The sequence below is a fragment of the Variovorax fucosicus genome (assembly GCF_030316825.1).
In the GTDB taxonomy this organism is placed as follows: domain Bacteria; phylum Pseudomonadota; class Gammaproteobacteria; order Burkholderiales; family Burkholderiaceae_C; genus Variovorax; species Variovorax fucosicus.
In genome coordinates this window covers 1-55,659 of sequence record NZ_JASZYU010000007.1, presented here as the reverse complement: position 1 = coordinate 55,659, position 55,659 = coordinate 1, and the positions used below count along the sequence as shown (strand labels likewise).

The 55,659-nt window shown below is 61.8% G+C and carries 57 protein-coding genes and 3 pseudogenes; 41 read left to right on the top strand and 19 right to left on the bottom strand.

Annotation, left to right across the window (positions count from 1 at the left end):
• Positions 1–7: 7 nt before the first annotated feature.
• Together QTI05_RS27535 and QTI05_RS27530 are read left to right on the top strand one after the other, a co-directional pair.
• The gene (locus tag QTI05_RS27535) at positions 8–826 is read left to right on the top strand and encodes an acetoacetate decarboxylase family protein (RefSeq protein WP_286624933.1); all 819 of its coding nucleotides are present in this window, start codon (positions 8–10) and stop codon (positions 824–826) included.
• Between the two features lie 375 nt (positions 827–1,201).
• A complete protein-coding gene (locus QTI05_RS27530) occupies positions 1,202–2,254 on the top strand; it encodes an NAD(P)-dependent alcohol dehydrogenase (RefSeq protein WP_286624934.1) in 1,053 nt (350 codons plus the stop codon).
• A 144-nt stretch (positions 2,255–2,398) separates the two neighbouring features.
• Here QTI05_RS27530 and QTI05_RS27525 read toward each other — a convergent pair.
• The 3 genes and pseudogenes from QTI05_RS27525 to QTI05_RS27515 all read right to left on the bottom strand — a co-directional run.
• Positions 2,399–2,962, bottom strand: a pseudogene (locus QTI05_RS27525) (IS3 family transposase); the annotation flags it as partial.
• A gap of 65 nt (positions 2,963–3,027) precedes the next feature.
• The gene (locus QTI05_RS27520; RefSeq protein WP_286624935.1) at positions 3,028–3,819 is read right to left on the bottom strand and encodes an SDR family NAD(P)-dependent oxidoreductase; all 792 of its coding nucleotides are present in this window, start codon (positions 3,817–3,819) and stop codon (positions 3,028–3,030) included.
• Between the two features lie 268 nt (positions 3,820–4,087).
• The gene (locus QTI05_RS27515) at positions 4,088–4,210 is read right to left on the bottom strand and encodes a hypothetical protein (RefSeq protein ID WP_286624936.1); all 123 of its coding nucleotides are present in this window, start codon (positions 4,208–4,210) and stop codon (positions 4,088–4,090) included.
• A 486-nt stretch (positions 4,211–4,696) separates the two neighbouring features.
• Here QTI05_RS27515 and QTI05_RS27510 point away from each other — a divergent pair, with 486 nt between their 5' ends.
• The 7 genes from QTI05_RS27510 (at position 4,697) to QTI05_RS27475 (ending at position 12,109) form a co-directional block, all read left to right on the top strand.
• Complete coding sequence (locus QTI05_RS27510; RefSeq protein WP_286624937.1) at positions 4,697–5,380, top strand: Crp/Fnr family transcriptional regulator; 684 nt, start codon at positions 4,697–4,699, stop codon at positions 5,378–5,380.
• Between the two features lie 521 nt (positions 5,381–5,901).
• Positions 5,902–7,275: an MFS transporter gene (locus QTI05_RS27500; protein WP_286624938.1), complete on the top strand. Its 1,374-nt coding sequence runs from the start codon at positions 5,902–5,904 to the stop codon at positions 7,273–7,275.
• A 3-nt stretch (positions 7,276–7,278) separates the two neighbouring features.
• Positions 7,279–8,421 carry an alpha/beta fold hydrolase gene (locus QTI05_RS27495; protein ID WP_286624939.1) on the top strand — a complete coding sequence of 381 codons (1,143 nt, stop codon included), beginning with the start codon at positions 7,279–7,281 and terminating at the stop codon, positions 8,419–8,421.
• Between the two features lie 16 nt (positions 8,422–8,437).
• Entirely contained in the window at positions 8,438–10,087 is a 1,650-nt protein-coding gene (locus tag QTI05_RS27490; RefSeq protein WP_286624940.1) for a long-chain-fatty-acid--CoA ligase, read from the top strand.
• A gap of 50 nt (positions 10,088–10,137) precedes the next feature.
• Entirely contained in the window at positions 10,138–10,893 is a 756-nt protein-coding gene (locus tag QTI05_RS27485; RefSeq protein WP_286624941.1) for a class II aldolase/adducin family protein, read from the top strand.
• Positions 10,893–11,612 carry a haloacid dehalogenase type II gene (locus tag QTI05_RS27480; RefSeq protein WP_286624942.1) on the top strand — a complete coding sequence of 240 codons (720 nt, stop codon included), beginning with the start codon at positions 10,893–10,895 and terminating at the stop codon, positions 11,610–11,612. The genes QTI05_RS27485 and QTI05_RS27480 overlap by 1 nt, the downstream gene beginning before the upstream one ends.
• Before the next feature lie 152 nt (positions 11,613–11,764).
• On the top strand, positions 11,765–12,109 hold the full coding sequence (locus QTI05_RS27475) for a DUF4148 domain-containing protein (protein WP_286624943.1): 345 nt from the start codon (positions 11,765–11,767) through the stop codon (positions 12,107–12,109).
• Positions 12,110–12,357: 248 nt separating this feature from the next.
• Here the strand turns inward: QTI05_RS27475 and QTI05_RS27470 are convergent, their stop codons facing one another.
• A complete protein-coding gene (locus QTI05_RS27470; RefSeq protein WP_286624944.1) occupies positions 12,358–12,939 on the bottom strand; it encodes a TetR/AcrR family transcriptional regulator in 582 nt (193 codons plus the stop codon).
• 135 nt (positions 12,940–13,074) lie between these two features.
• Here QTI05_RS27470 and QTI05_RS27465 point away from each other — a divergent pair, with 135 nt between their 5' ends.
• The 15 genes from QTI05_RS27465 (at position 13,075) to QTI05_RS27395 (ending at position 27,294) form a co-directional block, all read left to right on the top strand.
• Complete coding sequence (locus QTI05_RS27465) at positions 13,075–13,920, top strand: alpha/beta fold hydrolase (protein ID WP_286624981.1); 846 nt, start codon at positions 13,075–13,077, stop codon at positions 13,918–13,920.
• 88 nt (positions 13,921–14,008) lie between these two features.
• Positions 14,009–15,139: an alkene reductase gene (locus tag QTI05_RS27460; RefSeq protein ID WP_286624982.1), complete on the top strand. Its 1,131-nt coding sequence runs from the start codon at positions 14,009–14,011 to the stop codon at positions 15,137–15,139.
• Positions 15,140–15,213: 74 nt separating this feature from the next.
• Positions 15,214–16,002 (top strand): SDR family NAD(P)-dependent oxidoreductase, encoded by a 789-nt coding sequence (locus QTI05_RS27455; protein WP_286624945.1) that lies wholly within the window; start codon positions 15,214–15,216, stop codon positions 16,000–16,002.
• The gene (locus tag QTI05_RS27450; protein ID WP_286657985.1) at positions 16,002–17,003 is read left to right on the top strand and encodes an alpha/beta fold hydrolase; all 1,002 of its coding nucleotides are present in this window, start codon (positions 16,002–16,004) and stop codon (positions 17,001–17,003) included. The genes QTI05_RS27455 and QTI05_RS27450 overlap by 1 nt, the downstream gene beginning before the upstream one ends.
• Positions 17,004–17,144: 141 nt before the next feature.
• Positions 17,145–18,119, top strand: a complete 975-nt coding sequence (locus QTI05_RS27445) for an enoyl-CoA hydratase/isomerase family protein (RefSeq protein ID WP_286624947.1) — start codon at positions 17,145–17,147, stop codon at positions 18,117–18,119.
• Between the two features lie 51 nt (positions 18,120–18,170).
• Complete coding sequence (locus QTI05_RS27440) at positions 18,171–18,914, top strand: SDR family NAD(P)-dependent oxidoreductase (protein WP_286624948.1); 744 nt, start codon at positions 18,171–18,173, stop codon at positions 18,912–18,914.
• Positions 18,915–18,967: 53 nt separating this feature from the next.
• The gene (acuI, locus tag QTI05_RS27435) at positions 18,968–19,954 is read left to right on the top strand and encodes an acrylyl-CoA reductase (NADPH) (protein WP_286624949.1); all 987 of its coding nucleotides are present in this window, start codon (positions 18,968–18,970) and stop codon (positions 19,952–19,954) included.
• A gap of 45 nt (positions 19,955–19,999) precedes the next feature.
• A complete protein-coding gene (locus QTI05_RS27430; protein ID WP_286624950.1) occupies positions 20,000–20,293 on the top strand; it encodes a putative quinol monooxygenase in 294 nt (97 codons plus the stop codon).
• Positions 20,294–20,409: 116 nt separating this feature from the next.
• Positions 20,410–21,420, top strand: coding sequence for an aldo/keto reductase (locus QTI05_RS27425; protein ID WP_286624951.1), 1,011 nt, complete (start codon positions 20,410–20,412; stop codon positions 21,418–21,420).
• 165 nt (positions 21,421–21,585) lie between these two features.
• Entirely contained in the window at positions 21,586–22,167 is a 582-nt protein-coding gene (locus QTI05_RS27420; RefSeq protein ID WP_286624952.1) for an HD domain-containing protein, read from the top strand.
• Between the two features lie 91 nt (positions 22,168–22,258).
• Positions 22,259–23,497, top strand: coding sequence for a branched-chain amino acid ABC transporter substrate-binding protein (locus tag QTI05_RS27415; RefSeq protein ID WP_444812972.1), 1,239 nt, complete (start codon positions 22,259–22,261; stop codon positions 23,495–23,497).
• A gap of 69 nt (positions 23,498–23,566) precedes the next feature.
• Entirely contained in the window at positions 23,567–24,520 is a 954-nt protein-coding gene (locus QTI05_RS27410; RefSeq protein ID WP_286624953.1) for a branched-chain amino acid ABC transporter permease, read from the top strand.
• A gap of 4 nt (positions 24,521–24,524) precedes the next feature.
• The gene (locus QTI05_RS27405; RefSeq protein WP_286624954.1) at positions 24,525–25,829 is read left to right on the top strand and encodes a branched-chain amino acid ABC transporter permease; all 1,305 of its coding nucleotides are present in this window, start codon (positions 24,525–24,527) and stop codon (positions 25,827–25,829) included.
• Entirely contained in the window at positions 25,826–26,596 is a 771-nt protein-coding gene (locus tag QTI05_RS27400) for an ABC transporter ATP-binding protein (RefSeq protein ID WP_286624955.1), read from the top strand. The genes QTI05_RS27405 and QTI05_RS27400 overlap by 4 nt, the downstream gene beginning before the upstream one ends.
• 2 nt (positions 26,597–26,598) lie before the next feature.
• Positions 26,599–27,294, top strand: a complete 696-nt coding sequence (locus QTI05_RS27395) for an ABC transporter ATP-binding protein (RefSeq protein WP_286624956.1) — start codon at positions 26,599–26,601, stop codon at positions 27,292–27,294.
• Between the two features lie 144 nt (positions 27,295–27,438).
• Here QTI05_RS27395 and QTI05_RS27390 read toward each other — a convergent pair whose 3' ends face one another.
• Positions 27,439–28,620, bottom strand: a complete 1,182-nt coding sequence (locus QTI05_RS27390) for a thiolase family protein (protein WP_286624957.1) — start codon at positions 28,618–28,620, stop codon at positions 27,439–27,441.
• 76 nt (positions 28,621–28,696) lie between these two features.
• Positions 28,697–28,864 carry a hypothetical protein gene (locus tag QTI05_RS27385; RefSeq protein ID WP_286624958.1) on the bottom strand — a complete coding sequence of 56 codons (168 nt, stop codon included), beginning with the start codon at positions 28,862–28,864 and terminating at the stop codon, positions 28,697–28,699.
• 239 nt (positions 28,865–29,103) lie between these two features.
• Between QTI05_RS27385 and QTI05_RS27380 the strand changes: the two genes are divergently transcribed.
• From QTI05_RS27380 to acuI (QTI05_RS27365), 4 genes are read left to right on the top strand one after another with little or no spacing between them, the layout of a single operon-like run.
• Positions 29,104–29,685 carry a TetR/AcrR family transcriptional regulator gene (locus QTI05_RS27380; RefSeq protein WP_286624959.1) on the top strand — a complete coding sequence of 194 codons (582 nt, stop codon included), beginning with the start codon at positions 29,104–29,106 and terminating at the stop codon, positions 29,683–29,685.
• A gap of 13 nt (positions 29,686–29,698) precedes the next feature.
• Positions 29,699–30,538 (top strand): alpha/beta fold hydrolase, encoded by an 840-nt coding sequence (locus QTI05_RS27375; RefSeq protein WP_286624960.1) that lies wholly within the window; start codon positions 29,699–29,701, stop codon positions 30,536–30,538.
• An 11-nt stretch (positions 30,539–30,549) separates the two neighbouring features.
• Complete coding sequence (locus QTI05_RS27370) at positions 30,550–30,753, top strand: hypothetical protein (RefSeq protein WP_286624961.1); 204 nt, start codon at positions 30,550–30,552, stop codon at positions 30,751–30,753.
• A gap of 17 nt (positions 30,754–30,770) precedes the next feature.
• Positions 30,771–31,763, top strand: a complete 993-nt coding sequence (acuI, locus tag QTI05_RS27365; protein ID WP_286624962.1) for an acrylyl-CoA reductase (NADPH) — start codon at positions 30,771–30,773, stop codon at positions 31,761–31,763.
• A gap of 35 nt (positions 31,764–31,798) precedes the next feature.
• On the opposite strand, the gene QTI05_RS27360 is transcribed toward acuI (QTI05_RS27365), so the two are convergent.
• On the bottom strand, positions 31,799–32,443 hold the full coding sequence (locus QTI05_RS27360) for a TetR/AcrR family transcriptional regulator (protein WP_286624963.1): 645 nt from the start codon (positions 32,441–32,443) through the stop codon (positions 31,799–31,801).
• A gap of 305 nt (positions 32,444–32,748) precedes the next feature.
• Between QTI05_RS27360 and QTI05_RS27355 the strand changes: the two genes are divergently transcribed.
• A complete protein-coding gene (locus QTI05_RS27355) occupies positions 32,749–33,219 on the top strand; it encodes a MarR family winged helix-turn-helix transcriptional regulator (RefSeq protein WP_286624964.1) in 471 nt (156 codons plus the stop codon).
• Positions 33,212–33,807 (top strand): annotated as a pseudogene (locus tag QTI05_RS27350) (MFS transporter); the annotation flags it as partial. The gene QTI05_RS27355 and the pseudogene QTI05_RS27350, both read left to right, overlap by 8 nt.
• A 20-nt stretch (positions 33,808–33,827) precedes the next feature.
• On the opposite strand, the gene kce reads toward QTI05_RS27350, so the two are convergent.
• The 5 genes from kce to QTI05_RS27325 form a co-directional block, all read right to left on the bottom strand.
• Complete coding sequence (kce, locus tag QTI05_RS27345; RefSeq protein ID WP_286624965.1) at positions 33,828–34,760, bottom strand: 3,5-dioxohexanoate:acetyl-CoA acetone transferase; 933 nt, start codon at positions 34,758–34,760, stop codon at positions 33,828–33,830.
• A gap of 108 nt (positions 34,761–34,868) precedes the next feature.
• A complete protein-coding gene (locus QTI05_RS27340; RefSeq protein ID WP_286624966.1) occupies positions 34,869–35,651 on the bottom strand; it encodes an SDR family oxidoreductase in 783 nt (260 codons plus the stop codon).
• Between the two features lie 43 nt (positions 35,652–35,694).
• Positions 35,695–37,077, bottom strand: a complete 1,383-nt coding sequence (gene fahA, locus QTI05_RS27335; protein WP_286624967.1) for a fumarylacetoacetase — start codon at positions 37,075–37,077, stop codon at positions 35,695–35,697.
• A 10-nt stretch (positions 37,078–37,087) separates the two neighbouring features.
• Entirely contained in the window at positions 37,088–38,317 is a 1,230-nt protein-coding gene (locus tag QTI05_RS27330; protein WP_286624968.1) for a CaiB/BaiF CoA transferase family protein, read from the bottom strand.
• Between the two features lies 1 nt (position 38,318).
• Positions 38,319–39,080: an enoyl-CoA hydratase/isomerase family protein gene (locus tag QTI05_RS27325; RefSeq protein WP_286624969.1), complete on the bottom strand. Its 762-nt coding sequence runs from the start codon at positions 39,078–39,080 to the stop codon at positions 38,319–38,321.
• A gap of 247 nt (positions 39,081–39,327) precedes the next feature.
• Between QTI05_RS27325 and QTI05_RS27320 the strand changes: the two genes are divergently transcribed.
• Positions 39,328–40,062 carry a TetR/AcrR family transcriptional regulator gene (locus tag QTI05_RS27320; protein ID WP_286624970.1) on the top strand — a complete coding sequence of 245 codons (735 nt, stop codon included), beginning with the start codon at positions 39,328–39,330 and terminating at the stop codon, positions 40,060–40,062.
• Positions 40,063–40,086: 24 nt separating this feature from the next.
• Here QTI05_RS27320 and QTI05_RS27315 read toward each other — a convergent pair whose 3' ends face one another.
• Entirely contained in the window at positions 40,087–40,407 is a 321-nt protein-coding gene (locus QTI05_RS27315) for a hypothetical protein (protein ID WP_353505974.1), read from the bottom strand.
• A gap of 237 nt (positions 40,408–40,644) precedes the next feature.
• On the opposite strand from QTI05_RS27315, the pseudogene QTI05_RS27310 reads away from it, so the two are divergent.
• Positions 40,645–41,031: pseudogene (locus tag QTI05_RS27310) on the top strand (FAD-binding oxidoreductase); the annotation flags it as partial.
• A 189-nt stretch (positions 41,032–41,220) separates the two neighbouring features.
• On the opposite strand, the gene QTI05_RS27305 reads toward QTI05_RS27310, so the two are convergent.
• Genes QTI05_RS27305 through QTI05_RS27290 form a run of 4 tightly spaced genes read right to left on the bottom strand, consistent with a single transcriptional unit; the run spans position 41,221 to position 45,677 of the window.
• Complete coding sequence (locus QTI05_RS27305; RefSeq protein ID WP_286624984.1) at positions 41,221–42,141, bottom strand: ABC transporter permease; 921 nt, start codon at positions 42,139–42,141, stop codon at positions 41,221–41,223.
• A 5-nt stretch (positions 42,142–42,146) separates the two neighbouring features.
• On the bottom strand, positions 42,147–43,226 hold the full coding sequence (locus tag QTI05_RS27300) for an ABC transporter permease (RefSeq protein ID WP_286624972.1): 1,080 nt from the start codon (positions 43,224–43,226) through the stop codon (positions 42,147–42,149).
• The gene (locus QTI05_RS27295) at positions 43,223–44,725 is read right to left on the bottom strand and encodes an ABC transporter ATP-binding protein (protein ID WP_286624985.1); all 1,503 of its coding nucleotides are present in this window, start codon (positions 44,723–44,725) and stop codon (positions 43,223–43,225) included. Before QTI05_RS27295 ends, QTI05_RS27300 begins: the two co-directional genes overlap by 4 nt.
• A gap of 34 nt (positions 44,726–44,759) precedes the next feature.
• On the bottom strand, positions 44,760–45,677 hold the full coding sequence (locus QTI05_RS27290) for a BMP family protein (protein WP_286624986.1): 918 nt from the start codon (positions 45,675–45,677) through the stop codon (positions 44,760–44,762).
• A gap of 306 nt (positions 45,678–45,983) precedes the next feature.
• Here QTI05_RS27290 and QTI05_RS27285 point away from each other — a divergent pair, with 306 nt between their 5' ends.
• From QTI05_RS27285 to QTI05_RS27275, 3 genes are read left to right on the top strand one after another with little or no spacing between them, the layout of a single operon-like run.
• Complete coding sequence (locus tag QTI05_RS27285; protein WP_286624987.1) at positions 45,984–46,778, top strand: cysteine hydrolase family protein; 795 nt, start codon at positions 45,984–45,986, stop codon at positions 46,776–46,778.
• Positions 46,775–47,485 (top strand): TetR/AcrR family transcriptional regulator, encoded by a 711-nt coding sequence (locus QTI05_RS27280; RefSeq protein WP_286624973.1) that lies wholly within the window; start codon positions 46,775–46,777, stop codon positions 47,483–47,485. Before QTI05_RS27285 ends, QTI05_RS27280 begins: the two co-directional genes overlap by 4 nt.
• Positions 47,482–48,915 (top strand): amidase, encoded by a 1,434-nt coding sequence (locus QTI05_RS27275; protein ID WP_286624974.1) that lies wholly within the window; start codon positions 47,482–47,484, stop codon positions 48,913–48,915. Before QTI05_RS27280 ends, QTI05_RS27275 begins: the two co-directional genes overlap by 4 nt.
• A 273-nt stretch (positions 48,916–49,188) precedes the next feature.
• Here QTI05_RS27275 and QTI05_RS27270 read toward each other — a convergent pair whose 3' ends face one another.
• Positions 49,189–49,386 carry a hypothetical protein gene (locus QTI05_RS27270; protein ID WP_286624975.1) on the bottom strand — a complete coding sequence of 66 codons (198 nt, stop codon included), beginning with the start codon at positions 49,384–49,386 and terminating at the stop codon, positions 49,189–49,191.
• 38 nt (positions 49,387–49,424) lie between these two features.
• Between QTI05_RS27270 and QTI05_RS27265 the strand changes: the two genes are divergently transcribed.
• The 4 genes from QTI05_RS27265 to tnpC all read left to right on the top strand — a co-directional run bounded on the left by QTI05_RS27265 (position 49,425) and on the right by tnpC (position 52,379).
• A complete protein-coding gene (locus QTI05_RS27265; protein ID WP_286624976.1) occupies positions 49,425–49,997 on the top strand; it encodes a gamma-glutamyltransferase in 573 nt (190 codons plus the stop codon).
• A gap of 32 nt (positions 49,998–50,029) precedes the next feature.
• Entirely contained in the window at positions 50,030–50,410 is a 381-nt protein-coding gene (locus tag QTI05_RS27260; protein ID WP_286624977.1) for a transposase, read from the top strand.
• Positions 50,398–50,742, top strand: a complete 345-nt coding sequence (gene tnpB, locus QTI05_RS27255) for an IS66 family insertion sequence element accessory protein TnpB (RefSeq protein WP_286624978.1) — start codon at positions 50,398–50,400, stop codon at positions 50,740–50,742. Before QTI05_RS27260 ends, tnpB begins: the two co-directional genes overlap by 13 nt.
• A gap of 71 nt (positions 50,743–50,813) precedes the next feature.
• A complete protein-coding gene (tnpC, locus tag QTI05_RS27250) occupies positions 50,814–52,379 on the top strand; it encodes an IS66 family transposase (RefSeq protein ID WP_286624988.1) in 1,566 nt (521 codons plus the stop codon).
• Positions 52,380–52,726: 347 nt separating this feature from the next.
• On the opposite strand, the gene QTI05_RS27245 is transcribed toward tnpC, so the two are convergent.
• The gene (locus QTI05_RS27245; RefSeq protein ID WP_286624979.1) at positions 52,727–53,233 is read right to left on the bottom strand and encodes a winged helix-turn-helix transcriptional regulator; all 507 of its coding nucleotides are present in this window, start codon (positions 53,231–53,233) and stop codon (positions 52,727–52,729) included.
• A gap of 289 nt (positions 53,234–53,522) precedes the next feature.
• On the opposite strand from QTI05_RS27245, the gene QTI05_RS27240 reads away from it, so the two are divergent.
• The gene (locus tag QTI05_RS27240; RefSeq protein WP_286624980.1) at positions 53,523–54,662 is read left to right on the top strand and encodes a saccharopine dehydrogenase family protein; all 1,140 of its coding nucleotides are present in this window, start codon (positions 53,523–53,525) and stop codon (positions 54,660–54,662) included.
• Between the two features lie 89 nt (positions 54,663–54,751).
• Entirely contained in the window at positions 54,752–55,153 is a 402-nt protein-coding gene (locus QTI05_RS27235; RefSeq protein ID WP_286539709.1) for a tautomerase family protein, read from the top strand.
• The last annotated feature ends 506 nt before the right edge of the window (positions 55,154–55,659 follow it).

Here is a 55,659-nt window from a genome sequence, read left to right as displayed (position 1 = left end):
ATTAACCATGACAAATAGCATAGATATTCCTTCGCGTTACAGAATGCCGACGGTGTTTGGACCCAGTCCCGGACCGCGCCAAGGACCGAATGGAGAAAGATTTGACCTTAGTGATGCGCCGCGCACTATCGCTTCAATCAGCTTTTTAACGGATGAAGCTGAGCTTCGTAAATTGCTGCCGCCGAATTGTGAACTCGACGGTGAACCCATCGTCACTGTGGAACATGTGACGTTGAGAGAACTTGAGTGGCTCGCCGGGCGCGGCTATTCACTGCTTTCGGTTTCATATCCAGTCCGCTACCGCGGCGCTACCGAATCAGTTCGCGGGTCATTCATGTCTGTCCTATGGGAAAACCGATGTGAACCAATCCTTACTGGCCGTGAGGAACTAGGATTTTCGAAGCTGTACTGTGAGCTACCAGAGCCCCGAATTCTACAAGGGACTCGACTCCACACGGCCGTTTGGGAAGGGCACGAATTTATCCGGATGGCATTTAGCGACTTGGCGGTCGGGGCGCCGCCGAATTCACCGGAAAGTGATGGAATTCTGCATCATCGCTACATCCCTAGTCTGCGCCGAGTAGGGGAAGCCGCTGTTGACGAGATGGTGTTGTCTCCACAAGTCAGTTCAGCCAAGCCTCGATATACCTCTTTCATTTCAGGCATTGGAAAAGTCAAATTTATCCGCTCTACTTGGGAGGATCTTCCAACTATGTTTCATATTGTGAATGCACTTGAAAGTCTGCCAGTGCTTTCACCGCATTTTAGCTATATCGCCGAAGTGCGAGGCGCTACCGATCTTTCTGAGCAACGAGTATTGAGATGATCGATTTGGCATGTGCATTCTGAATCCCATGCGATGTATCCAGCGCGGCTTGAATTATTGGACAGGTTTTGTTAGTCGGTGCGCTTCAAAGATCACAATGCAGTTGCACACGCGGTTTGCGTTGTCCAACCTTTGGATTGCGCAGTGCAGTTTGATGGGGCCGCAGGCAAATCGAAATCGCCAGGCGAATTGATGCCGGGCGTTTGAGCATACGAATTGATGCAAATCAGGACATCGACACACCTTGAAGCAGCTTACGCAGACCATCTTTAATCGAAGTCCCAATAGAACAGCATATCAGGGATCGTGCTTTTTCTAGCATTCATAAAGTCAAAAATAGAATTCGTCTTCTAGAACGTCCACATCGAAAACGCTATGACACTCGCGCATGCTTATGCGGCCCAGTCGGCCACCACCCCACTTGCACCGTTCACTTTCCAGCGTCGATTTCTGACGGCGCGGGATGTTGCCATTGACATTTTGTACTGCGGCGTCTGCCACTCTGACCTGCACACCGCAAGGAGCGAATGGGGCCCGTCGGTATATCCCTGTGTGCCTGGCCATGAGATCGTCGGACGTGTGAGTGAAGTGGGAACGGACGTTTCAAAATTCAAAGTGGGTGACTTCGTCGGCGTGGGCTGCATGGTGGATAGTTGCCAGCACTGTCAACCTTGCGCTCAAGGTCTCGAACAGTACTGCGACAACGGCATGACCGGGACCTACAACAGCCAGGAACAAGTGTCGCGCGCCAATACGTTGGGCGGATACTCGGACCACATCGTGGTATCCGAAAAATTTGTGCTAAGAATCTCACACCGCGAAAAGGCCCTTGCTGCTGTAGCGCCATTGTTGTGTGCGGGCATCACGACTTACTCGCCTCTGCGCTACTGGAAGGTTGGTCCGGGCCAGAAGGTGGGTATTGTCGGGCTGGGCGGGCTTGGGCACATGGGGATAAAGATCGCGGCAGCGCTGGGTGCGCACGTCGTCTTATTTACGACTTCGCCTAGCAAGACCGAGGACGCGCTGCGGTTGGGCGCCAAGGAAGTCGTTGTTTCGGAGAATGCCGACGCATTGGCGATCCATCGCAACAGCTTTGACTTCATTCTCGATACGGTCGCGGTCACTCACAACTTGGATCCGCTAGTGACACTGCTCAAGATGAACGGCACTTTGGTCTTGGTTGGGATACCGAGTTCGCCGAATCCTTCGCCCGGCGCATTTGGCCTCATCAGCAAACGACGCAGTATCTCCGGGTCGATGATCGGCGGCATTGCTGAGACTCAGGAGATGTTGGACTTCTGCGCGAAACACAACATCGTCTCTGACGTCGAGATCATCAAGATGCCGCAAATCAACGAGGCCTATGAGCGGATGCTCAAAAGTGATGTCAAGTACCGCTTCGTCATTGACATGGCAACGGTGCTTTAACTCGCGCTAGTCAATCTGGCTGTGTTAATTGAAGTGAAACCGGCGGGTGGACCAACCGTGTCAGAGCTTGCGAGCATATTGGCCGGTTCGATCGAACTTACCTGCGCCATGGGCTGCTGCCGATTCCGTGGACACCGACCCAAGCTTCTTGAACTCTATCGGACTGACTAGCCGAGTTTCAAATGACGACGAGTAGGGTTGTAGAACCGCTCGATGTAGTCGAACACGTCCGCACGTGCCTGCTCTCGTGACCGGTACACCTTCCCCTGGCCGTGCGCTCGGCGCTCGGTCTTCAATGAACTGAAGAAGCTCTCCATCGCCGAGTTGTCCTTGCCTCCGCGGCTCATGCTGCAGGTGATACCTTGTTCCTTGAGCAGCTCCAGGAAGTGTTTACTCGTGTACTCGGTGCCTTGGTCAGAGTAATGCAGGAATGCCACCGGCTTGCCCGGGCCCCACCGCCATCATTGGCGCGTCGACCACGAGCTGTGAAGTCATGCTGTCCTGCATCGACCGGCCGACGATGCGGCGCGAGTACAGGTCCAGCACCGCAGCGGCGTACAACCAGCCTTCGGCAGTCCAGATGTAGATGAAATCGGCCACTCATTTCTGGTTTGGTGCATCGGCCTGGAATTGATGGTCAAGAAGGTTGTTTGCGATGGTGCTGCGCTGGCCGTGGTCCTGCGGTAATCCTCTCGCCTGTTCTGGTCGCCAGAAGCGCTTTAAACGTCATTGACTCAACCTCGTTCGATTCGAAGAAGTGCTCTGGCAGCGCTTCAGGCGGTAGTCTGCTGGTAGCGCCCTGCGGCATGAGCCTGCCTGATGTCCGAAAGAAGGATCAGTCGCGCGGCGTCAAGGGCGTCCCAACGTGCGGCGTCGTGCAATGGCGGGATCGTCACGACTTCGCGGCGGTCGAAGCCCACCAACGCTGCATCCACCAACTCGCCCACGTCCATCATCTCGGGCAGTGCGTTGATGTCGGCACCTGCGCGCTCCCAGATCTCCGTACGCGTTGCCGCAGGGAGCACCGCCTGAACATAGACGCCCTTGGCCGCGAGCTCTAGGCTCAGCCCTTGGGATAGGAACAGCACGAACGCCTTGGTCGCGCCATAGACCGACATGCCGAATTCCGGCGCCAGCCCGACGACTGACCCGATATTGATGATCGCGCCTTCGCCAGCTTGCACAAACCGCGGGGCGACCGCGCTGGCAAGCCGCAAGAGCGCGGTCGTGTTGAGCGCGACGAGTCGCTCGACATCGTCGGTCGCCTGGTCGATGAAGTTGCCGACCTTACTGGCCCCGGCGTTGTTGACGAGGACGCCGATGCGGGTGTCCTCGCGGAGGCGCGTCTCTACAGCGGCCAGGTCACTGGACTGAGTCAGGTCGGCCTGAATGATGTCGACTGCGACGCGATGTTCCTGGCGTAGGCGCGCCGCCAACGCTTCCAGTCGCGCCTTGTCGCGGGCAACCAGTACAAGATCATGGCCGCGCCGTGCGAAGCGCTCGGCGTAGGTGGCGCCGATGCCGGAGGAGGCTCCGGTGATGAGAACCCAGGAATGAGTGGACATGTATAGCTCTCTTTTCAGGGCGAAGCCCAAGTTGGAATGCGCCGTTATGAATCGGGTGGGCACGGTCAGAAGGGTTTTGATCGCAGATTTGCTTTTTAGCTGGAGGTTGTATCTATGATGATGAGCGTCATCATAGATGTCAAGGGTTTGATCATGATTGACATCGCGGGCGCCGCGCGATGTCGCCCATTCCGATGGTCGCGCCGATGATTCGGGCTTCGAGCAGCCGAACGCGTCGCGTCAACTGCAGGCGAGGAAGACTGCCCAGCTACCCATTGACTTCGCGTTGCCCGATGTCGGCGCCGCCTGGCTGTGGAGCTCTCAGGCTTTTTGTCGCCGAGGGGATGTTCGTGACCGCACAAGGCCGGCCGACATAGATGATGATCGTCATGCTACATTCTCAGCAGCAGGGATCGTCTATGTTTGTTCGTTTGAGCCTCTTGAGCTCTTGGAATCTGGTGCATTCGAGCCTTATCCGCCCCGGCCGCAACCTGTTGAGGGCCACAGGGCACGCTGAAAGTATATATGATGACAATCATAGAGCAACTTCGCGATGAAACGAGTCATAGGTAGTCGCAAGACGCTTCGCACGAACGCATCGTCGATAGCGCCGCGTGTGACTGCGGAGGTCGAGCCTCGAAATCGCCGGGAGGCCGCGGCTGGCAAGCTGAGCGTCTTCTACGAGATGCTATTCATGGAGCTGCGCATCGATCAACGGCGCCCGAAGCACGAGCGACTCACATGCGGGCGCTGCAAGCCGAAATCAGGGCACAGGGTGGGAGGAAGACGGTTGTGAAGTGGTCGGACGTTGCGTCGACCGCTTTGCATCGAGCGTGGACGTGTGAGCCTACCCTTCATCTCGACAGAATGAGCATTGATGGCACGCGACGATTTTCTTAGTCTCACCAGCGATGACTGGTTCAAGTCACTTGGGTCGGTCACGCAGGAGATGCTGTTGACTCGAGGACGGCCGCTTCGTGTTCGGGGCCGAGAGTTCGCGGTGCGCAAAGGAGATCCTGCGAACGGCTTCTACGGCGTAGTGAGCGGCGTTCTCGCCGCATCGTCTGTGCTCGAAGATGGTCGAGAGATGATCTTCGGCCTGCTTGAGCCAGGCGACTGGTTTGGCGAAGCATCGTCGCTCGATGGGCTTCCGCGTACGCACGACATTCAGGCATTGCGCAACTCCGAACTGCTGCACATCGCGCCGCCAGTATTCGAAGAGCTGATGAAGGACGCTGGCTTTGCGCGGTCGATTGCGGTACTTCAGACTGGGCGCACACGCACCATGTTCAGCTTCTTCGAGGATGCGGCACTGCGCACGACGCGCGCCCGCATCGCGAGGCGACTCCTCCAACTGGCCCGCGGCGACGCAACTGCGCTGCCGCGCACAAGGCGTGTGATTCCCATCACCCACGAGACCTTTGCACTGATGCTTGGCTTGACCCGCCAGACCCTGTCTTTAGAGCTCAAGGCCATTGCGGCGACTGGCGCGCTATCGCTGTCATACGGGCGCGTCGTCATCGAGTCGGTGGAGACTTTGAAGGTCCTCAGCGAGCTATAGGCGAGCTTGTCCGTCGATGCTCTCGCGGCTTCTTGCGAGTGGCGAGCGCAGACGCTAGGACTTACCCGTGGATTGTCAGGCGGCTTGCAATTAGAGGCGGCCTAAGGTTCTTAAGATGCGCAGCATTCATTACTAAACGGCTGTATTTCAATGATGGGACGCGCAACGTTTCGGAGCTTTCAGGAGAGCACAGCCCAGGATTGGAAAGTGATCGCCGGCGAGTTCCAGTCTTTCTCCAAGGAGCTGGCAGACCGTGTCCTTCATCACCTGAGCTGTACGACAGCCCGGCTTTCGACCCGAAGGCCGAGACGCTCCAGCTGTCGGAGTTCGAGCCCATGGTGCGCCGGCTTTTCCTGAGTCCCGCCAACAGCATCTACAGGAAGTCGGACGCAATGGCCCAAGCCTGACAAGGCACATGGGCCGCGCCACCTATGGCAACTGGCGTCTCTCCAGCGTCCTGCTGCTCGGACTCGGCGCACCTGAGGCATCGCGAAACCACAAAGAAACGTTGAAGACCTTCGATGAATCGAACAGCGAACCCGGCCCCCCTGATCGACGCGCATGAGCTTCGCAGGAAGGCGATGTACCGGAAGATCACATGGCGACTGATACCGTTGCTCTTCCTGGCCTACGTCGTCTCGTACATCGACCGAATCAACGTCGGCTATGCCAAGCTGCAGATGAGCTCGGATCTGCATCTGACCGATGCCATCTATGGTCTCGGCGCGGGCATCTTCTTCGTCGGGTATGCCCTCTTCGAGGTGCCCAGCAACGTGCTGCTGATGCGCATCGGTGCGCGCCTGACCATGATGCGCATCATGGTGTGCTGGGGCCTGATCTCGGCGGCGACGATGTTCGTCACCACGCCAACGCAGTTCTACATTGCCCGCTTCCTGTTGGGCGCCTTCGAGGCTGGTTTCTTTCCGGGCATCGTGCTGTATCTGACTTTCTGGTTCCCGGCGGCGCGTCGAGCACGCATCATCGCCTTGTTCATGAGCGCAACGGTTGTGGGTGGGCTCATCGCAGGTCCGATGTCCGGCTGGATTCTGCAGAACCTCGATGGTTGGCGTGGCCTGCGAGGCTGGCAGTGGATGTTCCTGCTCGAAGGCCTGCCGGCCGCAGCGCTGGGTTTCGTGGTCTACGCATGTCTGTCCAACTCGCCTGAAGAGGCCAAGTGGCTGTCCGAGGACGAAAAGCGACTGATCCGTGTCGACCTGCCCAAGGACGCGGCGCCGCATGGATCCACGCCGCCCGTGGAGGCTGCCCTCGCCGCACTGCGCGACCCCAAGGTCTACCTGCTGTCGTTCCTGTACTTCGCGGCCGTTTGCGGCGGAACGACCCTGAGTTTCTGGATGCCGACGATGATCCAGGGCCTTGGCGTCAAGAGCATGCAGATGATTGGGCTGATCTCCGCCGTGCCCTACGCGTTCGCGGCGCTGGCGATGATTCTGTACGGCCGCCACTCTGATAAGCGTGGCGAGCGTCGCTGGCACTATGCCGCCGCGGTGGCCGTCGGTGGAGTAGGGCTGGCGCTGACGAGCTGGACCACTGCCGATATGTGGCTGTCCGTGGCATTGATCTCGATTGCAATTGCGGGATCCGTCTCGGCATTGCCGGTGTTCTGGGCAGTGGCGACGACAGAGCTATCGCGGCAATCGACCGCCGCAGGCATTGCGATCATCACAAGCTTGGGCAACCTGGCGGGATTGGCGTGCCCCTACATCTTGGGCGTGATCAAGCAGACCACCGGCAGCCTGACGGGCGGCCTGCTGATCATCGCCGGCATCATGCTGGCGGGCGCTGCCTTGATGGTTGGTAGCGGCTCGATTCGGCGCGGTGCTGCTTCGCTCCGTTCTGCACCGAGCGAAAAAATGGCAGACATCTACGCGCGCTGAACCATGGCCGAGCAGTCCGCCTTGACCCCCTTGCCTCTGGACTCCCACGTGCGCGCACGCCATGCCGACAATGGCAACGGCCTTTGCATGCATTGGCTGGAAGCGGGCGATGCAAGTCCCGAGACGCCGATGGTCATACTCTTGCACGGCTTCCCTGAGTTGGCTTTCAGCTGGCGACACCAGTTGCTTGCGCTGGCGCAAGCCGGCTTCCACGTGGTGGCGCCTGACCAGCGCGGCTATGGCCGAACCACGGGCTGGACCGCCGGTCCGAGCAGCGACCTGCGAGCCTTTCGCATGGACAACCTTGTGCTCGACATCTTGGGCCTGGTCCAAGTGCTTGGAAAGACATCGGTGCATGCCGTGGTCGGCCACGACTTCGGCTCGCACGTCGCGGCTTGGTGCGCGCTGATCCGCCCCGACGTCTTTCGTTCGCTGGCGATGCTGGCCACGCCTTTCGCCGGATCGCCGGGTGACGTTGCCAGGCCTGGCCCGCGCGCCCGGCAACTCTCAGAAGCGCTTGCCGGCCTCTCAACCCTGGAACGCCCGCGCAAGCACTACCAGCTGTATTACTCGGGTCCCGATGCCAACGTCGAAATGCACGGCGCACGCCAAGGTCTGCGCGAGTTCTTGCGCGGGTACTACCACCTCAAGAGCGCGGAGGGGGCTGACGAGCGGCCCCGGCCTTTGCCCGACCTGAGCGCGTCATCGCTGGCCCGACTACCCACCTACTACGTGATGGACGCGGGACTGGGCATGGCCGACACCGTGGCGCAAAGCATTGCGCAGCGCGAGGTGAGCCCCAGCCGATGGCTGTCGGAAGAGTCGCTGAGCGTGTACGGCGAGGAGTTTGGCCGCACGGGCTTCCAGGGAGGGCTGCTCTGGTACCGGGCTGCCACGAGCCCCGCGATGCAGCGGGGGCTGCAGGTCTACGCCGGATTGACTGTCGACGTACCGAGCTGCTTCATCGCCGGGGAGTTGGACTGGGGCGTGCACATGCTACCGGGGGCGCTCGACGCCATGGAGCGCGATGCATGCACTCGCTGGATCTCGACCCGCTTCATTGCCGACGCCGGGCATTGGGTGCAACAAGAACAACCGGAGGCGGTCAACGCTGCGCTCGTCGACTTTTTTACGAAAAACCATTGAAAGGGTACCTATAGCCATGAAACCGAACGATCCGCCCGAAGCCTTTGGTGCAAACGCGCTGCTGATCAAGCAACTGCTGGAGGCCGGGCTGGCACGCAGTCCTTCACAAGAGATTGTGTGCGGCGATGCCGTGCGCTTCGACTATTCCGAACTGGGTCGGCGCATCGGCCGTCTGGCGGCCGGGCTTGCGTCACTCGGCGCGCGTCCGGGCGACACCATCGCCGTGATGGACTGGGACACAAATCGCTATCTCGAGTGCTTCTTCGCGGTGCCAATGGCAGGCATGGTGCTGCACACGGTCAACGTGCGGCTCTCGGTCGAGCAACTGCTCTACACCATCAACCACGCCAAGGACGACTTCATCCTCGTCAATGCTGAGTTCCTGCCAATGCTGGAGGCCATCTGGGACCGCGTGGATCCGGGTAAGCAACTGGTGCTCCTGTCGGATGCGGCGAGCCCGCGCGAGACGCGTCTGCCCATCGTCGCCGAGTACGAGGCATTGCTCGCGGGCTCGCGTCCGGTGAACGCATGGCCCGACCTGGAAGAGTCGACGCGGGCAACCACTTTCTACACGACCGGTACCACTGGCCTGCCCAAGGCCGTGCACTTCAGCCATCGCCAACTCGTGCTGCACACCCTGGCCAGCCGAGCCGCCCTTTCAGGGCCGGGCGCGGGCCGCTTCAACCACGACGATGTGTACATGCCGGTCACCCCCATGTTTCACGTGCATGCGTGGGGCCTGCCGTACGTGGCCACGATGATGGGCGTCAAACAGGTTTATCCGGGGCGCTACATCCCCGACCGCCTGCTGGCCCTGTTCGAACGCGAGAAGGTCAGCTTCTCCCACTGCGTGCCGACTATCCTGCAGATGATTCTTAACTCGGCGGCGGAAAAGGGCCAGCGCCTGGACGGCTGGACAGTGGTCATAGGCGGAGCAGCGCTCCCGCAATCGCTGGCCAAGGCCGCCATGGCGCGGGGGATCGACGTGTTCGCCGGCTACGGCATGTCGGAAACGGGCCCCATCCTGACGCTGGCGCAACCCCGGTCTGCACATTCCGAATCGCCCAGCGACCAGGAAGTCGCGGCCCGCTGCCATGCGGGCTGGGCAGTTCCGTTCGTCCAGTTGCGCGTGGTCGACGACGCGATGAACGACCAGCCGCGCGACGGAAACTCGCCCGGCGAACTCGTGGCCCGTTCGCCCTGGCTCACACAGTCCTACCTCGGTGACGCGCAGGCCAGCCAGGCGCTTTGGCGTGGCGGTTGGCTGCATACGGGCGACATCGCGGTGATGGATCCGGACGGATGCGTCCGGATCGTCGACCGCCTGAAAGACGTGATCAAGACCGGCGGTGAATGGGTCTCTTCGTTGCAGCTGGAGGACATCTTGTTGAAGCATCCCCAGGTCCAGGAGGCCGCGGTCATCGGAATTCCCGACCCGCGCTGGAGCGAGCGTCCTGCCGCCATCGTGGTACTCAAGGCGGGTGCCGTTCTCGATGGCGACGCCATCCGTGCCCACGTCAAGACGTTCGCGGATGCGGGCGTCATATCAAAGTTCGCCATTCCGCAGGAAGTGATGCTCGTCGACAACCTACCCAAGACCAGCGTGGGCAAGCTGGACAAGAAACTGATGCGAGCGCAGCAGGCGCAGACCGTGGGCGCCGCGTAGCTTGTAGCGTTCCGCCGTAGTCATCGATCCCCCGTCCAAAGGAGTTCATCGTGCATATCCCATCCCTCAAAGAAGTCGTCAGTGCCGAAGAATGGCAATTGCGTTGCGACCTGGCCGCCTGCTACCGCCTCGTGGCGCTGCATGGCTGGACCGATCTAGTATTCACGCACATCAGTGCGCGCTTGCCGGGCGGCGCGCATGACTTCCTGATCAACCCATACGGCTTGCTGTTCGACGAGATCACGGCCTCTTCGCTCCTTCGCGTCGATGCGGAAGGCAACCAACTCACCGGATCACCTTTCACTGTGAACCGCGCCGGCTTCGTCATTCATAGCGCCATTCATGCCGCTCGGCCGGGCGTTCAGTGTGTGTTGCACACGCACACCCGTGCCGGCGTCGGCGTCAGTGCACAGCAGGGCGGATTGCTTCCCATATCGCAACAGTCAATGGTGATTCAAAATTCACTGTCGTACCACGACTACGAAGGCATCGCACTGCGCGACGAAGAGAAGCCGCGATTGCAGGCGGACCTGGGAAAGGCGAACTATCTGGTGCTGCGCAACCATGGCCTGCTCACCGTGGGTGCGACGATCCCCGATGCCTTCCTGGCCATGTACATCTTGGAGAGCGCTTGCCAGATTCAGGTTGCGGCGCAGGCGGGCGGTCCGTTGACGACGGTCGACGAGTCCGTTCAGGCGACCGCGGAGGCCGATGCACGCGCGCAGACCGGCGGCATCGGTGGCCGCTTCGTGTGGCCGGCGCTGTTGCGCAAGTTGGAGCGCGCAAACCCCGGATACGACATCTGATGAAGAACATGAACTTCCAAGGAGCCGCTGGCACCAAGGTACTGGCCTTCGATGTCTTCGGAACGGTAGTCGATTGGCACAAGAGCGTCGTGCGAGAGGTTCGGTCGATGAATCTCGACGTTGACAGCAACCAGTTCGCGCTTGCCTGGAGAGCCGGCTACATGCCGGCGATCCGGAAGGTCATGTCCGGCGAACTCGGCTGGACCTCGATCGACGATCTTCACCGGATGATTCTGGACGAGCTTCTGGAGAGGTTCCGGTTGACGCATCTGACGGAGGTCGAGAAGTTCAACCTGAACAGGGTCTGGCACCGACTAGACCCATGGCCTGATAGCGTGGAAGGACTCACACGATTGAAGTCGCGCTATACGATTTGTACCTTGTCTAACGGCAACATCGGATTGCTTGCCAACATGGCGAAGCATGCGTCACTGCCCTGGGACTGCATTCTGTCGGCGGAAGTTTTTCACAAGTACAAACCTGATCCAGCGGCCTATCTGGGGGTCGCGCGGGTATTCGGTATCGATCCGAGCGAAGTCGTGATGGTTGCAGCCCATCAAGATGACTTGGCCCATGCCCGCGCATGTGGACTGAAGACCGCCTACATCGAGCGGCCACTGGAGTACGGTTCTCTCCAGGAAAAGGACGTTTCGCCGAATGCGGACAACACCCTTCACGCCCGAGATCTGATTGAGCTTGCTGATCTTCTGAAGTGTTAGAAAAGTGCCATCAACGAGACTGTTTCATTATTGGAAACATGGTGTGCCCTACTGGAGTGATCCGATAGTTAGTTCAACTGCGAAACTGACCTTGCAGATGGATCGAAAAGACCCGCTGCTAGCACCTCATTCCCAACACTGAAGAAACTGCCATGAAGACTTTGAACATTCTCTCCGCTGCTGCATTGACCCTCTTGGCCGCAACTGGCGTTCAAGCCGAACCGTACGACGGCGTTCACCCCGCCGTGTCCGCAAGGATGCGCGAAGACGTCAACGCTGAAGCCGTGCGCGCGGCATCGGCTCCGAATCAGAACGTAGCCCGTGGTTCCCGCGGTCCGGAAACAGTCGCCGCATCGAAGGATCGCGCCATCGTGGAAGCCGAAGCAATTCGTTCTGCTTCTGCTCCTGACCAGAACGTCGCCTCGGGCTCGCGCGTCAACAGCAAGATCATCTCGACGATGTCTCACCCCGCGGACGCACGCGCTCAGGCGAAGTAGCGTCTGGGCCAGCCGCTCAACTCTGACGGACCGGTGGCCCGGCGGCGTGACGGTGACCGCCATCATGGTGGGCAGGTCCATGAGAGGAGGGTACGGGAGGCGCTTGCGGGCGTCGCCTGTGTTGCGTTGGCGGCATAGCGCGTCGGATCCGCATCGAAGCGTTCAGCGCATCGGGTACTGCAGTAGTGCCAGGTGCGCCCCGCCATCCTGGCGACCTACAGGAGCGTCATCCGGGGATGTTGGGAAAGCTAACCCGCCGCAACGGGCCGCAGTTCCATCACGATCTGTTTGCGGCACACCTTGAGAATTTCGTCGGCGAGCGCCGAATCGTCCGGGCAGGCCCTGGACAGCACAACGGCTCCCACTGCGTGGGCCAGCGCATTGATCATTTCGGCTCTGAACTTCCGCCGGTCGCCGTCTTTCAGCGCAGCCCCTTCGTGTTCCAGTGCCTCGAGAAGCGTATCGATCCCGGCAGCAAAGACCGTCTTGACGTCATCCGATTGACGCGCAGCATCTCCGCACAGAGCCGCCATGGTGCAGCCCACGCCTCGCGCATCACGGTGGGCACGGGATACATAGCGCTTGAAGAAAGCAGCGATATCCACGCCGTCCGTGTTCTCGACCGTCGTCGAGATCCCGCGGGCTGCGGCTTCCGCCATCAGGTGGGACTTGGATGGGAAATGTCGATAGAAACCGCCATGCGTGAAGCCGGCTGCGGCCGAGATATCAGCCACGCCAACACCATCGTAGCCGCGTTCGCGAAACAGAGTTGATGCTGTCTCGACGATGCGCGCGCGGTTCGCCTGTGCCTGCGCCTTGGTGACCTTCATAGCGTTATGTCCTTTTGCGTTCACACAAGTACTTGCAGTGAATATACATTGATGTTGAACATCATCAAAGGCGTTGACAGTAAAGATGATGATAATCATCATACGGGATCGTCAATTGCTACGAGGACTTGCGAGATGAGCGACACACACCTGACTGCACCGACCCGTTTCATCGAAGTAGATGGCGACAAGTTCGCCTACCGCCGCTGGGGCAATGCCTCCAGCGGCCAGCCCCCGCTGTTCTTCGTGCCGCACTATCGTGCGGGTCTCGATCATTGGGATCCGCTGCTGACCGATGGACTGGCCCAGGGCCGCGAAGTCATCCTTTTCAACGGCCGTGGAATCGCCTCGTCGAGCGGCACGCCGCGCAACTGCATCGAGGACTTGGCCGACGACATCGCGCTGGTGATCCGGGCGCTGGGCCTGGCCCAGGTTGATCTGATCGGATTCTCAATCGGCGGCTTCCAAGTGCAGGAGGTGACGCTGCGCCATCCCCAACTGGTGCGCAAGCTGCTGCTGCTCGGCACCGGTCTGCGCGGCGGCGACCCGAAGATGGATGAAGGGGTGCCGAAGGTGGCGGGCAACCCGGTTCCCACGGCTGAAGACTTCCTCTCCCTGTTCTTCGGCCGCTCGGAGGCCGCAAAGCAGGCAGGAAGGGCATTCTGGGAACGGCGCCATCTGCGCAAGGATCAGGATCCGCCGAGTTCGCTCGCGGTGGCCAAGGCTCAGGCCGAAGCGCATGCGGCCTACCTGCAGCCGTTGTCGGGCGAGAACCCGTATGCCCACCTGAACGCCATCACGCAACCCACGCTGGTGCTCAACGGCGTCAACGACATCATGATCCCGACGATCAACTCCTGGCATCTGTCGCAGAACATTCCGAATGCCCAGTTGCTGATCTACCCCGATGCAGGGCACGGTGCGCAGTTCCAGTATCCGGAGCGCTTTCTCAAGCACGCCATCCAGTTCCTGGAGGAGTGACGTCCGCGTATGGCGGCCTGCCCATCCAGGCGGCCATGCTGCAACGCGCGCTTCCGATCGCAACCAGCCTCTCACGCTGCACTTCGACATGATCGACAGGACCCTGTTCGAGCCCTACACACTCGGTTCGCTGACCCTTGCCAACCGCATCGTGATGGCACCGCTGACGTGCAACCGCGCTGGTGCCGGCTTGGTGCCCAGCGAGTTGGCCGCCACGTACTACAGGCAGCGCGCCTCTGTCGGTCTGCTGATCACCGAAGCCACCCAGATCTCGGACCGGGCCCACGGCTACCAAGACACCCCCAGTCTCTACACCCCTGCGCAGATCGACGCCTGGCGCCAGGTCACCGATGCCGTGCATGCCAAGGGCGGGAAGATCTTCGTTCAGTTGTGGCACGTCGGCCGCGTCTCGCACATCTCTGTTCAGCCCGGGGGCACCGCGTCAGTCGCCCCCTCCGCCATCCGAACCCAGACCAAGACCTTCGTCGACAACGGATTCGTTGACGTGTCCGAACCGCGTGCGCTGGAACTTGCTGAACTGCCGGCCATCGCCAACGACTTCCGTCAGGCCGCGGCCAATGCCATCAAGGCTGGATTCGACGGCGTGGAGATCCACTGCGCCAATGGCTACCTTCTGGATCAGTTCCTCAAGGATGGCGCCAACCAGCGCACCGATGCCTACGGTGGCTCGTTTGAAAATCGCGCCCACTTCGTGCTGGAGGTGGTCAAGGCCGTTGTCGAAGAGATCGGCGCCGCGCGAACCGGCATCCGCATCTCGCCGATGTCGCCTGCCAACGGCATCTCCAGCAGCGATACGCAAGTGCAGTTCAACTACCTGGTCGAGCAACTCGACGCGCTGGGCCTGGTCTACCTGCACGTCGTCGAGGGCGCCACCGGTGGCCCACGCGACGTGGCTCCATTCGATTTTGATGCGCTGCGCAAGCGTTTCAGGAACACCTATCTGGCCAACAATGGCTACGACCTGGAACGGGCTACCTCGCGCCTTAACGAAGGCAACGCCGATCTGTTCGCCTTCGGCCGTCCGTTCATTGGCAATCCCGATCTGGTGGAGCGCCTGAAGTCCGGTGCGCCGCTGGCGGCATTCAATCCCGCCACGCTCTGTGGGCCGAACCCAAATCAAGCGGGATTCGTCACGCGCTATCGAGCTAGAGGAATCCCCTCCACACAACGCCGCATTGATGGCTACGCACTGGGGTGATGGGACGGACTCGAAATGACCATGCCCACCGAACGCAAGTGCGTTGGGCAGACAACACTACCAAGAGAGAACACATGACCACGCATTCATCTGTCCTTGTGACAGGCGCCTCCACTGGAATCGGTGCAACCTATGCCGAACGCTTCGCGCGGCGCGGCCACGACCTCGTGCTGGTCGCACGCGATCAGGCACGACTGGACGCGCTGGCCGCCCGCCTGCGCGAAGAACATGCCGTCAGCGTGGACGTGCTGCGGGCGGATCTGACTGAGGCCGCCGACCTGACTACCGTCGAGGCGCGTCTGCGCAACGACGCCCGCATCGGCATCCTCATCAACAACGCTGGTCTGGCCCAGTCGGGCGGCTTCGTCGGTCAGACCTCAGAAAGCATCGACCACCTCGTCGCACTCAACATCACCGCCGTCACGCGTCTGGCGGCTGCAATCGCCCCGCGCCTGGCGCAGGCTGGCGAAGGCGCGATCGTCAATCTCGGATCGGTGGTCGGCCTGGCACCGGAGTTCGGCATGTCGATCTACGGTGCGACCAAAGCCTACGTTCTGTTCCTCTCTCAGGGGCTGAGCCTGGAACTCTCGCCCAAGGGCGTCTACGTGCAAGCCGTACTGCCCGCGGGAACCCGCACGGAAATTTGGGAACGCGCCGGCATCGAAGTCAGCAACCCGTCCGATCTGATGGACGTGGGCGAACTGGTCGATGCCGCGCTGGTCGGCTTCGATCGACGAGAGCTGGTGACCATCCCTCCGCTGCAGGACGCCGCTCACTGGAATGCTTTGGATGGGGCCCGCCAAGGCCTGCTCGCGGATCTGCGCCAAGCGCATGCCGCCGATCGCTATCGCGCAGTTTCTTGATGATTGAACTGGGAGCAGATATGGCTACGAATGATCAACCTAATGCCAGTCGGCGCACCTTCCTCGCAGGCACGGGATCGGCTATCGCCGTGGGCGCCGCGGTCACGCTGTCCTCGGGCACCGACGCCCTGGCCCAATCGGCAACGGCCTCACTGGCGGACCTGCATGGCGCCGCGCCCACTCGCTACCAGGACATCGGCGGTGTCCGCCTTGCCTACCGCCGTTTCGGCAAGGAAGGCGCACCGCCGGTGGTCTGCCTGCAGCACTTCGCGGGCACGATGAACAGTGCCGATCCGATCCATACCAATCGCCTGGCCCAGGAACGCCCCGTCGTACTCGTGGACTACCGAGGTGTCGGCCGCTCCGAGGGCCAGACCCCCGATTCGGTGCGAGGGCTGGCGGCCGACATCATCGCCTTCATTCGCGCACTCGGACTCTCGCAGGTGGATGTCTTCGGCTTTTCGCTTGGTGGCTTCGTTGCTCAGCAAGTTGCGTTGGACTCACCCAGCCTGCTGCGCCGCCTCCTCCTCGTTGGCACTGGGCCTTCCGGTGGCGAAGGGATGCAGGAATACACGCCACAGGTGACTGAAATCATTTCCCGTCCAAACGTCACAGGCGACCAACGACGGCAAGAACTGTTCTTCGCGCCCAGCACCACGAGCCAGGCCGCAGGCAGGGCGTGGCTCGCACGCACTACCGCGCGGCAGAGCGATCGCGAGCCGGATCCGAAGCCCCAGGCTGTCCAAGCGCAATTCGCCGCGATCACGCAGTGGGGACGCATACCGAAAGAGCGCTATGCCGAGCTCAAGAAGATCACCCAGCGCACGCTGGTGGTCAACGGCGGCCAGGACATCATGGTGCCGACGGTGAACTCCTTCATCTTGCAGCAACAACTGCCCGATGCGCGGCTGAACCTGTTCCCCGACTCGGGGCACGGCGCGCACTTCCAGTATCCGCAGGAGTTCGCTGAGGCCGCCGCCCGCTTCCTGGACGCGCCCTGATGCCGAGCGACGCATTGTGCGTCTTCGATGCCGCCGACCTGGCCGTGCTGGCCTGACCAGATGACGCTGGGCGGCGCCGGATGGCACCGCCCAGCACGTGTCCACACGGTCTCATGACCGGAGATTGCCATTAGGAGAGAGATGCCCATCCGTTCGTCACCGCAAGCAGAACCCCTCAAACAGGGGCTCTCGCGCCGCGATTTCGCCACCCTGGCCATGGCCGGCGCCGCCAGCCTGGCATTGCCCGCGCCCGCTGCTGCGCAGTCGCTGGCCGGCACAACGCCACGTACGCCGTCCACGCTGATCCGGGTCGACAAGCGCACCCCGCGGCTCTGGCGCATCACCATCGCCAATCCGCCCTTCAATCTGATCGTGCCGGAGCTGGTGTCGGCCCTGCATGCGGTGGTGGTGGACATAGAGCGGGATCCGGAGCTGCGCGTCGTAGTGTTCGACAGTTCGATCGAAGGCTATTTCATCAATCACTTCGATCTGGGCAAGGCGCAGGATTTCCCCATGCTGCCCGGTAATCCAGCGACTCCGGTCTGGGTCGACCTGGTGATGCGCCTGAGCCGCCTACCGGTGATCAGCATCGCCAGCATCCGCGGCCGTACCCGCGGCGGCGGCAACGAATTCACGCTGGCCTGCGACTTGCGCTATGCCAGCGTCGAGCAAGCCTGGTTCGGCCAGCCCGAGGTTGGCACCGGCATTCTGCCGGGCGGCGGCGCCAGCGAACGCCTGCCACGCCTGGTGGGCCGCGACCGGGCGCTGGAAGTCATTCTGAGCAGCCAGGATTACCGTGGTGCGGACGCCGAGCGACTGGGCATGGTCACCCGGGCGCTGCCCGATGCCGAACTCGATGCCTTCGTCGAAGCGCTCTCCACGCGACTGGCCAGTTTCGACAAGCAGTCCCTGGCCGGCGCCAAGGCGCAGGTCAATCGCGCCACGTTGCCGCCCGATGCCGATCTGCATGCCGCCTATGCGGAGTACAGCAACTCGCTGACGTGGCCGGGGTTCCAGGCGCAGCGCCCACGGATGGGCAAGCTGGCCGCCGAACACGGGCCTGCGGAGTTGGAGCGCCGCCTGGGCCACTACATCGGCCAGTCCAAGCTGAAATGAATCCGTCGGGCCCTGCTACGGGCCTGTCCCAACGAACGAAGGAGATGTGACATGGCTCAGCCTACCGCCATCGTGTTCGGCGCCGGCGCAAGGCGCGGCATCGGTGCCGCAGTGGCCCGGCGCTTCGCCCGCGAGGGCTACCATGTGATCGTCACCGGCCGCACGCTGGCCAAGATCGAGCAGGTCGTCGCGCAGATCGCGGCGTCGGGCTGCGGCAGCGCCGAGGCACTGCAGGTCGATGCCACCGACGAATCGCAGGTGATCGCCGCATTCGACCGCGCGATGAGTCCGGGGCCGAGCCGGGCACCAGCGGACGTGGTCGTTTCCAACTCCGGCAACAACGCACGCCTCGATTTCACCGAACTGAGCGCTACACAGTTTGAGGATTTCTGGCGCGTGGGCTGCTATGCCGGCTTCCTGGTCGGGCGCGAGGCGGCGCGTCGACTGCTTCCGCTGGCTCGCGGCACGATCGTCTTCACCGGTGCTTCCGGCAGTCTGCGTGGCAAACCCGGATTCGCCCATTTCGCCGCTGCCAAGGCCGGGCTGCGCATGGTCGCGCAGAGCATGGCGCGCGAGTACGGCTCCCAGGGCCTGCATGTAGCGCATGTGATCGTTGATGGCGGAGTGTTCGGGGACCGGCTTCAGGCGGCCTCCCCGAAGAGGGTAGAGCACCTGGGAGCCGACGGCCTGCTCGATGTCGACGCAATTGCCGAGAACTATTGGACGCTGCACCGTCAACCGAAATCGGCTTGGACACAGGAGCTGGACTTGCGGCCCTACAAGGAAGTTTGGTAGCGGCCTGCGCGCGATCGGACTGCGCCTCCCTTCATCCCTTCAAGGAGCGACACATGAGTTTCAAGGCACTGCTTGCCACCAAGGGCGACGGCAACTTCTCAATCGACCTGGCTCAATTGGACGACGAAGACCTGATGGGCGGCGGCGTCACCATCGATGTCGAGTACTCCACCGTCAACTACAAGGACGGCTTGGCTCTGACCAACCGCATCCCGATCATCGAGCGTTTCCCGCTGATCCCAGGTGCGGATCTGGCCGGCACCGTTCGCGCCTCGAGTCATCCTGGCATCCAACCGGGTGACAAGGTGGTGGTCAACTGCTGGGGCCTGGGCCAGACCCACCATGGTGGGTTCACCCAGAGGAATCGGGTACCGGGCGAATGGGTAATCAAGCTGCCCGAGGTGTTCTCCACCAGGGACGCGATGGCCATCGGCACCGCCGGCTATACCGCGATGCTCGCCGTCATGGCCCTGGAGCATGGCGGCCTCACACCGCAGCGCGGCGACATCCTGGTCACCGGCGCCAACGGCGGCGCCGGCTCCATCACCATCGCACTGCTGTCCAAGCTCGGCTATAGGGTCGTCGCCTCCACCGGGCGCCCGCAGGAGGCCGACTACCTGCGCGAATTGGGCGCCGCCGAAATCATCGACCGCCACACCCTGTCCGAGCCGGGCAAGCCCATCGCTCGCGAACGTTGGGCCGGCGCCGTCGACACGGTGGGCAGCCATACGCTGGCCAACGTTCTGGCACAAACCGCCTATCGAGGCGTGGTGGCCGCCTTCGGTATGGTGCAGGGCCAGGACCTGCCCGCCTCGGTCCTTCCCTTCATCCTGCGCAACGTCACGCTGGCCGGCATCGACGCGGTCAACGCGCCGCAGGCGGTTCGCCTGGAGGCCTGGTCGCGCCTGGCACGCGACCTCGACCCCGCCAAGCTGGCCTCGACCACGCAGTTGGTCGGGCTGGCCGGGGTTCAGGGCGTCGCTGGGCGCATCCTGCAAGGTCAAGTGCGTGGCCGCACGGTCGTCGATGTGAACGCCTGAGTTTCCTTCCTCATCCGCTATCCCACGCACCTCAAGGAGTCCCTCATGTCAGAGCCCTATTCGCTGTGTGTCGTGCTGCAGGTCAAGCCCGAGCACGCCGAAGAATTCGCAGCCCTGGTTCAGGAGAACGTCGTCGAGACGCGCAAGGACAAGGGGGTAGTGACTTTCAACTACCACAAGGAGCTTGGCGAGACGACCTGGCTGCTCTACGAAATCTGGGAGAGCAAGGCCGACTCCGACGCCCACCGGCAAAAGCCCGACGTTCAGGCCTTCTTCGTCAAGGCGCCGCAACTGCTGGCGGCCGAACCAGTCATCTATCTTCTGGGCCCGGTGCTGTGACGCCGGCCCGCCGCCTGCAATGCCGCGCTGTTGTTGTGCGCACCCTCATCGCGAGCTGAAGGCTCGTCTCAGACTAGAACGAGAACGTCATCTCGAATCAACCAATGGAGCAACGCATGAAGTACACCTTGTTTGGAAAGACGGGCCTCAGAGTCTCGCAAGTCGCCCTCGGCACGGGCAACTTCGGGACCGGCTGGGGCTATGGCGCTGACTCTGAGGAGAGCAAGGCGGTTTTCAACGCCTATGCCGATGCGGGCGGCAACTTCATCGACACAGCGGACGTCTACCAGTTTGGGCAATCAGAAGAGGCGCTTGGAGTCCTGTTGGAAGGGCGGCGTGAAGATTTCGTTCTCGCGACCAAGTTCACCAACGGCGCCGTTCCCAATGCCAATCGGCTGGTCACTGGCAATAGCCGAAAGTCCATGGTCGCGTCCGTTGAGTCGAGCCTCAAGCGGCTCAAGACCGATCGGATCGACATCTACTGGGTACATCATCCCGACGGCGCTACCCCCGCCGAAGAAATCGTCCGTGGCTTCGAAGATCTCGCGCGGGCCGGCAAGATCCTCTATGCGGGGCTCTCGAACTTTCCAGCCTGGCGGATCGCACGCGCTGTCACGCTAGCGGAAGTGACCCGAGCAGTCCCTATCGCAGCCGCGCAGTTTGAGCACAGCCTGGTCCATCGCGAGCCCGAAGCCGACCTCTTCCCAGCGTCCGAGGCGCTTGGGCTCGGTGTCGTCACTTGGTCGCCGTTGGGCGGTGGCATGCTCACCGGCAAGTACCGGCAGGGTGAGAAGGGGCGCGCCGAAGGATTCGGTGGCCGTGTATTCCAACCGGAGAATTCATCGCAGCGCACGCAGGTGCTCGACACGGTGCTAGCTATCGCGAATGAACTTGGCGTCGGAGCTGACCAGGTCGCTATTGCCTGGGCAGGCACGCACGGTGCTGTTCCGATGATTGGCCCGAGAACTATTGCGCAGCTCAACAGCAACCTCGGCGCGCTCTCGTTCGAGTTATCAGCCGAGCAAGTCAGTCGGCTGGATGTGGTCAGCAGTCTTGTGCCGTCAGCGCCGGCAAGGAGGTCTCTTCCATGGTCTGCGGATGCCAGAGTCCCAAGCGTGGTCGCCTGAAGTCCATTGACTGCCGCGCGGGCTGCCCGCCAGAGAAATGGCTTGGTACTGGAGGGAGAGTGCAAGCGGCTAGGACTTACCCGCGGATTGTCAGGCGGCTTGCAATTGGAGGAGGCCTGAGGTTCCTAAGATGCGCAGCATTCATGACTAAACGGATGTATTTCCATGATGGAACGCGCAACTTTTCGGAGCTTTCAGGAGAGCACAGCCCAGGATTGGAAAGTGATCGCCGGCGAGTTCCAGTCTTTCTCCAAGGGGCTGGCAGACCGTGTCCTTCATCACCTGAGTCTGCTTCGGGGCGACTTTGGGGGCTTTCCCATCGACCGGCTCGATCACTCCTTGCAAACAGCCACTCGGGCCTGGCGCGACGATCGCGATGAGGTCTATGTGTGCTGTGCCTTGCTGCACGACATCGGCGACACCCTGGGAACGTTCAACCATCCCGACATCGCAGCGGCGGTGCTCAAGCCGTTCGTGAGCGAAGCTGATCACTGGATGGTCCAGAACCACGGAATCTTCCAGGGCTACTACTTCTTCCATCACCTGGGCATGGACCGCGATATGCGCGAGCAGTTCAGTGGACATCCGCACTACGACCGGACGGCGGAGTTCTGCGAGTTGTACGACAGCCCGGCCTTCGACCCGAAGGCCGAGACGCTGCCGCTGTCGGAGTTCGAGCCCATGGTGCGCCGGCTGTTCCTGAGTCCCGTCAACAGCATCTACAAGAAGTCGGACGCAATGGCCTAACCCCTATTGAGACGCGCGCCCAGCATGCCGACCAACCGCCGATAGGCCACGGTCATTCCTATCAAGAAGCCTAGCCAAAATGGAGACAGAAATGAGACTTTTCATCAACACCACGTTGACCTGCGCGATGCTTGCGAGCACCACCTTTGCCACGGCCCAGCAGGGAGAGACGGTCAAGATTGCCTGGATCGATCCGCTGTCCGGCCTGATGGCCGCTGTGGGAACCAATCAGTTCAAGACCACGCAATTTCTCGCGGAGGAATTCAACAAGAAGAACCGATCGGGTGTGAAGTTCGAAATCATCGGGCTGGACAACAAGCTAAGCCCACAGGAGACCGCGAGCGCCCTGCGGTCGGCGCAGGACCAGGGCGCGCGCTACGTCATGCAGGGCAATGGCTCCGGGCCGGCGCTAGCCATCATCGATGCGATCGAGAAGAACAATTCGCGCAACCCCGGCAAGGAGATGCTGTTCATGAACTATTCGGCAGTGGACCCCGATCTGACCAATAGCAAGTGCAGCTACTGGCATTTCAGGGTGGAAGCCGACACATCAATGAAGATGGAAGCGCTCACCACATGGATCAAGGACCAGTCGGACATCAAGAAGGTCTACATCCTGGGTCAGAACTACTCGCATGGCGTGCAGGTGGCCAAGTACGCAAAGGAAGGCTTGAAGGCAAAGCGTCCAGACGTTCAGATCGTCGGTGAAGATCTGCATCCACTGGCCCAGGTACGTGACTTCTCTCCGTACATCTCGAAGATCAAGCAATCTGGCGCTGATTCCGTCATCACGGGGAATTGGGGATCCGATCTGTCGTTGTTGCTCAAGGCGGCGAACGACGCCGGCCTGAACAATGTGAAGTTTCTGACCTACTACGCTTACGCCACAGGAACACCGACGGCCATGGGTAGTGCGTCTGAAGGCAGGGTTTTCAATGTGGCTTATGCCCACCACAACATGGGCGGCGACATTCAGAAGAGCATGGAGGCGTTCAAGAAGAAGACGAATGAAGATCTCTATCAGCCGTCGATTCACCATGTCTTTTCGTTGCTCGATGCCGCCTTCGCTGAAGCGAAGTCGACCGACCCCGTCAAGGTGGCCGCGGTTATGGAGGGCATGAAGCTGAAGAGTTTCAACGGTGAGATCGAAATGCGGAAGTCCGACCACCAGTTGCAACAAAGCCTGTACGTCACCCGCTGGGAAAAGAAGAGCGCCAAGTACCCCTACGATGCGGAAAATTCCGGCTACACCCTGGCCCCGGTGAAGCACTACGCGCCCTATGTCTCCAGCACGCCGACTTCGTGTCAGATGAAGCGGCCAATCTCCTGAACGAGCGCTGACCGGTCGAGGCCCGACTTCACTACTCGGGCCCTTCTTCTTCACGTATCCGAAAGACCGATGAACATCGAATTCTTCGCCATCTCTTTGCTCAACGGTATCAGCTACGGATTGTTATTGTTCATGTTGAGCTCCGGTCTGACGCTGATCTTCAGCATGATGGGTGTACTCAACTTTGCGCATGCCAGTTTCTATATGCTGGGTGCCTACATCGCCTACACGCTGTCCGGGATCGTCGGCTTCTGGCCGGCGCTGTTCATCGCGCCGCTCCTGGTCGGCCTGCTGGGCGCCGGCTTCGAGCGCTACAGCCTGCGGCGCGTGCACAAGTTCGGCCATGTGCCGGAACTGCTCGTGACCTTCGGGCTGTCCTACCTGATCCTCGAGCTCGTGCAACTGGTCTGGGGGCGCTCCACTGTGCCCTACGGCCTGCCGACGCAGCTGCAGGGGCCGCTCTTCACGCTCTACGGCACGCAGTTCCCGAAGTCGCGCTCCTTCATCATGCTGGTGGCGCTGCTGATGCTGCTGTCGGTGTGGCTGCTGCTCACGCGCACCCGCATCGGCCTGGTGATTCAGGCGGCGCTGACGCACCCCGACGCTACGGAGTCACTCGGCCACAACGTGCCGCGCGTGTTCATGCTGGTGTTCGGCGGCGGTTCTGCGTTGGCGGGTCTCGCCGGAGTGGTGGGAGGAAACACCTACGTCACCGAGCCCGCCATGGCGGCCTCGGTCGGCTCCATCATCTTCGTGGTCGTCGTGGTGGGCGGCATGGGCTCGCTGGCCGGCGCCTTCCTGGCCTCGCTGCTGATCGGCATCGTCCAGACCTTCGCGGTCGCGGTAGACCATTCGCTCGCGAGCGGTCTGCAGGCCCTGGGTGTGGCGGTCACTGACCAAACTTTCGGCCACGAAGTTTTCAAACTCACGATCTCCCAGGTGGCTCCGATCCTGCCGTTCCTGTTCCTCGTGCTGATCCTGATCTTCCGGCCCAAGGGTCTTCTCGGCACACGCGAGAGCTGAACCGATGACAACTGCAACCATGTCGTACATCCGCTACACGCCCTGGAACATCGGCCGCGTGCTGGTTTGGTCGCTGTTCGCTCTGCTCTTGGTCGTCTCGCCTCTACTGTTTCGCGGCAGTCTGGCGTTGACGATGCTCTCGCAGATGGGCTACATCATCATCATCTGTCTGAGCTACAACATCCTGCTGGGACAGGGCGGCATGCTGAGTTTCGGCCATGCCGTGTATGTCGGACTCGGCTCCTTCCTTGCCATCCACGTGATGAACATGGGCGGCAAGGGCGGGCTACAGATTCCGCTCGTGGCCGTTCCCCTGGTGGGCGGCCTGGCTGGCATGTTCTTCGCGATATTGCTGGGCTTCGTCACGACCAAGAAGTCGGGCACCACCTTCTCGATGATCACCCTGGGCATCGGCGAGCTGGTGGCTTCCATGGCGCTGATGTTCCCGAGTTTCTTCGGTGGCGAGGGTGGCATCACCACCGACCGGGTGTACGGCCCGACCTTCTTCGGCTTCAACTTCGGCCCGCAGATCCAGGTGTACTACCTGATCGCCGCCTATTGCTTCGTCTGCACGGCGCTCATGTATGCTTTTACGGGCACGCCGCTCGGCCGCATCCTGAACGCGGTGCGCGACAACCCGGAGCGGGTCGAGTTCATCGGCTACAACACGCAGCGCGTGCGCTACTTCGCCTTCATCATCGCGGGCTTCTTCGCCGGCATCGGCGGCGGGCTGGCGGCGATCAACTTCGAGATCGTCAACGCGGCCGACAGCCTTAGTGTGATCCGCTCTGGCGGTTATCTTCTGTTCACCTTCCTGGGCGGAGCGGTGCTCTTCTTCGGACCGATCATCGGTGCTGTGTTGTTGGTTTTCGCGTCGATCTTGCTGTCTGAACTCTCCAAGGCCTGGCAGTTGTATTTCGGCCTGGTGTTCGTGTTCATGGTGATGTTCGCGCCCGGCGGCATCGCGAGCCTGATCATGATGAACCTGCGCGTCGCCAAATTCGGCAAGCTCCATCGGCTTTGGACGCTCTACATCGGTCTGCTCATCACGGCGGTTCTCGCTGTGACCGGTGCAGCTTTTCTGATCGAGATGATCTATCACATCCAACTCAATGCTGCATCAGGTTCGAGCCTGCGCTTCTTCGACGTGAACTTCGACACGACGAGCCCAGCGAACTGGTTGGGTGCTGTCGCGCTACTGGCGGTGGGCCTGGGGCTCCTCGAAGTCGTCCGTCGCCGCTTTGTGCGCGCCTGGGGGAAGGCGCAGGAAGAAATCGAAGCCGAGATCAAGCAACGGGAGGCCGCATGACGCACGCGCTCGAACTCAAGGCGCTGCGCAAGAATTTCGGCAAGACCGAGATCATCCGCGGCGTCGACCTCGCGGTGGAGGCGGGCGGCCGCATCGCCATCATCGGCCCCAACGGCGCCGGCAAGTCGACGCTGTTCAACCTGATCAGCGGACGCCTCGCGCCCACCAGCGGCGAGGTGCTGCTCAACGGCCGGCGCGTCGACGGCAAGACGCCGTTCGAGATCAACCGGCTGGGCCTCTCGCGCAGCTTTCAGATCACCAACATCTTCCCGAAGCTCAGCGTGTTCGAGAACCTGCGCTGCGGCGTGCTGTGGAGCCTGGGCTACCGCTACACCTTCCTGCGCTTCCTCTCGAACCTGGAAGACGCCAACGAGCGCACCGAGCAGCTGATCCGCCAGGTCGGCCTGGAGAAGAAGCGCGACGTGCAGGCGGTGAACCTCACCTATGCCGAGCAGCGCGCGCTGGAGATCGGCGTGACCATCGCCGGCGGCGCCAGCGTGATCCTGCTCGACGAGCCGACCGCCGGCATGAGCAAGACCGAAACCGCGCATTTCATTGCGCTGATCAAGGAGGTCACCGTCGGCAAGACGCTGTTGACCGTGGAGCACGACATGGGTGTGGTGTTCGGCCTGGCCGACAAGATTGCGGTGGTGGTGTATGGCGAAGTGATCGCCTTCGATACGCCAGCGGCGGTGCGCGCCAACGCGCGCGTGCAGGAGGCCTACCTGGGCTCCTCAGTCGCCGACGCCCAGCACGGAGGACATTGAGCATGCTCAAGCTGCAAGACGTCCATGCCTACTACGGCAAGAGCCATGTGCTGCACGGGGTTTCGTTCAGCGTCGGCGCCGGCGAAATCGTTGCGCTCCTGGGTCGCAACGGCTCGGGCCGCTCGACCACCGCCAAGGCCATCATGGGACTGGTGCATGCCGAAGGCGGCCTGCACTGGAAGGAGCAGGACATCCTGCGCCGCAAGGCCTACAAGATCGCCCACCTGGGCATCGGCTACGTACCCGAGAACCGCGACATCTTCCCCAAGCTCACGGTGCACCAGAACCTGCTGCTCGGCCAGAAGGGCAAGGGCAAGGGCAGCCGCTGGAGCTTCGACGACATGTACGCGATGTTCCCGCGCCTGAAGGAACGCCAGCACACCGAGGCCGGCGTGCTTTCGGGCGGCGAGCAGCAGATGCTGACCCTGTGCCGCACGCTGATGGGCGACCCCGACCTGATCATCATCGACGAGCCCACCGAGGGCCTTGCGCCCAAGATCGTCGAGCTCGTCGGCCAGTACCTGCGCACGCTCAAGGACAAGGGCATCTCCGTGCTCCTGATCGAGCAGAAGCTCACCATTGCGATGCAGATCTCCGACCGCGCGCTCGTCATGGGCCACGGCAGCATCGTGTTCGACGGCACGCCCGACAGCCTGCGTGCCGATGCGTCGACCCGCAAGGAGTGGCTGGAGGTCTGAGCGAGCGCCGGGCGGCCCCAAGCACGTTCATACCCCAGTGCGAAGCACGAAGGTATTCCTAGTTTGCGCTCGATGTCGACGTTCGCTCGTTGCATAGAGATTCGTTGTCGATTCTCACAACGTACGCAGGCCGCTGTGCCGCGACTAAGCGCGCTCCAGGCACAAGGCGATGCCTTGACCGCCGCCGATGCATAGTGACACCACAGCCTTGTGGCCCCCGGTGCGCTCCAGCGCATGGGCCACCTTGGTGATGAGGATCGCCCCGGTTGCGCCGATTGGGTGCCCATGTGCAATAGCGCCGCCGTCGACATTGAAACGCGACGGGTCGATGTCCAACTCGTCGCGTACAACGATGGCAATGGCAGCGAAGGCCTCATTCACTTCAAAGCGGTCGATCTCGCCTATGCTCCAGCCGGCGCGGTCCAAGGCTTGGCGGATCGCCGGCAAGGGGCCCAGCCCAAAGAATCCGGGTTCGACGCCGGCAACACCGATGCCGCGGACAACAAGTAGCGGCTCGAGGCCGGCATCGTGTGCCATCGCGCTGTCGCAGACGATCATCGCAGCGGCACCAGCGTTGACACCTGGCGCATTGCCGGCGGTAATCGTGCCATCGGGACGGAACACGGGCTTCAGCCGGGCGAGCGATTCCACTGTCGTGTCGGGACGGTTCGATTCATCTGCCGCAAACGTGATCGGACCTTTCTTGCCCTTGAGGGGCAGCGGCTCGATCTCGTCCTTGAACCACCCGGCTGCTTGAGCGGCGGCAAAGCGCTGCTGACTCTGCGCCGCGAACGCGTCCTGCGCCTCCCGCGTGAGGCCGTGTTTTTGCACGAGGTCTTCGGTGTGCCATCCTGAATGTCGCGTCGAGAAGGCATCGTGCAAGCCGTCCAGCAGCAGCGAGTCAACCACCTCGGCGTTGCCCATCCGTGTACCGAAGCGCATGCCGGGCAGCAGGTAGGGTGCACGGTCCATGTTCTCGACGCCGCCCGCGATCACCATCCGCGACAGTCCCGCAGCGACCTCTGCATACGCCGTGGCCACGGCTTGAGCGCCCGAGCCGCATACACGGTTGACCGTCATCGCTGGCACAGCCACCGGCAGCCCGCCGTGGATCGCGACTTGCCGCGCGACGTTCATACCGTTGCCAGCTTGTACGACATTGCCCATCACCACCGAATCAATCAGCGTGGGATCCAACTTGGAGCGCCGCAAGGTGGCGGCTATGGCATGGGCGCCAAGTGCGCTCGTCGGGGTATCTCTCAACGAACCGCCGAAGCTACCGATTGCGCTGCGAACGGGCGAACAGATGACGACATCCTTGCTCATGGGAATCCTTTGAGGGTTGCTGACAATTTCCGAGGCTCGCCCGCGTATGCGCTGGGCCTTCCGTATTCGCGCCCGATCATGGGTGCGCGAACAGATAGTTCCAACGCGCGCACTCGTCAAGTCCATCTAGGTCGACCCGGCCGGCCTCATCACATGGAAAGTCGACGCCGTGGCCTTCGAAAGCGAGCGAGGGGAAGCGAATCTTGAACGACAAAGATTGCTGCAATGAGCAGGCGGCGGGCATGGCTGTCTCCGTGATTCGGGGCTCGCGTCAGGCTCTCCGCGCGCCCAGAGCGTGTTCGCTATCTGCGAGAAGTGAACCGCGAGCCGCTAAAGATGATGTTCATCATATAGTATAATCAACATCTAGGATCGTCAAGAGCTCTTCCAAGAATCGTTTGTGCTCGACTTGGCCAGAAGGTGCGGGGTTGCCTGGCGTGCTGAAACTCGATATGATGGTGATCATAAAAAAACCATTTAGCCATGAAACGAGCCATACATAGCCGCAAGGAAGCGTCGCATGAACGCATCGTCGAGGCGGCCGCGCGTGCCATTCGGCGCAGCGGCTACAGCGGAACCGGTGTCGCCGACATCATGAAGGCTGCTGGCCTGACTCACGGCGGCTTCTATGCCCACTTCGCGTCGCGCGAGGCGATGCTTGCCGAGGCGGCGGATCGCGCCGGCGCCGAAGCTGTCGCTACGTCGGCGCGCATCGCTGCCGGTGCGCCGCCGCAGCATGCGCTGGAGTCGCTGCTGCGCGCGTATCTCTCAAAGGAGCATCTCGAAGGCATCGAGAGGGGTTGTCCAGCTGCCGCACTCGGCTCGGAGATGCCGCGGCAGGCGCCCGAGGTGCGGCGAGCCGCCACTCGCCGTATCAAGGAGATGATCGATCTCGTCGGCCGCCAGGCGCCCGACTGGGGTGAACCGGGTGCTCACGAGCGCGCACTCGTCATGGTGGCCACGATGGTCGGTGCCCTGTCGCTGGCGCGTGCGGTCGATGACCCGCGCCTTTCCGACGGGCTGCGCGAGGCCGCGCTGCGCCACCTCGTCCCAGCTAGCGACTGACGTCCTGCGAGCCATGGCGGCGCGCAGCTTGACCAAAAATATGATGGATATCATGCAAATGAGCACGATGATTGACTCCAATGTTGTGCGCCCGCATCCCGAACAGGTCGCACGCGCCTTTCTGACGCCGCGGCGTCCGCCGCAGCGCGAGCCGCTAACGCTCGAAGGCGGTGAGGCGCTGCGCATCGCGACGCCGGAGGGCGAGGTTGCACTGCAGCGCGCCGGTAGTGGCCCTGCGGTGCTGCTTCTTCACGGCTGGGAAGGGCAGGCTTCCGATCTGGCTGCCTTCGCCCCCCCGCTGCTCGACGCCGGCTTCAGCGTGCTTGCAATGGATCTTCCGGCGCACGGTGACTCTGCAGGACGGCAAACGTCGATCCCACAGTGCGCCCGCGCGTTGCGCGCGGTGGGCGAGGCGATCGGACCGCTGCACGCGGTGATCGCGCACTCGATCGGCTCGGCGGTGTTGGCGGAAGCGCTGCACGCGGGGCTGGTGGTGCAGCGTGCTGTGCTGGTTTCGGCACCAGCCCACTATGAACGCCATGCACGCGGTTTTGCTGCCGCGGCGGGCCTGGACGGCGAGGCCACTGAAGCCATGCTGGCGTCGATAAGCAGTGCAGTTGGGGCAGATGTGCGAGAGATCTCGCTGCCGCGCCGCGCGCCGCAACTTCGCCAGCGGGCGCTCTTCATTCATTCCGCCGACGACCGCGTCGTTGCAATCGAAGAGAGCCTGGATTCCGCCAGCGTGTGGCCCGGCGCTCGGCACATGCGCGTGGAGGGGCTGGGCCATCGGCGCCTCCTGGGCAACCCGGCAGTCATCGCGGCGGCGATTGATTTCGTCGCAATGAGCCACTGAAGAGGCTCCCGATGAAGATCGAAGGTTGTGTCGCGCTCATCATGGGCGCCAAGCGTGGCCTTGACGCTGCATTCACGCGTCGCCTGCCTGCGAACCGTCCGCGATTGCTTCGCAGATTTACGCCGGCCGGATTGGTGGACGCCGGCATTCGAAAAAATCTGCGGCTCGATGCGCCGAAGGTGCCGCTGCTTCGGATCCCGGCCTTGGAAAAATAAACGATTTGGAGAACACTATGACATTCAAAGCCCTGCTAGCAACGAAGACGAACAAGACCATCTCGGCCGAAGTGGTCGAGATGGATGAACAGGATCTGATGCCCGGAGACGTCAGCATCGCGGTCGACTATTCGACGGTGAACTACAAAGACGCGCTGGCGGTCACCGGGCGGTCAGAGGTCATTCGCCAGTTCCCTTTGATCGCGGGCATCGATCTGGCCGGAACCGTCGAGGCGTCAGCGTTTCCCGGCGTTGCGGTTGGAGACCGAGTTGTCGTCAACAGCTGGGGCCTAAGCCAGACTCACCACGGCGGATTCGCTCAGAAGGCCCGAGTGAAGGGCGAGTGGGTGATCAAGATTCCGGCAGTTTTCTCGACCAAGGATGCCATGGCGATCGGCACGGCGGGCTATACGGCGATGCTGTCCGTGCTAGCACTCGAACATGGCGGCCTCACCCCGCAGCATGGAGACATTCTCGTCACCGGCGCCAATGGCGGCGTAGGGTCCATCGCGATCGCGATCCTTTCGGACTTGGGCTACCGGGTCGTGGCGTCGACGGGGCGTCTCGAAGAGCAAGAATACTTGCGCAGCCTCGGCGCTACAGAGGTCATTGACCGGCGGACGCTGTCGGAGTCAGGAGCGCCCCTCGCGAGCGAACGATGGGCCGGCGCCGTGGACTCGGTCGGCAGCCGCACGTTGGCGAACGTCCTGGCTCAAACCCGGTACCGGGGCGTGGTCACGGCCTGCGGGCTGGCTCAGGGCATGGACCTCCCCGCTTCCGTTCTGCCTTTCATCTTGCGCAACGTGACCCTTGCCGGCATCGACTCCGTCAATGCCCCTCAGGAGGCCCGCATTGAGGCCTGGTCGCGACTGGCAAGTGATCTAGACCTGAGCAAACTCGCCCGCACAACCGAGGTCGTGGGTCTCGCAGACGTGCCCGTCGTCGCGGCACGAATGTTCGAAGGGAAGGTCCGAGGCCGCACCGTCGTCGACGTCAACGCGTGCCGGTGACTCAAGCCGATCCGCATCTAACGACTTGGCCGTTGTCAAGGGAACCGACCCCCTAGAAGGTTCACGTACCCAGGCGTGCTTCCGGCCCTGGGCGACTTGGAGCCGGTGCGTTCGATGTCATTTTGGACGTGATTTCTTCCCGGTGATCCCGCCGACAGCGTTGGCATCAAATGGCATACGCTGTTCGCGAACTCATCCACTGTGATGCGCAACTGATGGTACTTCCAACGTTTGACATACCAGTCCTGGATAAGAGGCAGGCAATGCGAAGCCAGCAATTCAATCTGTGGCCCTCGCTCGAGTTTGGAGGCACTCATCAGACGCATCAACTCTTGCTGGGAATGAAAGATCGCCGGCCTTGGCGACTGACTTTCGAGTACTGGATAGTGCGCGTGTATCCATGAAGACGAAGTAGAGCCATGGATGAAGTAGTTCGGCCAGGAAGATGTGGCTGCGCGGCGTCGCTTCCAGACTTTTTTGAGATCAGACCAGTCCGCGAACCACTCGGGAAAGGCGGTGTTGCTGTAGCGCACCACGTCCGCGATCATCGCGGCCAGATCGTCTTTGGTCTTGATGCAGCCGTACAGGCCTCCGATCGACAACCCCGATTCTCGCGACAAGTCACGCTGCGACATGGCTGCGAAGCCCGTCTTGTTCGCGGTCCTGAAGGTCGTCGCCATGATTTTTCGCAGGTTTTCGGTAGTGGCACCGACTCGCCTGACCGTCATGCGCCGCGACGGCGGAGTTGAATCATGTCGAAAACGCTGTTGGGATCGATTGGCGATGCCTTGCGGAACTCACTGAAGGAGACGCCGGGTGCAAATTCGAACTGCATAGTGGAACGATGCGTTGCCTGAAGGGGAAGGGGTGGCACTCGGCTTCTCCTCAACCGCGTTCTCGAGATCGCTCCATCGGGCCATTGCGTTTCGCATCGAACTAGATTCATAAGATTGCATATACATCAATTGTACTTACAATGGTCTCCATGGATCGCACAACAAAGACGCAGGCTTGTACAAATTTCAGGTTGCGGGGACTGACGCGCCTCGTGTCGCGCTTCTACGACTCGCATCTCGTGGCAACCGGTCTGAAGACCACGCAGTACTCGCTGCTCACGCATGTCATGCATGGCGGGCCGCTGCGACCTACTGACTTGGCAGACAGACTCAACATGGACGCCTCCACGCTTACGCGCAACCTCAAACCGATGGCGGCGGCGGGCTGGCTAGCACAGACCGAAGGGGTCGATGCCCGCAGTCGTTTGGTTTCCATCACCCAGGCGGGCCAAAAAAAATTCGCCGAGGCACAGCGAGGTTGGCGTTCTGCTCAACAGGAACTCAACTCGATGCTCGGCACAGAGCGAGTGCTTCAGTTGCATTTGCTTATCAACGAGAGCATCGAACTACTCCGCAATGCAGACGGGGCGTGCAAGGATAAGAAGGACTCCGATGAGTGAAATCGCCAAGAACCTTGCGGGAGTCGGATGCGGGCCTGCGCGCCACGCCGTCTGGCTGCTGGTAGCGGCCGGCACATTCGCCCTCACGATAGGTGTGCGTCAGGCGATGGGTCTGTCCTTTCCGCGATGAATACATCGACTGGGCTGGGTGTGGGCAGGATCAGCTTGGCCTTTGCTTTCGGGCAGCTGTGGTGGGGCTCGACGCAGCCCTTCAGAGGCACCGTTGATGAACGCATCGGCACGGGGAGGGTGATCTTCGTAGGCGTGCTCCTCGCCGTGATCGGAACGGGTTCTACGCTGCTGATGACATCTACTACCGGCCCAATTTTCGGCATAGGCGTGTTTGCGGCGGGGGGCGCCGGCATGGCCGGTCCGTCGGTGCTGATGGCGGCGAGCACCCGGCTGGTGCCGGCGGACAAGCGTGGGCTATCCACGGGCATCGTCAACGCCGGCGGCTAATTCGACCAGTTCGCGATGGCATCGATCGCAATCGGTTTGACGGCGGCGATCGGTTAGGCCGCATCAATGCAATGGCTTGGGGTGCTGGCACTACTCGCGCTGCTGGCCGTATGGGTGCTCAAGGGCAACTTCGAGAGGTTCACCGACTGTCAGAATCCCACGTTGCTAGCCCCTTTCAGGTCCAAAAGTTGCCGGGCTTCAGACGGCGTTGCGACCTCCAGATCGAGTGCCTCGATCACCTTGCGGATTTTGCGAACTTGCGCCGCACTGGACTCCGCAAGCTTTCCAGGGCCAAGCCAGAGAGAATCCTCCAGACCGACACGCACGTTGGCGCCCATGGCCAAGCCAATCGTCGCCAGCGTCATTTGGTTGCGTCCCGCACCCAGAATCGACCACAGATAGGAATCTCCGAACAAGCGATCGGCGGTACGACGCATGTGCATCAAGTCCTCGACGTGCCCGCCGATACCACCGAGGATGCCAAAAACAGACTGGATAAAAAGCGGCCCTTTGACAAGCTGACGGTCCAGGAAATGTGCGAGGTTGTAGAGATGACTGATGTCGTAGCACTCGAACTCGAAGCGTGTCCCATTCTCCGCACCCAGTTGCAGAATTCGCTCTATGTCCGCAAAGGTGTTCTTGAAAACCAGATTCTTGCTGTTTTCCAGATGCTGACGCTCCCAGTCATGGCGTAGGACAGGAAATCGCTGAAGCATCGGGAACAAGCCAAAATTCATTGACCCCATGTTCAGCGATGCGAGTTCGGGCTTGAAGAACGTTGCCGGCTGCATACGCTCTTCAACCGTCATGTGCGGACTGCCGCCGGATGTGAGATTTATCACGGCATTTGTTTGTCCGCGAATTTCCGTCAGGAACGGCTTGAAGAGTTCGGGATCCTGCGACGGGCGTCCATCCACCGGATCTCGCGCATGAAGATGCAGGATTGCCGCGCCTTCGCGGGCTGCGGCAATCGACGCTTCCGCTATCTCTGCTGCAGTCACTGGCAAGTGGGGCGACATGCTTGGCGTGTGAATCGCACCCGTGGGGGCACAGGTAATGATTACTTTTCTGGAACGGCTCAAAGGGTTCACCTGGTGTGGTAGAGGATAAAGGCGACTTTTCTTGCGGTTTGAATGCGCGGGTGGGGCTTGCCGATGGAGCGTCAGACGACTGTCCGTCACTGCCCGTGATCAGCTCAGTTGCTGCGTGTGCCCATCGACAGCCATTTCTTGGCCGGTGACGCTTGCCGCGGCATCGCTGGCAAGAAACATGACCATATTTGCAACGTCCATTGCGCTCACCATGCGGCCCAACGCGGCCTGTCTCGAATAGGCCTTGGAAACGTCTTCGATGGGCACGTTTCGCTCAAGAGCCTTCGCCTGGATGACTGCCCGGATGCGCGGGCCATCGACCGCCCCTGGCAAAACGGCGTTCACGCGGATCCCGTCATGGCCGAGTTCGATTGCAAGCGTCTTCGTGAAGCCGATCACCGCCCACTTTGAGGCGCTGTAGGCGACGCGACCTGGCATTCCCAAATGGCCCGCAGCCGAGGAAAGATTGATGATGCTAGTACCAGCTTGCTTTCGCAGCAACCGAACGGCCGCACGTGCACACAGGAACTGCCCCGTCATGTTGACCGCGAACGTCTGCTCCCATTCGGGCAGAGAAACATCTTCGAATCGCCCGGTGGGGCCGGCAACGCCTGCATTGTTGACGAGTACATCGAGACCTCGCATCTTCTGCTCTGCAAACCCAAAAAGGGCCCCAACGTCGCTCTCACTGGAAACGTCAGCGTACATCGAGTGCACGGTCGGCATCTCGGCGTCCAAGCGCGCCAGTGCGGCGCGATCAACGTCACAGACTGTTAGCTGTGCGCCGGCGCTGTAAAAGCTGCGCGCCATCTCAAGGCCAAGTCCGCTCGCTCCCGCGGTGATAAGGACGCGCTTTCGCACGAAATCAGTCTTGCTCCACATTGGAACTTCCTCTGCGTTCAAACAAGTTCTAGCTCGAAGCACCTCACAGCGGGAGATGCTCCGGCGTCTTGCCGCGTGATGCGGCCGTCGTGTCAATCAACGGTGCGACTGCTGGCAGAACCCTTCCGAAATTTCTGCCAAAGCCAATGCGTACGAAGCCCTCTCGTTCGCAATGACCTTCGAAAATGACCGCATCCCCGTCGGCCAAGAATCCGCGCTCCTCTCCATCGCCGAGCTGAACGGGTTCTCTTCCCGCCAAGCCGAGCTCGATGAGTGCGCCGGCCTCGAGGCGTGTAGGCCCGGAGATAGTGCCGGTACCCAGCAGATCGCCGGGGCGAAGTGCGCAGCCCCCTGCGGCATGGTGCGTCACCATCTGCGCGAGGGTCCAATACTGGTGCTCGAAGCTGGTTGCCGAAACGAGCGGAGGCTTACGGCCTTTGGCCCTCATCGCTTCAGTTTCAATATAGACTTCCAGCCGGATATCGAACGCACCGCTCGATCGGTTCTCGGCGGAGTCCAGGTAGGAGAGGGGCTGAGGCTCGGAGTCCGCGCGCACCGCCGGCTTCCTGTAGGGCGCTAGTGCCTCCATCGTTACGATCCACGGCGAGATGGTTGTCGCGAAGTTCTTGGCGTGGAACGGGCCGAGAGGGTTCATCTCCCAAGCCTGGATGTCACGGGCGGACCAGTCGTTCAACATGCATAGGCCGAAAATGTGGTTCTCTGCATCTTCAATTGATATGCGTTCGCCGGACTGGTTGCCAGGACCGATGAACATACCCAACTCACATTCGTAGTCCAGCTTCAATGTGGGCTGGTAGATCGGCTCTCGCGAGCCGGGGGGCAGAAACTGCCCTGTCGGGCGATGAAACGTCTGCCCAGCTACGCCAATGGTCGAAACACGCCCGTGGTACGCCATGGGGATCCATCGAAAGCTGGGCGGAAGTTCGTTTGTGGGATCGAAGAGCCGCCCGCAGTTCACCGCGTGATCGAGCGAAGTGAAGTAGTCGGTGTAGTCACCAATCCTCGCCGGGAGCTTGTATTCCGCATCGGCCTGCGAAACTAGGCATTCGCGCAGAGTCGACATTTGTGCATCGCTTGGTCCACCCTGCCGCAGCAACGCGAACAACGCGTGGCGCAGCGCACGCCAAGATGAAGGCCCAAGCGCGAACAGATCGTTGAATGCCTCTTGAGTGGCCGCCGAAGCTGCGCCTCGCGCGGCACCCGAGAAGAGATTGCGGTGGAAGGCGTTCGCGATGTCCAGGATCTGGTCACCGATTGCCACGCCGCCGCGCCAACGCTCGCCGGACGCTTTCCTTCGGAAGATGGCAAATGGCAGGTTCTGCACTGGGAAATGACTTTCGGCTGCATTGGCGGAAGTCACCCAGCTGATCGCATTGATATCATGCGTTTGGTTCAGGTATTCCATTGCGTTTTCCTTAGTCGAATGAGCCGGTGGCAGTACGGCGATGGCGAATGACGCCCCGCTGATGCAAGTCGTTGATGGCGGCGGGCGACAGGCCCTGCTCTGCCAGCACCTCTGCGTTGCTTTCGCCTTGAAAATAGGGAATTCCGGCGGCAGGCAGTGTGGAACGCCCGAACTTCCATGGCGGCCCAGGCATGCGCACGGTGCCTCCGTTGCGGTCGTCCACGTCGACAACCGCGCCCCACTCAGCAGCCCATTCGGATTCGGCAAGTTCTTGGGTCGTCCGCAGGACGCCAATCGCCAAGCCGGCCTCGCTCACCTGCGCCTGGAGTTCGTCCAGGTCGCTGAACGTCAGAATCCAGGCCCGGACCTCCAGCATCAGACTGTCAAGGTTCGCTCGTCGAAGCGTTGCCGTGGCGTAGCGCGAATCACTCAAGAGGTCAGTGCGCCGCATCATGGCGCAGTAGCTCACAAAAGACGGGGAGAAGATCGGACTGGACGCGATGGTGAGCCGACGACCGTCAGGGAGGTCGAAGATCGGCGATTCAGTTGCGCTGAGCGCGTACGGTTCGCCGTCGACGTCGAGGCCAGACATCAGTGCACCAGCCCGCTCGTTCACTGACAGCATCGTGGCCGCCATCGAAACGTCCACATGTTGTCCGAGGCCGGTCTTGTGACGATCTTCCAGCGCAGCCAGCACGGCGATCACTCCCTGCAAGCCGGTGTACACGTCCGCGTGGCTGCAGGCGTCATTGCGAACTTCACTGAGCGCTTCGCCATAGTGCTCAATGAGGATTTCGGTCAGGCCGGTTTCAGCCTGAATGGTGGGCGCAAACGCGGGGCGGTTTCTCCATACTCCCGTCTGCCCATAGCCGCTCATGGAAACATAGATCGCCTTGGTGTTGAACTTGACCACATCCGCATAGCCCAGCCCGTAGCGCGCAAGCGTGCCAGGGCGAAAGTTTTCCACAATGACGTCTGCGTCGCGACATAGATCCACCGCAATCTTGCGTGCCTCAGGCCAGTTCAAGTCCAGGCTGATGTTTCGCTTGCCGGCGTTCTGCTGCACGTAATATAGGGACATTGGGCCGACAAGCGGCACCCCAGAGCGACCCACATCGCCAGCCGGCGGCTCGATCTTGGTCACGTCGGCGCCGAGGTCGCGCAGTGTCTTACTGCAGTGGGGCCCCGCCAACACGCGGGTGAAATCGACGACCCGGAGACCTTTCAATGGTGCAGCCATCTCAGTTACCCTCAAAAATCGCCGTTGCCGGCTTGCCAGTGGCATTGAACGCATCCAGACCGCGTTGCTGATCCGCGGACGCCCACATCGACGTGTTGACTTCGGTCTGCCTCGCGTCCGCGCCAGCGATGCCCTCACGCACTGTTAAGTTGGCCAGCTTCTTGATGCCCTTGAATGCCACCGTGGGGCCCGATGCAAGTTGCCGAGCCCAGGACATGGCAACCGTCCCCAGTTCCGCTTCTGGAGTGACCAGATTGATTGCGCCCCAGCGCTCCATGGCGCGTGGATCATGGCGTCGCCCAAACATTGCAAGCTCCTTCGCCCGAGCAGGACCGACGCGCTGGACCATCCGCTGCACGCCGCCCAAGAGCGGAAGCAATCCGATCGAAGCCTCGGCCATGCTGAACGATGCGGTGTCGGCGGCGATGATCATGTCGCACATGAGAGCGAGTTCAAGCCCACCACCCAAGGCGGCGCCGTGCACGGCGACCACGATCGGGATCGGCACATCCTCCAGCGCAGCCCACAGCGCAACAAGACGCTGCTGGTCGGGCCGCTCCGCAAAGATCACGTCGAGGTCCGCTCCTGCACAAAAGTGACGCATCGAACTCCTCAGCAGGATGGCACGACATCCGCTGTCGACGGCGGCCGTGTATGCGGTGAACAAATCCGCCAGCATGGCGTTGTCCATCAGGTTGTGGGGCGGCTTGCAAAGCGTGACGACGCCGACAGCGCCATCTTTTTCGAACGTGACTGTTGTCATGACTCTAGGAATCCTTCGTAAGATCAATGATTGCCGGCCAGTTGGAAGTGTCCTCTCGGGCCGCTCTTGCAATCGCTTGCTGCGAATGCAACATCACAAGGTTAACACCGTTTACTAGACGATGATAACAGTGTTTACCCGTAGATTGCGGCATGTCTGAACGGGTCAAGTCCATCTGACAAACCTTTGGTGCCAAGGCCATGCACCGCTATAAGATCCATGTCAGATCACCTTCACGAAGTCCATGATGAGTACACGAAATTTACCCACCGCCGACGCCGAGCTGGCTCAACAAGCGGTACGTCGCGGTGTCGATTTGCGTAGGGCCTTCGTCACAGAGGGTCGCAAGATGTTTGAGGAGAACGGTGCGACGGAGTTGAGCATTCGCGCCATCGGGCGCCGCCTTGGGGTTTCAGAGGCAGCCCCTTTCAAACATTTCAAAAGCAAAGAGCATTTGCTGGCAGCCATCGCCAGTAGCGGTTTCAGGGAGCTGGCTGAACAGCGCAAACTTATCGTCGACTCGGTTGCCGCGCCCGCAACTCGCGCACGGGAAATGATGTTGAGCTATGTTGATTTTGCGTGTGCACATCAGGGGCTTTTTGACCTGATGATCGGCCCGCGGCTGCTGGCCGAAGTTCGGGACGGCGAACTGGAGGATGCCGGCAACGCGTCCTTCAGCTATTTCGCCAATTCAATCCACGCGCTCGCCCTCGAAAGTGGCTGGACCAAGGAACGGCTAGACGTTCTTGCACATGCAGCTTGGACCGTAGAGCACGGGATCGCTTCACTGATCCTCGCTCGCCAACTTCCTCGCAAACGGGCCAAGCTCACGCAACAGCAGATCGTCAGCTTCGCGATAGACATTTTTCTGAGTGCGATTGCAGCCGGACCGACCCAGTTCAAAAACTTTCTTCCGGCCCACATTGGCCGAACGTCTGTGCAAAGACCTCCAGCAGGGACTGGCCGGGCGTGTCTCACCTAGTCTGATGCGAGAGACTATATAAATTCAGGAGGATTTCGTTCGCCCCTCCAGACCGCTCCCAATGCGGCCAGTGTCCAAAGCCCTCCATGCCAACGATGCCTGGCAGGCCGGGTAAAGCACGGCGCAACGTTTTGGGTGCATCGCGGGAAAGTTCGTTGAGGTCAGCGTCTCTCCGGTAGAGGTGGAAAGATGGGGGCAAACGGTCGTGACAATAGCCTTGGTTCGCTCGATCATCGCGGAGAGCAGAGCCGTGTCGTTCGCGTCGACCTCCTCCAGCAGAGTGTCCTTCGGCGCCCCGAACTGATCGCGCACCTTTGCCAGCTTGGCTTGGCTGCGACCGGCCATGACCCACTTCACCTTACCGCCCACGCCATAGCGCCGCGCGAAGTGTTCCGCGACGAGTCGGCCTGTGTAGCCGCTCGCCCCCTTAGCCAATAATGTCGACCTCCGCCGCCGGGTTCACGGCAGGCTCCCTTCAGAGAATCGCACCTGCTTCATGCTCTTCGGCCCAATTCGTCCGCGCTGGCGAGCATTCTTCGCAGGCTTTATCGGCGCGGCCCGTTGCGAAATGATCCGGCAGGCCAGTTCGATCCCACGGGCCTGTTCAACCCCGGCAAGACCATCGACACGCCGAAAATGGACGACGGGTCTCTCTTTCGGTTCGCCCCTCCCGGGCCGCCCAAGCCTTACAAGCGCATTCCCATCCAGCCGGTGTTGGACTGGTCAGCTTGGAGCGTGCAGGCCGACCCAGTCACCGAAGTCACGACGGCGCCAGGCACGGGCGGTGACGTCACCTGCGGCTTTGCCAAGGCTGTCGAGATGTGCAACAACAACGGGCACTGCCGCAAGTTCGACGCCGGCACGATGTGTCCGAGCTACCGCGTTACGCGCGACGAGCAGCACCTGACCCGTGGCCGCGCCAACACACTGCGTCTCGCGGTCTCCGGCCAGCTGGCACAGGATGCATTCAACGTCTCCGACTATTTCCGTGCGAACAAGTTGGAGATGAAGCCGGTGGTCATCGAGAAGATCGAGCAGCTGCGCGACGCGCTTGTTGGCTGTCGTTGCGACGCCTATACGAACGACGCATCGCAACTTGGCTCGTTCAAGCTCTCGCTGGGTGCCTAGCGCCACAACAGCAGAGGTCGAGCATTCGCCCTAGCGCACATATGCTTGCGTCAGATACGCGGGTGAACTCTGCCGGCCGACGAGTCCACCGACGGCTAGCAGCGCCATCAGATAGGGAAGCATGATCAACAGCGCATTCGGCAGCTGAATACCGAAGGCTGGTAGCTGAAATTGCAAGGCCGTGGTCCCACCGAACAACAAGCAAGCCAGGAGCATGCGGCCCACCTTCCAGTTGCCAAAAATTACGGCGGCGATGGCCAAGTAGCCGGCGCCGCTCGTCATGCCCTCAGTGAACGTGTGAATGTCGCCGATCGACAGGAAGCATCCGCCGATCGCTGAAAGAACACCGGTGAACAGAACGGCGCCGTAGCGCACCGCCATCACTGACATGCCGGACTTCTCGACCGCTTTCGGCTCCGAGCCGGCTGAATGCACCGCAAGGCCGATCGCGGTGGTGCGCAGCACCCATGCCAACAAGGCGACGAGCGCGAGTGCCAGGTACACCAGCCACACCTGGCTGAACACCGCTTCGCCGAACACGGGAATCTGAGACAGCAGGGGCAGATGCCACTTGTCAAAGCCGGGAACCTCTGCGCGCGAGCGGCCACCGAAAATCTCTCGGTAGGCGAGCGTGGTCGCGCCCAGCATCAGGATGTTGATGCCAATGCCCGTCACGACCTGGTTGGCGCGCAACGTGATGCTCAGGAAGGCCTGCAGCAAGGCCACAGGAAGCACGGCCAGGATGCCAATCAGCAGGCCCAGCATCGGGCTGCCGGTTGCGACGGCGCCGGTGGCCCCGGCAAAGGCGCCGGTGAGCATCATTCCTTCGACGCTCATGTTGAGTACGCCGGCGCGTTCGCTCACCAGTTCACCCGTGGCGCCGAGCACCAGCGGTATCGCGAGACGCAGGGTCGAGCCCGCGAAGACGGCGAGCATCGCGCCGTCGGACATGTCGCTCATCGGGTGCCTCCCTTGCTGCCGTCAATCCACCGCGCCGAACCTGCCAGCGCCACGACGACCACGCCCTGAATCACCAGCACCAGTGAACTGGGCACGTTGGCGACCATCTCCATGTTGATGCCGCCGGACCGGATGAAGCCGAAAAGCATCGCGCCGGCGATCACGCCGGTGACTGAGCCGCGGGCGAGCAGCCCGACCACGAGCCCGTCGAAACCGTAGCCGGACGAGAAACCGGCCCTTAGGCTGTACTGCTCGCCTTGCAGCATCATCGAGCCGGCAAGCCCGCCCAGTGCACCGGCTGCGAAGAACACACCGACGATCGAGGGTGCAATCGCAATGCCGGCCTTGCGCGCCGCCAAGGGATTGAGGCCCACCGCGCGCAGTCGCAAACCGAACACGGTGCGGTGCAGGAGCACGGCGGCGAGCAGCGCCAGCACCAGCACGAGCGGCATCCCGACGTGCATCGGCATGGCCGCATCGCCGGTCAGCAGTGGCAGCTTGGTCGTGTCGGGAATATCCAGCGATTCGGGCAAGGTGCTCGAGGTGGTCATGGGCTGGCGCAGCAGCGACACGCTCTGCACGCTGCCATACAGCATCCACACGCCAATGAACGACAGCATCAGGCTGCTGATCACCTCGTTCGTCCCGACCCAGATCTTGAGCATGCCCACGATGGCGCCCCAGAGCCCGCCCACGACGCAAGCGGCCAGCATCGGCAGTACGAAGCCCAGTCCGGCCGGCAGATCGACAACGCCGCCGTGCAGGCAGACGGCTGTGGCCGCAATGGCCCCGACTGCAATCTGCCCCTCGCCGCCGACGTTGGTGAGATTGGCCCGGTTCGCCAACACGAAGCCCAGTCCGACCAACGCGAAAACGAGGCTGCGGTTGATCGACGCCGCCAGTGCATAGGGAGAGCCCCAGGCACCTTCGGCAAACGCGGACACCGCATCAGCGATCGGCACGCCGATGGCCGCCACCAGAACCAGACCGCACAACAGCGCGACCACCACGGCAGCCAGTGAGAGAGCGACGGCGCGCTGGTCGCGCATGGCCGTCGCGAGATTCGTTCGCGTCATTGTGTGTGTCCCGCCATCCAGGCGCCAATGCGCTCGCGCTGCGAAGGGCGTGCGTCGCACTGCCCCATGATCCGGCCGCGATACAGAACCACGATACGGTCGGCGACCTTCAGCAGTTCATCGAACTCGGAAGAGATCAAAAGCACGCCGATGCCGCGCTCACACGCGCCGACGATGTGACCGTAGACAGCCTCGACGGCACCCACATCGAGGCCCCGGGTCGGCTGGGCGGCCAACAGGAAGCGCAGCCTTTCGGTGGTCAATTCGCGCGCCAGCACCGCTTTTTGCTGATTGCCGCCCGACAGGCCAGCGAATGCCACTTCGGGGCTCGCTGCGCGCACGTCGTAGGTCTTCATGAGTTCCCGCGCGTCGCGCAGCATTGCTGCGCGATCGAGCAGGCCCCAGCGGCGGTAGTTGCCGAGCCGGTTGAGCAGGATGTTCTCGGCCACGCTCATCGCGACGACGCAGCCCGAGGCGTGCCGGTCCTCGGGCACAATGCCCACGCCGGCCGCCGTGACAGCCTTGGCGCCCTTGCCGGTGAGTTCGGTGCCGCCCACGAAAAAGCGGCCCTCGGTGGCTGCAGCTAGTCCGGACAGCACGGCGGCCAACTCGACTTGCCCATTGCCCTCAACACCGGCTACACCGACGATCTCGCCGGGCGCCACCAGCACGGTGAACTTGTCCAGCCGGGTCACGCCCTGGGCGTCACGCACGGTCAGCCCGTCCACCATCAGCGCGGGCGTCGGCACGGCTTCGCCAATTGGCGTGGCAGCTCGGCGCGGCGACGCCGGGACAGCATCGCAGGGATCGGACAGGTCGCGCTGGATCATTGCTCGAACCAGCGATTGGATCTCCTGCGCCGGAGCGTCCGAGCGCGCGACGACACGGCCCGCGCGAAGCACCGTGGCACGCCGCGCGATCTGGCGGATCTCTGCCAGCTTGTGGGTGACGAGCACGACGCCGCACCCTTTTGCTGCGACCTTCTCGCAAACCTGCAGCAGCGCGCGGATTTCGTCGGGCAACAGCACCGCCGTCGGCTCGTCTAGCACCAGCAGGCGGGGTTCCCGCATGAGGCACTTCACGATCTCGACGCGTTGGCGCTCGCCCACCGACAGGCCACTGACGAGTGCGTGCGGGTCCAGCTGCATGCCGTAGCGCTCGCCAAGTTCCCGCATGCGCGCGGCACACTCCGCGCGCTTCAGAATGCCGCGCGACTGGCCAAGAAGAAGATTGTCCACGACGCTCACGTCGGGCACCAGGCTGAAGTGCTGGTGGACCATGGCGATACCTTGTGCCAGTGCATCGGCCGGGCGGCCCGGACGGTAGTCCGCACCAGACAGCCGCATGGTCCCGGCATCCGGCGCGTGCACGCCGAACACAAGGTTGCACAGCGTCGACTTGCCCGCCCCGTTTTCGCCGAGCAGGCAATGCACCTCGCCCGCCTCCAGCGTGAGCGAGACATCGTCGAGCACCTGGTGCGCGCCGAAGCGCTTGCCCATACCCGACAGTTCCAACAGCGGCGTCACGAGAGGATCAACCTTCGAGCACCTTGATCTTGCCGCTCTCGATGTCCTTCTTGATCGCGTCGATCTTCGCCTTCATGTCGGGTGTCGCGCCGCAGATCACCATGTCGGACGCCTTCGGACCCATGGCGAGGCCGAACGGCTTGTAGCCGGCTTTCCAGTTGCCGGACTGGGCTTCCTTGATTGCGTATTCCACCTGGTAACCCACGCCAGTGATGCTGTATGCCGGGTAGAGAGGGTCGGTGCCGCAGCGGTCGGTGTAGCTGCCGATGATGCGCGTGTTCTTTTCCTTCGCGGCCTGCTCCATGCCGCGCAGCCCCAGGTTCAGGATGTGATAGTGCATGTCTGCACCTTGCGCGATGGCGGCCAGCGTGGCTTCCTTCGACTTCGCGACGTTGTCGAAATCTCCGGTGTAGTTCTCCACGTACTTGATTTTCGGGTTGACATAGGCGGCGCCTTTGCCGAACTCCTTGCCGGCATTGACGATCGACGGGATCTCCATGCCGCCCACGTAGCTCACCACGCCGGTCTTGCTGAGCATGGCCGCCGTAGCGCCTGCAACGAACGCGATCTCGGCTTGCTTCACGTCGTAGCCAGCCACGTTGGGCACGGTGTCGCCCTTGTTGCCGCCGACGATGGAAAACTTGGTCTTGGGAAAGCGTTTGGCGACCTTGGTGACCGCCGCCTGCGTCTGGCCGCCGACACCGATCACCAGTTGGTTCTTGGATGCCAGGTTGACCAGCGCCTGCTCCATGTCGGCGTAGTTGATGTTCTCGATCATCTGGACCTTGATCTTGTCGCCATAGGCCTTTTGCGCTGCAGCCAGACCGTCGTAGCCTGACTCCATCCAGCCTTTATCGGATTTGGAGCCAGGAATCAGCACGCCCACGGTGAGTGGATCGGCGGCGTGCGCCACACCGGCCAGCATGAGCGCGGCGGTCGCAGCCCACGCAAACGATGCAAGGGAGGAGTGAGTTCTCGGCATTGGCATTCCTTTCGCTAGGTAGATGGGATTAAGTAACTGAACGATTACTAAATGGACACGAATGGCGCTGGCGTTTGCAAGAACAATGCCATCGGCTCGGCGGCAGCCTTTGCACTCGGCGCAAACGCCGGGAGCGGTGGCTGCGCGCAAGCGTTTCGGATATCGGCCGAATCCATCGAGGCACCGTCCGGGCGCCGATTGCGGCACCATTGCGGTGCTTGTTCACTCACCAACTTGGAGTCCTTGACCATGCCAACCCAGCCAGAATCGGGCAGCAGACCGCTCGGCATCGCCCCTCATTACCATTGGCGCGCCACGCGGAACGAGGTCGACATGGCGATGCCCGCACCCGCGCCGAGAGCCCTTCGGCTCCGCGCCGAGCCGCAAAACGTGATGATCGATCTGCGCCGCACGGCCATCGTCGTGATCGACATGCAGAACGATTTCTGCACCGCTGGCGGCTGGGTCGACCACATCGGTGGCGACTTCGCTGCCGACCGCGCAGCCATCGTGCCACTGCAGGCGGTGCTGCCCGCGTTGCGCGACGCCGAAGTTCCTGTGATCTGGGTCAACTGGGGCAATCGCCCCGACCTCGCCAACATGCCGCCGAACCAGATTCACCTGTACAAGAACAGCGGTACGGGTACCGGCTTGGGCGATCCGCTACCCGAAGGTCGAGGCAACGTGCTGGAAAAGGACTCGTGGGCCGCAGCTGTCGTCGACGAACTGGCGCCCCTGCCAAGCGACATAAGGGTCGACAAGCACCGCATCAGCGGCTTCTGGGACACGCCGCTCGACAGCATCCTGCGCAACCTCGGCGTGAAGACGATTCTGTTTGCGGGTTGCAACACCGACCAGTGCGTTCTGCACTCCCTGACCGATGCAAACTTCCTGGGCTACGGCTGCGTCATGCTGGAAGATTGCTGCGCCACGTCGTCGCCTCCCTTCTGCACGGAGGCGACGGTGTGGAACGTCAAGAAATGCTTCGGCTTCGTCAGTGACTCCAAACAGCTGCTGACGGCACTGGCGAACCTGCGCGCATGACGAACCTCGACGGGCTCTACAACGAACAGATGGCTTCTCATTCCGAATCCGCCTCCGCCAAGAAGATCGTTCCGCGCGACCCGGCCCGCACGCGCGCGCGCATTCTGAAGGCCGCCATCGCGGAGTTCTCCGCCAAGGGGTACAGCGGCGCGCGAACCGTTCAGATCGCCAGCCGCGCCAAGTCGAACATTCGCATGCTTTACCACTACTTCGGTGGCAAGGATGCGCTCTACGTCTGCGTGCTCGAGGAGGTGCTGTCCAAGCTGAGGGCGGCAGAGTTGCAACTCGACTTCGATGCCCTCGCACCCACCGCAGGCATCCTGCAGATGTTCGACTTCATCGACACGCACTTCGGCGCGCGGCCCGAGTTGCGCCGGCTCCTGGCCTACGAGAATATGAACCAGGCCCGGCACCTCAAGCGCTCGGCGCTGATCCGCGAGGGTGCATCGCCGGTGCTCGACTTGATCGGCAACCTGTTGCGTCGAGGCGAAGCGATCGGCCTCTTCCGGCCGGGCGTCGACCCGCTGCATCTGTACGTTGCGATGGTGAGCATGGCTTACTACAGCCGGGCTCACGGCCCGACGCTTTCGCGCATCTTCGAAACCGATCTGCTCGCCGACGACTGGCAGGCGGCGCATCGCACACAGTCGCACGAGATGCTGATGGGTTTTCTGGCGCCTGTCATCAAGAAGGGAAGAAAGGCATGACCGTAGCATCCATGGCCGAAGCGGTGAAAAGCGGACGCACGAGCGCCGCGGAGAGGGTCGAAGCGACCTTCCGCTGCATCGCCGCGCTGGATCCGTCGCTGCATGCCTTCTGCACCCTCGACGAAGCGGGTGCGCGCGCGGCCGCCAAAGCGCTCGACGAGCGCCTGGGTCGCAACCAACCGGTCGGCCCGCTGGCCGGCGTGCCGGTGGCGATCAAGGATTTGATCTGCACGAAGGGCTTGCGCACCACCTTCGGCTCGCGCCTTTACGCCGGACACGTGCCGCAGGAAGACGACGTTGTGGTCGAGCGGCTGCGTGCGGCGGACGCCATCATCGTTGGCAAAACCAACACTTCAGAATTCGGCTATGGCGCCTTCGGTCATAACGCGCTGTTTCCAACCACACGCAACCCGTGGAATCCCGATCTCGCGCCAGGTGGATCCAGCGCTGGCTCGGCGGCAGCGGTCGCCGCCGGCATGGTCCCGTTGGCGATCGGCAGCGATGGTGGCGGCTCGGTGCGGGTGCCGGCCGCGCTTTGCGGCATCTTTGGGCTCAAGCCCTCAATGGGACGTGTACCGGCCTACCCTGGTTGTCGGGACGAGCGGCACCCGGGTATATCGAGTTGGGAATCGCTCGAACACATCGGCCCCATGACGCGGACGGTGGCCGACGCCGCACTTGCCATGTCCGTCCTCGCTGGCCCGACGCCGAAGGACAGGTTTTCACTGCCAAACGACATCCTGCAGTGGGCGGTGCCACCGGTCGAGACGTTGCGTCGTGTTCGGATCGCGTTCAGTCCGGATCTCGGCTTTGCGGCGGTCGATCCCGAAGTGCGCGCGAGGACGGAGGCCGCGGTTCACAGGCTGGAGCAAGTGCTGGGCTGTGTCGTCCAAGTCGTACAGCCGGATGTCGGCAACTACTCAGCCGTGTTCGAAACCCTTGTCGCCATGGACACGGACCGGCAGGGCCTGAGGCGCATGGCAGCCGAACAACGCATCGAACTGCAGGGCTGGCTGGCCAGTCTGCTGTCGCGCGATTGGAGCGCCGACACTTTCACGCACGCACTGATGGAACGAAAGCGCATCGCGAACACGGTCTGGCGCTTTATGGAACACCATGACTTCCTGATAACGCCGACGACCGCGTGCGCGGCTTTTGGACTGGACATCCCCGGGCCCGACACCATCAACGGCAGAGCGGTGGAGGCGGGTAGCGCCTGGATCGCTTTCTCCGCGCTCGCAAACTTGACTGGTGCGCCGGCCGCGTCGGTTCCTATTGGATTGACTGTTGACGGTCGGCCGGTCGGCCTGCAGATCATGGGTCGTCACCTCGACGATCTGGGTGTGATGGCGTTGTCGGCGGTTGTCGAATCGCTTTTTCCAACATCCTGGCCACCGTTGGTCATCTCTGGGGACGCAATGTCCCGCTGAGTTCGATCAACTGCCGGCTTGCAGACCTGAAGCGTCCTGACTGCCCAACTCGATCACGGTCGTGACATGGCGGTCACTGCTTCACTTTTTGCCTTGCCACGTTTCAATGCTTCTCGCGAGTGGCGACAAGACAAGCATCCACGTCAGCGTCGCTTCACTTCGCGAGATGTTGCGGGTTACCAATTGGTTTTTGACCCGGTTTCCGAGCGTGTGGGGCGAAGCAAGGGATTCAGTCGATCCGCGCCGGTCCCCTGACGCCGCACACACAACTCATCAGAAGGCAGCGTCTTTGTCACGCCTGAGGTACTCCGCGAGCAGCAACTCGTCCACAGCGACCGGCGCATTGGCCACGCGACTGATCAGGTTCAAACGGAGAAGCCGGTCGATGGTGGCTCGTACCTTGGCAACGGTGGCCGGGCTGCTGCCGGGCTTGCCGAGTCGCTGCAACGTTTCACGACCGAATGGCGGCAAGCCGCCCAGTCATGCCACCCGTCACTTCGCATGCCATCTTGGAGCACCTCGACTACGAAGTGCTCCCCGCAGGCCCGGTGCGGCGCATGCGTCTGGAAATCGAAGCGATGCGGATGGCGTTCGGAGACCTCTACGCACATAACTCAGCTCCCGCAACCATGCGCATGTCGGTGTCCGACCTCCTGGACATGCAGCGCCTGACTGCCCTTGCGAACACCATCGAGACGTCGGCCGCCTCGCCCAGAGCCAGAGTCGCTCTCACGAGTTCAGGAACCGTCTACCTCTGCGCTGCCGACAAGGAGGGCCGGATAGTGTCGTACATCCAATCCAACTACCGCGGATTTGGATCCGGCTTGGTGGTGCCAGGCACCGGCATTGCATTGCAGAACCGCGGTGCTGGCTTCACCTTGCAGCCTGGCCACGCGAACGAAGCTGCCGGCGGCAAGCTTTCGTCACACACCATCCTGCCGGGCTTCCTTTTCAAGGACGAGACGCCCGTCATGGCCTTTGGTGTGATGGGCGCCAAAATGCAATCCCAGGGCCACGTCCAGATGGTGATTCATTCCGTCGTAGAGGGATTTAATCGTAAGCGCGCGGTGAAGTCATCTTGATTGCCTGAGAGTCGGCAGGCATCGTGTCCGCGATGAATGATGTGGACGCAATAGATGGTGTGGTTAAGCGGGCCACCCGTCGCAAGCACAGCGCGAGGTTCAAGGCGGAGGTTCTGGAGGCATGCCGCCAACCGGATGCGTCTGCCGCGGCGATCGCGAGGCTGTACAACCTGAACGCGAACGTGGTGCATCGTTGGCGCGCCGACGATCGCAAGGCGGCGGCGCCGAAGGCGGTCGAGGTTCCCAAGTTGCCGACGCCAGCCTTCGTCGCACTCGATGTGCAGCCCGAAGCCGAGAGACCGATTCGCGACATTCGCATCGAGCTTAAGAGGGGCAGCGCCACTGCGGTGGTGCACTGGCCAGTCGAGTCGGCCTCGTCGTGCGCAGCCTGGCTGCGCGAGTGGCTGCGTTGATCCGCGTCGACGCCGTGTGGCTGGCCACCGAGCCGATCGACATGCGCGCTGGCACCGAGACGGCGCTGGCACGCGTCGTGAAGGTGTTCGGTGCCGCGCATCCGCACCATGCCTACCTGTTCGCCAATCGGCGGGCGAACCGCATGAAGGTGCTCGTGCACGATGGCATCGGCATCTGGCTGTGCGCACGTCGTCTGCACCACGGCCGCTTCCTCTGGGCTAACGCAAGCCTGGGCACGGAGATGGCGATGACGCGTGAGCAGCTCGACACACTCGTGCTCGGACTGCCCTGGCAGCGCGTCGGTGCAGCGGGCGTCATCACCGTGGTGTGATCGGAGGGCGGCGGTGCAATTGCTGCAAACGCCGATGACATTCGCACGGTCGCGCGGCACCATACGTGCTCATGGTGGATGCCGAACAATTGAAGGGCCTCAGTGCAGAGCAACTGCGCGAGGTGACCCTCCGGCTCATCAAGGACTTCACAGAGCAGCAAAGCCAGCTCGAGGCCAAGGATCGCTCGATCGAGACGCTCACGCGCGAGGTCACGTTCAAGACCACCAAGGTCGATCAGCTTACCCACGAACTCGCGCAGTACAAGCGCCTGCGCTTCGGCAAGAGCAGCGAGAAGCTCGACGCGGCGCAGGCCAGCCTACTGGATGAAACGCTCGATGCCGACCTGGCCGCCATCGAAGAGGAGCTGAAGCAGCTTCGCTCGCCACCCAAGACCGAGGACAAGCAGCAGCCGCGGCGCACGGCGCTGCCGGCAGACCTGCCGCACGTCGACGTTCACCACGAACCCGAGTCGACCACCTGTGCATGCGGCTGCGCCCTCAAGCGCATCGGCGAGGACGTGGCCGAGAAGCTCGACTACGTTCCCGGCGTGTTCACCGTCGAGCGGCATGTTCGGGGCAAGTGGGCCTGCGCGAAGTGCCAGACGCTGATCCAGGCGCCGGTGCCCGCACAGGTGATCGACAAGGGCATCCCGACAGCCGGCCTCCTGGCGCAGGTGATGGTCGCCAAGTACGCCGACCATCTGCCGCTGTACAGGCAGGAAGCGATCTTCGGGCGCGCTGGCCTGGCCATTCCGCGTTCGACGCTCGGGGCCTGGGTCGGCGCCTGTGGCGTGCGCCTGCAACCACTGGTGGACGCACTCAAGGAAGCGATCCTCGCTCACCGCGTTCTGCATGCCGACGAGACACCGGTAGCGATGCTCAAGCCCGGCACCGGCAAGACTCACCGTGCGTATCTGTGGGCCTACACACCAGGCGCCTTCGAAGGCATGAAGGCGGTGGTCTACGACTTCGCCGACAGCCGGGCCGGTCAGCATGCGCAGGACTTCCTGGGCGACTGGCGCGGTGCGCTGGTCTGTGACGACTACTCCGGCTACAAGGCCATGCTGGGCAAGGGTGTCGTCGAAGCGGGCTGCCTCGCACACGCTCGACGCAAGTTCGTCGAACTGCACACGGCCAACAAGAGCCAGGTCGCCGAAGCCGGGATCCAGTACTTCACTCGGCTCTACGAGATCGAGCGCGAAGTGAAAGACTTGGACTCCGATGAACGGCGTCGGATCCGCCAAGCGCGGGGTCGACCGATCGCCGAGGGGCTGCAAGCCTGGATGATCGCGCAGCGGCTCAAGGTTCCGGAAGGTTCAGGGACAGCCAAGGCGTTGAACTACAGCCTGAAGCGCTGGGCCGCGCTGACGCGCTACCTGGACGACGGCAACTTGCCAGCCGATAACAACTGGGTGGAGAACCAGATCCGGCCGATCGCCGTAGGTCGCAACAACTGGTTGTTCGCCGGCAGCCTTCGTGCAGGGCAGCGCGCTGCCGCCGTCATGAGCTTGATCCAGTCAGCCAAGCTCAATGGGCACGATCCGCATGCTTATCTGAGAGATGTGTTCTTGCGCCTGCCAACGCAGCCGCACAGCCGGATCGACGAACTGTTGCCGCATCGCTGGCAGCAGAGCTGAGCACCCCCTCGCGCTCACCGCCGCATGCGCGGCCCTCGTCAAGATGTGTTCGCCGCGCGCTTACATTTAATCCGCAGGCGAGTTCGGATGCTCCCCGCTGGCGCATCGATGCCGAGGGACAACTTATCGTGGAAGCATCGATGCCCACCGAATGCGTGCAAGGGTTGCGCACGATGGGCCACGATGTGAAAGTGATGCCGGCCGACACGCTCGAGTTCGGCAGCGCTCAGTTGGTTCAACGTCTACCGGGTGACGACATTGCGTATGTCGCGGGTTCAACAGTGCCTTAACCTCCAATTCCCGCGACTCGAGCAAATTTTGCCTTCGATTGCTCGTGAGTCAGGCGCTCATTTTCTTGGCGGATCCCCTTGACTCAGCGCGGTTGAAGAAGGATCTCTGTCTCCTCGTTCGAGCGCGCGCGAAACGAAGTCGTGCGGGCCGAGCGTGCGGCCGTCCTGTGACTTCAACTCAAGTGGGCGGAGTTTTTCGTGGGTTTGTCGGTCCACCAGATCGTAGGAGAGTTGCCCGGGAGGGAAACAGAATTCTTCTCCCCATTGCCAAAGCGAGGCGACCACTAGGTAGAGCCGTTCACCTTTCTCGGTCAAGACATACTCTCTATAGGAGGATCCATCGGAGGCGGGTGCCGTGGTGAGAACGCCGCAGGCCACCAGCTTCCGCAGACGCGTGGTCAAGATGTTCTTTGCTAGTCCTAAGCTCCGCTGAAACTCCCCAAAACGCCGCGTTCCCGCCAAAGCGTCACGAACAATCAGCAGCGACCACCAGTCACCAATTGTCTCGAGGGATCGCGCGATCGCGCAAGTGCTGGTTTCCAGCGTTGTACGCTTGCCCTTCATCTCACTCCTTCATGCCGGTGTGTGCATGCCAGCGGCTTGTTGCTATAGACGATCCAAGTTCCGACAGCGCCGAAGTCACTGTGGTGTCGTGGTTTGCATCAATTCGTATTCAAGCCGTAAGTTGCAAAAATAAACCAGACAGAGTACCATCTGGGCGGTGGTTGTAAAGTTAAACCGATTTGGTGAGGCATTTCGCGATGGGGCGCCCCGATGACGCCTGCGAGGAATGCTTGCCAGCTCGGGCAAATTGGAGCGAAGAGCACATGCGATTAGCTAGAGGGAGCCTGCCATGAACCCGGCGGCGGAGTTCGACATTATTGTCTTTGGGGCGAGCGGCTACATCGGCCGACTCGTCGCGGAGCATTACGCGCGGCACTATGGCGTGGGCGGTAAGGTGAAGTGGGCCATGGCCGGTCGCAGCCAAGCGAAATTGGCAGAGGTGCGCGATCAGCTCGGGGCGCCGAAGGACATGCCGCTGGTGGAGGCCAACGCGAACGACCCGGCTCAACTCGCCTCGATGATCGCGCGGACCAAGGCGATTGTCTCGACCGTCGGACCCTATCAGTTCTACGGCTCAAACTTGGTGGCCGCCTGCGCTGCTGCTGGGGTCGATTATTTAGACTTGTGTGGCGAGCCCGCCTGGATTCGTCAGATGATCGATACGCACGAGGCGACGGCGAAGGCGTCTGGCGCACGGATCTTATTCTCATGCGGGTTCGATTCGCTGGTGTTCGAGCTGGGAGTCTATTACGCCCAAGAGACGGCTAAGGCGACGCTGGGCGCCCCCGCGCCGCACGTGAAAGCTCGGCTGCGGGCCATGCAAGGCGGCCCTTCGGGGGGCTCTGTCGCGAGTGTGATGGCCACAATGGCGGCGGTTCAAAACGATGCTGTGCAGCGCGCGGTCTTTATGAGCCCGTTTGGCTTAACGCCTGGCTTCGAGGGGCCAACCCAACCTCCAGGCGACGCGGTCAGAGATGACCCCGACGTGGGGCCCGTTGGGCCGTTCATCATGGCGGCGCTTGATACCAAGAACGTCCATCGCTCGAACCTCTTGATGGGTCATCCTTATGGCAGGGATTTCCTTTACGACGAGATGGTGGTTGGCGGTGGCGAAATACCGAGCGTAGGGGATATGAGCCTCCTGCCCAAGCCCGGCGAGGGGCCGACTAAGGATGAGCGTGAGGCCGGCTTTTACGACATCCTGTTCATCGGAATCGGAGCGGACGGGCGGAAGGTGCGCACGTCAGTGAAGGGCGATATCGACCCCGGTTATGGCGCGTCATCAAAAATGCTCGCTGAAACGGCGATCGCTCTGATGGGTGCGCCGGATGTGCCAGGTGGCATCTGGACCCCTGGCGCTGCGCTGCGCGGCAGCCTGGTCGAGCGATTGAGGCGGCACGCCGGCGTGAGCTTCAGCGTTGAGGAATAGCTGTTCAAACCATCGTGGCCAGATAGGCGTGCCACTCTGATGTTCGTTTTTCGCCAATTCATCCCCAAACCACAGAAAAGGAAAAAACCATGCCACTCGTTCGCGTAACTATGCTGAAGGGTAAGTCTTCAGAATACATCAAGCAGCTATCACAGAGCATTTATGAAGCCCTCGTTGAGGCTTATCTCATGCCTGAGAACGACATGTTCCAGATCATCGAACAGTTGGAGCCCGGGACGCTTATATACGATCGACGATTTGGGATCGACGGCGAGCGAAGTGACGATTTCATCCTCATCAACATCGAGTCCGACGCAAGGCGGCGTGATGAGAAGAAGGCGTTTGTGGCCCGTCTCGTGGAGAAGCTTTCGGTATTACCAGGCCTGTCGCCGGACGATGTTTTCGTCCGCCTCTCGGCGAACACCGTAATGGAAGATTGGTCGTTCGGGGGCGGCAAGGTTGCCTCCGACATCGAATATCCGGCGGGATGAGATGCGGGCGGTTGGCGGCTCCTCAAGATGATCGAAAGATCGACCGCCAAGTTGCTCGAGAAGCGGCGAACCTTTCTCGATGTTCTTCCTGTGAATGTCGGGTCATTTCCCAGTGGAGCCTTTCAAAGTGTCCTCGACCCCAAATGACGTTCTGTTTCGCGCCTGCCGCGTGGAGTCATTTGAACGTGGCATGGCGAAAACGGCCTCAACCATCACCGGATGGGCGAAAAAGCCCTTGGGGGCGCCGACCATCAGCGTCGATGCTATTGGACATAACAACGAGTTCCTCAGCACACACAGGCGGAGAGCGCTCCGAAGCCGCAAGCCTCGACCCATTGGTCGATCGGACGGAGTGCGAGGAGTTCGATCTGATCGCTGTCGGACGAGTCCCAATATGCGATATCCACTGGACAGAGAAGGTAGGCGCCAACCCTGGCTACGCTATGAAAGAGTTCGATCCCGCCGCAATTGGCGTACTCGTATAAGAGTGGCTTCGTGCGACACAC

Bases quoted from the DNA above. Each gene is read 5' to 3' on its own strand.
- QTI05_RS27535 (WP_286624933.1), top strand. From the start codon at position 8: ATGACAAATAGCATAGATATTCCTTCGCGTTACAGAATGCCGACGGTG.
- QTI05_RS27530 (WP_286624934.1), top strand. From the start codon at position 1,202: ATGACACTCGCGCATGCTTATGCGGCCCAGTCGGCCACCACCCCACTT.
- QTI05_RS27520 (WP_286624935.1), bottom strand. From the start codon at position 3,819: ATGTCCACTCATTCCTGGGTTCTCATCACCGGAGCCTCCTCCGGCATC.
- QTI05_RS27515 (WP_286624936.1), bottom strand. From the start codon at position 4,210: ATGACGATCATCATCTATGTCGGCCGGCCTTGTGCGGTCACGAACATC.
- QTI05_RS27510 (WP_286624937.1), top strand. From the start codon at position 4,697: ATGGCACGCGACGATTTTCTTAGTCTCACCAGCGATGACTGGTTCAAG.
- QTI05_RS27500 (WP_286624938.1), top strand. From the start codon at position 5,902: ATGAATCGAACAGCGAACCCGGCCCCCCTGATCGACGCGCATGAGCTT.
- QTI05_RS27495 (WP_286624939.1), top strand. From the start codon at position 7,279: ATGGCCGAGCAGTCCGCCTTGACCCCCTTGCCTCTGGACTCCCACGTG.
- QTI05_RS27490 (WP_286624940.1), top strand. From the start codon at position 8,438: ATGAAACCGAACGATCCGCCCGAAGCCTTTGGTGCAAACGCGCTGCTG.
- QTI05_RS27480 (WP_286624942.1), top strand. From the start codon at position 10,893: ATGAAGAACATGAACTTCCAAGGAGCCGCTGGCACCAAGGTACTGGCC.
- QTI05_RS27475 (WP_286624943.1), top strand. From the start codon at position 11,765: ATGAAGACTTTGAACATTCTCTCCGCTGCTGCATTGACCCTCTTGGCC.
- QTI05_RS27470 (WP_286624944.1), bottom strand. From the start codon at position 12,939: ATGAAGGTCACCAAGGCGCAGGCACAGGCGAACCGCGCGCGCATCGTC.
- QTI05_RS27465 (WP_286624981.1), top strand. From the start codon at position 13,075: ATGAGCGACACACACCTGACTGCACCGACCCGTTTCATCGAAGTAGAT.
- QTI05_RS27460 (WP_286624982.1), top strand. From the start codon at position 14,009: ATGATCGACAGGACCCTGTTCGAGCCCTACACACTCGGTTCGCTGACC.
- QTI05_RS27455 (WP_286624945.1), top strand. From the start codon at position 15,214: ATGACCACGCATTCATCTGTCCTTGTGACAGGCGCCTCCACTGGAATC.
- QTI05_RS27450 (WP_286657985.1), top strand. From the start codon at position 16,002: ATGATTGAACTGGGAGCAGATATGGCTACGAATGATCAACCTAATGCC.
- QTI05_RS27445 (WP_286624947.1), top strand. From the start codon at position 17,145: ATGCCCATCCGTTCGTCACCGCAAGCAGAACCCCTCAAACAGGGGCTC.
- QTI05_RS27440 (WP_286624948.1), top strand. From the start codon at position 18,171: ATGGCTCAGCCTACCGCCATCGTGTTCGGCGCCGGCGCAAGGCGCGGC.
- acuI (WP_286624949.1), top strand. From the start codon at position 18,968: ATGAGTTTCAAGGCACTGCTTGCCACCAAGGGCGACGGCAACTTCTCA.
- QTI05_RS27430 (WP_286624950.1), top strand. From the start codon at position 20,000: ATGTCAGAGCCCTATTCGCTGTGTGTCGTGCTGCAGGTCAAGCCCGAG.
- QTI05_RS27425 (WP_286624951.1), top strand. From the start codon at position 20,410: ATGAAGTACACCTTGTTTGGAAAGACGGGCCTCAGAGTCTCGCAAGTC.
- QTI05_RS27420 (WP_286624952.1), top strand. From the start codon at position 21,586: ATGATGGAACGCGCAACTTTTCGGAGCTTTCAGGAGAGCACAGCCCAG.
- QTI05_RS27415 (WP_444812972.1), top strand. From the start codon at position 22,259: ATGAGACTTTTCATCAACACCACGTTGACCTGCGCGATGCTTGCGAGC.
- QTI05_RS27410 (WP_286624953.1), top strand. From the start codon at position 23,567: ATGAACATCGAATTCTTCGCCATCTCTTTGCTCAACGGTATCAGCTAC.
- QTI05_RS27405 (WP_286624954.1), top strand. From the start codon at position 24,525: ATGACAACTGCAACCATGTCGTACATCCGCTACACGCCCTGGAACATC.
- QTI05_RS27400 (WP_286624955.1), top strand. From the start codon at position 25,826: ATGACGCACGCGCTCGAACTCAAGGCGCTGCGCAAGAATTTCGGCAAG.
- QTI05_RS27395 (WP_286624956.1), top strand. From the start codon at position 26,599: ATGCTCAAGCTGCAAGACGTCCATGCCTACTACGGCAAGAGCCATGTG.
- QTI05_RS27390 (WP_286624957.1), bottom strand. From the start codon at position 28,620: ATGAGCAAGGATGTCGTCATCTGTTCGCCCGTTCGCAGCGCAATCGGT.
- QTI05_RS27385 (WP_286624958.1), bottom strand. From the start codon at position 28,864: ATGCCCGCCGCCTGCTCATTGCAGCAATCTTTGTCGTTCAAGATTCGC.
- QTI05_RS27380 (WP_286624959.1), top strand. From the start codon at position 29,104: ATGAAACGAGCCATACATAGCCGCAAGGAAGCGTCGCATGAACGCATC.
- QTI05_RS27375 (WP_286624960.1), top strand. From the start codon at position 29,699: ATGGCGGCGCGCAGCTTGACCAAAAATATGATGGATATCATGCAAATG.
- QTI05_RS27370 (WP_286624961.1), top strand. From the start codon at position 30,550: ATGAAGATCGAAGGTTGTGTCGCGCTCATCATGGGCGCCAAGCGTGGC.
- acuI (WP_286624962.1), top strand. From the start codon at position 30,771: ATGACATTCAAAGCCCTGCTAGCAACGAAGACGAACAAGACCATCTCG.
- QTI05_RS27360 (WP_286624963.1), bottom strand. From the start codon at position 32,443: ATGGCGACGACCTTCAGGACCGCGAACAAGACGGGCTTCGCAGCCATG.
- QTI05_RS27355 (WP_286624964.1), top strand. From the start codon at position 32,749: ATGGATCGCACAACAAAGACGCAGGCTTGTACAAATTTCAGGTTGCGG.
- QTI05_RS27340 (WP_286624966.1), bottom strand. From the start codon at position 35,651: ATGTGGAGCAAGACTGATTTCGTGCGAAAGCGCGTCCTTATCACCGCG.
- fahA (WP_286624967.1), bottom strand. From the start codon at position 37,077: ATGGAATACCTGAACCAAACGCATGATATCAATGCGATCAGCTGGGTG.
- QTI05_RS27330 (WP_286624968.1), bottom strand. From the start codon at position 38,317: ATGGCTGCACCATTGAAAGGTCTCCGGGTCGTCGATTTCACCCGCGTG.
- QTI05_RS27325 (WP_286624969.1), bottom strand. From the start codon at position 39,080: ATGACAACAGTCACGTTCGAAAAAGATGGCGCTGTCGGCGTCGTCACG.
- QTI05_RS27320 (WP_286624970.1), top strand. From the start codon at position 39,328: ATGAGTACACGAAATTTACCCACCGCCGACGCCGAGCTGGCTCAACAA.
- QTI05_RS27315 (WP_353505974.1), bottom strand. From the start codon at position 40,407: ATGGCCGGTCGCAGCCAAGCCAAGCTGGCAAAGGTGCGCGATCAGTTC.
- QTI05_RS27305 (WP_286624984.1), bottom strand. From the start codon at position 42,141: ATGTCCGACGGCGCGATGCTCGCCGTCTTCGCGGGCTCGACCCTGCGT.
- QTI05_RS27300 (WP_286624972.1), bottom strand. From the start codon at position 43,226: ATGACGCGAACGAATCTCGCGACGGCCATGCGCGACCAGCGCGCCGTC.
- QTI05_RS27295 (WP_286624985.1), bottom strand. From the start codon at position 44,725: ATGGGCAAGCGCTTCGGCGCGCACCAGGTGCTCGACGATGTCTCGCTC.
- QTI05_RS27290 (WP_286624986.1), bottom strand. From the start codon at position 45,677: ATGCTGGCCGGTGTGGCGCACGCCGCCGATCCACTCACCGTGGGCGTG.
- QTI05_RS27285 (WP_286624987.1), top strand. From the start codon at position 45,984: ATGCCAACCCAGCCAGAATCGGGCAGCAGACCGCTCGGCATCGCCCCT.
- QTI05_RS27280 (WP_286624973.1), top strand. From the start codon at position 46,775: ATGACGAACCTCGACGGGCTCTACAACGAACAGATGGCTTCTCATTCC.
- QTI05_RS27275 (WP_286624974.1), top strand. From the start codon at position 47,482: ATGACCGTAGCATCCATGGCCGAAGCGGTGAAAAGCGGACGCACGAGC.
- QTI05_RS27260 (WP_286624977.1), top strand. From the start codon at position 50,030: ATGAATGATGTGGACGCAATAGATGGTGTGGTTAAGCGGGCCACCCGT.
- tnpC (WP_286624988.1), top strand. From the start codon at position 50,814: ATGGTGGATGCCGAACAATTGAAGGGCCTCAGTGCAGAGCAACTGCGC.
- QTI05_RS27245 (WP_286624979.1), bottom strand. From the start codon at position 53,233: ATGAAGGGCAAGCGTACAACGCTGGAAACCAGCACTTGCGCGATCGCG.
- QTI05_RS27240 (WP_286624980.1), top strand. From the start codon at position 53,523: ATGAACCCGGCGGCGGAGTTCGACATTATTGTCTTTGGGGCGAGCGGC.
- QTI05_RS27235 (WP_286539709.1), top strand. From the start codon at position 54,752: ATGCCACTCGTTCGCGTAACTATGCTGAAGGGTAAGTCTTCAGAATAC.